This window comes from Pseudomonas sp. H9 (genome assembly GCF_004353925.1).
GTDB lineage: Bacteria > Pseudomonadota > Gammaproteobacteria > Pseudomonadales > Pseudomonadaceae > Aquipseudomonas.
This window is the reverse complement of sequence record NZ_SMOK01000019.1, coordinates 57,543-115,213: the sequence shown is the minus strand read 5'-3', so window position 1 is coordinate 115,213 and position 57,671 is coordinate 57,543. Positions and strand designations below refer to the sequence as shown.

The 57,671-nt window shown below is 59.4% G+C and carries 54 protein-coding genes and 1 tRNA gene (2 of these 55 cut by a window edge); 29 read left to right on the top strand and 26 right to left on the bottom strand.

Features of this window, described 5'->3' with window-relative positions; all coding sequences use genetic code 11:
• Positions 1-287 carry the 3' end of a polyphosphate kinase 2 gene (gene ppk2 / locus E1573_RS15860; RefSeq protein ID WP_133215335.1) on the top strand. Its footprint begins 535 nt before the window's first position, so 287 of the gene's 822 nt are visible here — the last part of the coding sequence; its start codon lies off the left edge, out of view; the stop codon is at positions 285-287.
• 88 nt (positions 288-375) lie between these two features.
• Here the strand turns inward: ppk2 and E1573_RS15855 are convergent, their stop codons facing one another.
• The 3 genes from E1573_RS15855 to E1573_RS15850 all read right to left on the bottom strand — a co-directional run bounded on the left by E1573_RS15855 (position 376) and on the right by E1573_RS15850 (position 3,095).
• Positions 376-1,533, bottom strand: coding sequence for an MFS transporter (locus E1573_RS15855; protein WP_133215333.1), 1,158 nt, complete (start codon positions 1,531-1,533; stop codon positions 376-378).
• A 123-nt stretch (positions 1,534-1,656) separates the two neighbouring features.
• Entirely contained in the window at positions 1,657-1,800 is a 144-nt protein-coding gene (locus E1573_RS26740; protein ID WP_165957339.1) for a hypothetical protein, read from the bottom strand.
• Positions 1,801-1,877: 77 nt separating this feature from the next.
• Positions 1,878-3,095 carry an MFS transporter gene (locus tag E1573_RS15850; protein ID WP_133215331.1) on the bottom strand — a complete coding sequence of 406 codons (1,218 nt, stop codon included), beginning with the start codon at positions 3,093-3,095 and terminating at the stop codon, positions 1,878-1,880.
• A gap of 169 nt (positions 3,096-3,264) precedes the next feature.
• Between E1573_RS15850 and E1573_RS15845 the strand changes: the two genes are divergently transcribed.
• From E1573_RS15845 to E1573_RS15815, 7 genes are all read left to right on the top strand, one after another.
• Complete coding sequence (locus E1573_RS15845; RefSeq protein ID WP_133215329.1) at positions 3,265-3,864, top strand: FecR family protein; 600 nt, start codon at positions 3,265-3,267, stop codon at positions 3,862-3,864.
• Between the two features lie 77 nt (positions 3,865-3,941).
• Positions 3,942-4,018: transfer RNA gene (locus E1573_RS15840), tRNA-Met, on the top strand.
• 205 nt (positions 4,019-4,223) lie between these two features.
• Positions 4,224-4,721 (top strand): RNA polymerase sigma factor, encoded by a 498-nt coding sequence (locus tag E1573_RS15835; RefSeq protein WP_133215327.1) that lies wholly within the window; start codon positions 4,224-4,226, stop codon positions 4,719-4,721.
• Between the two features lie 42 nt (positions 4,722-4,763).
• On the top strand, positions 4,764-5,744 hold the full coding sequence (locus E1573_RS15830) for a FecR domain-containing protein (RefSeq protein WP_256659547.1): 981 nt from the start codon (positions 4,764-4,766) through the stop codon (positions 5,742-5,744).
• A 180-nt stretch (positions 5,745-5,924) separates the two neighbouring features.
• Positions 5,925-9,068, top strand: coding sequence for a TonB-dependent receptor domain-containing protein (locus E1573_RS15825; RefSeq protein WP_256659546.1), 3,144 nt, complete (start codon positions 5,925-5,927; stop codon positions 9,066-9,068).
• A 94-nt stretch (positions 9,069-9,162) separates the two neighbouring features.
• Entirely contained in the window at positions 9,163-9,924 is a 762-nt protein-coding gene (locus E1573_RS15820) for a Slam-dependent surface lipoprotein (RefSeq protein WP_165957338.1), read from the top strand.
• A gap of 94 nt (positions 9,925-10,018) precedes the next feature.
• Complete coding sequence (locus tag E1573_RS15815; protein WP_133215321.1) at positions 10,019-11,518, top strand: surface lipoprotein assembly modifier; 1,500 nt, start codon at positions 10,019-10,021, stop codon at positions 11,516-11,518.
• Between the two features lie 81 nt (positions 11,519-11,599).
• Here E1573_RS15815 and E1573_RS15810 read toward each other — a convergent pair whose 3' ends face one another.
• Both E1573_RS15810 and E1573_RS15805 read right to left on the bottom strand, forming a co-directional pair.
• The gene (locus E1573_RS15810) at positions 11,600-12,559 is read right to left on the bottom strand and encodes a FecR domain-containing protein (RefSeq protein ID WP_133215319.1); all 960 of its coding nucleotides are present in this window, start codon (positions 12,557-12,559) and stop codon (positions 11,600-11,602) included.
• Position 12,560: 1 nt separating this feature from the next.
• Entirely contained in the window at positions 12,561-13,178 is a 618-nt protein-coding gene (locus E1573_RS15805; protein ID WP_133215317.1) for a LysE family translocator, read from the bottom strand.
• Between the two features lie 169 nt (positions 13,179-13,347).
• On the opposite strand from E1573_RS15805, the gene E1573_RS15800 reads away from it, so the two are divergent.
• On the top strand, positions 13,348-14,226 hold the full coding sequence (locus tag E1573_RS15800; protein WP_133215315.1) for a LysR substrate-binding domain-containing protein: 879 nt from the start codon (positions 13,348-13,350) through the stop codon (positions 14,224-14,226).
• Here E1573_RS15800 and E1573_RS15795 read toward each other — a convergent pair.
• Positions 14,214-14,831 carry a D-Ala-D-Ala carboxypeptidase family metallohydrolase gene (locus tag E1573_RS15795; RefSeq protein WP_133215313.1) on the bottom strand — a complete coding sequence of 206 codons (618 nt, stop codon included), beginning with the start codon at positions 14,829-14,831 and terminating at the stop codon, positions 14,214-14,216. The two genes, E1573_RS15800 and E1573_RS15795, sit on opposite strands and share 13 nt — an antisense overlap.
• Before the next feature lie 86 nt (positions 14,832-14,917).
• Between E1573_RS15795 and E1573_RS15790 the strand changes: the two genes are divergently transcribed.
• Positions 14,918-16,057 (top strand): hypothetical protein, encoded by a 1,140-nt coding sequence (locus tag E1573_RS15790; RefSeq protein WP_133215311.1) that lies wholly within the window; start codon positions 14,918-14,920, stop codon positions 16,055-16,057.
• 95 nt (positions 16,058-16,152) lie between these two features.
• On the opposite strand, the gene can is transcribed toward E1573_RS15790, so the two are convergent.
• The 3 genes from can to E1573_RS15775 are packed head-to-tail and all read right to left on the bottom strand — an operon-like array spanning position 16,153 to position 18,037.
• Entirely contained in the window at positions 16,153-16,788 is a 636-nt protein-coding gene (can, locus tag E1573_RS15785) for a carbonate dehydratase (RefSeq protein ID WP_133215309.1), read from the bottom strand.
• A gap of 12 nt (positions 16,789-16,800) precedes the next feature.
• Positions 16,801-17,253, bottom strand: coding sequence for a ribosomal protein S18-alanine N-acetyltransferase (rimI, locus tag E1573_RS15780; RefSeq protein ID WP_133215307.1), 453 nt, complete (start codon positions 17,251-17,253; stop codon positions 16,801-16,803).
• On the bottom strand, positions 17,246-18,037 hold the full coding sequence (locus E1573_RS15775; RefSeq protein ID WP_133215305.1) for an energy transducer TonB: 792 nt from the start codon (positions 18,035-18,037) through the stop codon (positions 17,246-17,248). Before E1573_RS15775 ends, rimI begins: the two co-directional genes overlap by 8 nt.
• Positions 18,038-18,216: 179 nt before the next feature.
• Between E1573_RS15775 and mksB the strand changes: the two genes are divergently transcribed.
• From mksB to mksF, 3 genes are read left to right on the top strand one after another with little or no spacing between them, the layout of a single operon-like run.
• Positions 18,217-19,494, top strand: coding sequence for an Mks condensin complex protein MksB (gene mksB / locus E1573_RS15770; RefSeq protein ID WP_133215303.1), 1,278 nt, complete (start codon positions 18,217-18,219; stop codon positions 19,492-19,494).
• The gene (mksE, locus tag E1573_RS15765; RefSeq protein ID WP_133215301.1) at positions 19,484-20,185 is read left to right on the top strand and encodes an Mks condensin complex protein MksE; all 702 of its coding nucleotides are present in this window, start codon (positions 19,484-19,486) and stop codon (positions 20,183-20,185) included. The genes mksB and mksE overlap by 11 nt, the downstream gene beginning before the upstream one ends.
• Entirely contained in the window at positions 20,182-23,013 is a 2,832-nt protein-coding gene (mksF, locus tag E1573_RS15760) for an Mks condensin complex protein MksF (RefSeq protein WP_133215299.1), read from the top strand. Before mksE ends, mksF begins: the two co-directional genes overlap by 4 nt.
• Before the next feature lie 63 nt (positions 23,014-23,076).
• Here the strand turns inward: mksF and E1573_RS15755 are convergent, their stop codons facing one another.
• The 5 genes from E1573_RS15755 to rplU form a co-directional block, all read right to left on the bottom strand.
• Positions 23,077-23,535, bottom strand: a complete 459-nt coding sequence (locus E1573_RS15755; protein ID WP_133215297.1) for a CreA family protein — start codon at positions 23,533-23,535, stop codon at positions 23,077-23,079.
• Positions 23,536-23,545: 10 nt separating this feature from the next.
• The gene (proB, locus tag E1573_RS15750) at positions 23,546-24,664 is read right to left on the bottom strand and encodes a glutamate 5-kinase (RefSeq protein WP_133215295.1); all 1,119 of its coding nucleotides are present in this window, start codon (positions 24,662-24,664) and stop codon (positions 23,546-23,548) included.
• A 75-nt stretch (positions 24,665-24,739) separates the two neighbouring features.
• Positions 24,740-25,963: an Obg family GTPase CgtA gene (cgtA, locus tag E1573_RS15745; protein WP_133215293.1), complete on the bottom strand. Its 1,224-nt coding sequence runs from the start codon at positions 25,961-25,963 to the stop codon at positions 24,740-24,742.
• 193 nt (positions 25,964-26,156) lie between these two features.
• Positions 26,157-26,414, bottom strand: a complete 258-nt coding sequence (rpmA, locus tag E1573_RS15740; RefSeq protein ID WP_133215291.1) for a 50S ribosomal protein L27 — start codon at positions 26,412-26,414, stop codon at positions 26,157-26,159.
• Between the two features lie 32 nt (positions 26,415-26,446).
• Positions 26,447-26,758 carry a 50S ribosomal protein L21 gene (rplU, locus tag E1573_RS15735; RefSeq protein WP_038614793.1) on the bottom strand — a complete coding sequence of 104 codons (312 nt, stop codon included), beginning with the start codon at positions 26,756-26,758 and terminating at the stop codon, positions 26,447-26,449.
• A 252-nt stretch (positions 26,759-27,010) separates the two neighbouring features.
• Here rplU and E1573_RS15730 point away from each other — a divergent pair, with 252 nt between their 5' ends.
• The 3 genes from E1573_RS15730 (at position 27,011) to E1573_RS15720 (ending at position 28,840) form a co-directional block, all read left to right on the top strand.
• The gene (locus tag E1573_RS15730) at positions 27,011-27,979 is read left to right on the top strand and encodes a polyprenyl synthetase family protein (protein ID WP_133215289.1); all 969 of its coding nucleotides are present in this window, start codon (positions 27,011-27,013) and stop codon (positions 27,977-27,979) included.
• Positions 27,980-28,122: 143 nt separating this feature from the next.
• Positions 28,123-28,464 (top strand): zinc ribbon domain-containing protein YjdM, encoded by a 342-nt coding sequence (locus E1573_RS15725; RefSeq protein WP_133215287.1) that lies wholly within the window; start codon positions 28,123-28,125, stop codon positions 28,462-28,464.
• Positions 28,465-28,597: 133 nt separating this feature from the next.
• Positions 28,598-28,840, top strand: coding sequence for a hypothetical protein (locus tag E1573_RS15720; RefSeq protein WP_133215285.1), 243 nt, complete (start codon positions 28,598-28,600; stop codon positions 28,838-28,840).
• Between the two features lie 64 nt (positions 28,841-28,904).
• On the opposite strand, the gene E1573_RS15715 is transcribed toward E1573_RS15720, so the two are convergent.
• The 5 genes from E1573_RS15715 to E1573_RS15695 all read right to left on the bottom strand — a co-directional run bounded on the left by E1573_RS15715 (position 28,905) and on the right by E1573_RS15695 (position 33,632).
• Positions 28,905-29,522, bottom strand: coding sequence for an FKBP-type peptidyl-prolyl cis-trans isomerase (locus E1573_RS15715; protein WP_133215283.1), 618 nt, complete (start codon positions 29,520-29,522; stop codon positions 28,905-28,907).
• Between the two features lie 86 nt (positions 29,523-29,608).
• Complete coding sequence (locus tag E1573_RS15710; protein ID WP_133215281.1) at positions 29,609-29,914, bottom strand: DUF6482 family protein; 306 nt, start codon at positions 29,912-29,914, stop codon at positions 29,609-29,611.
• A 148-nt stretch (positions 29,915-30,062) separates the two neighbouring features.
• Positions 30,063-30,551, bottom strand: coding sequence for a TIGR00645 family protein (locus E1573_RS15705; protein WP_133215279.1), 489 nt, complete (start codon positions 30,549-30,551; stop codon positions 30,063-30,065).
• A 126-nt stretch (positions 30,552-30,677) separates the two neighbouring features.
• Positions 30,678-31,019: a hypothetical protein gene (locus E1573_RS15700; protein ID WP_133215277.1), complete on the bottom strand. Its 342-nt coding sequence runs from the start codon at positions 31,017-31,019 to the stop codon at positions 30,678-30,680.
• A gap of 159 nt (positions 31,020-31,178) precedes the next feature.
• Positions 31,179-33,632, bottom strand: a complete 2,454-nt coding sequence (locus E1573_RS15695) for a Lon protease family protein (RefSeq protein WP_133215275.1) — start codon at positions 33,630-33,632, stop codon at positions 31,179-31,181.
• A 279-nt stretch (positions 33,633-33,911) separates the two neighbouring features.
• On the opposite strand from E1573_RS15695, the gene E1573_RS15690 reads away from it, so the two are divergent.
• The 5 genes from E1573_RS15690 (at position 33,912) to E1573_RS15670 (ending at position 37,986) form a co-directional block, all read left to right on the top strand.
• A complete protein-coding gene (locus tag E1573_RS15690; protein WP_133215273.1) occupies positions 33,912-34,400 on the top strand; it encodes a DUF3015 domain-containing protein in 489 nt (162 codons plus the stop codon).
• Positions 34,401-34,476: 76 nt separating this feature from the next.
• The gene (locus E1573_RS15685; protein ID WP_133215271.1) at positions 34,477-36,330 is read left to right on the top strand and encodes a DUF4105 domain-containing protein; all 1,854 of its coding nucleotides are present in this window, start codon (positions 34,477-34,479) and stop codon (positions 36,328-36,330) included.
• A 176-nt stretch (positions 36,331-36,506) separates the two neighbouring features.
• Positions 36,507-36,689 carry a DUF6124 family protein gene (locus tag E1573_RS15680; RefSeq protein ID WP_133215269.1) on the top strand — a complete coding sequence of 61 codons (183 nt, stop codon included), beginning with the start codon at positions 36,507-36,509 and terminating at the stop codon, positions 36,687-36,689.
• A gap of 344 nt (positions 36,690-37,033) precedes the next feature.
• Complete coding sequence (locus E1573_RS15675; RefSeq protein WP_133215267.1) at positions 37,034-37,387, top strand: hypothetical protein; 354 nt, start codon at positions 37,034-37,036, stop codon at positions 37,385-37,387.
• 101 nt (positions 37,388-37,488) lie between these two features.
• Complete coding sequence (locus tag E1573_RS15670) at positions 37,489-37,986, top strand: GreA/GreB family elongation factor (RefSeq protein WP_133215265.1); 498 nt, start codon at positions 37,489-37,491, stop codon at positions 37,984-37,986.
• Here the strand turns inward: E1573_RS15670 and gdhA are convergent.
• Together gdhA and ettA are read right to left on the bottom strand one after the other, a co-directional pair.
• Complete coding sequence (gdhA, locus tag E1573_RS15665; RefSeq protein WP_133215263.1) at positions 37,983-39,320, bottom strand: NADP-specific glutamate dehydrogenase; 1,338 nt, start codon at positions 39,318-39,320, stop codon at positions 37,983-37,985. The two genes, E1573_RS15670 and gdhA, sit on opposite strands and share 4 nt — an antisense overlap.
• Before the next feature lie 265 nt (positions 39,321-39,585).
• Positions 39,586-41,250 (bottom strand): energy-dependent translational throttle protein EttA, encoded by a 1,665-nt coding sequence (gene ettA / locus E1573_RS15660; RefSeq protein WP_133215261.1) that lies wholly within the window; start codon positions 41,248-41,250, stop codon positions 39,586-39,588.
• Positions 41,251-41,518: 268 nt separating this feature from the next.
• On the opposite strand from ettA, the gene E1573_RS15655 reads away from it, so the two are divergent.
• From E1573_RS15655 to E1573_RS15645, 3 genes are all read left to right on the top strand, one after another.
• A complete protein-coding gene (locus tag E1573_RS15655) occupies positions 41,519-45,343 on the top strand; it encodes a bifunctional diguanylate cyclase/phosphodiesterase (RefSeq protein ID WP_133215259.1) in 3,825 nt (1,274 codons plus the stop codon).
• Positions 45,344-45,565: 222 nt separating this feature from the next.
• Positions 45,566-46,819, top strand: coding sequence for a serine hydroxymethyltransferase (gene glyA, locus E1573_RS15650; RefSeq protein WP_133215257.1), 1,254 nt, complete (start codon positions 45,566-45,568; stop codon positions 46,817-46,819).
• 229 nt (positions 46,820-47,048) lie between these two features.
• Positions 47,049-47,654, top strand: coding sequence for a hypothetical protein (locus E1573_RS15645; RefSeq protein WP_133215255.1), 606 nt, complete (start codon positions 47,049-47,051; stop codon positions 47,652-47,654).
• A gap of 63 nt (positions 47,655-47,717) precedes the next feature.
• Here E1573_RS15645 and yjiA read toward each other — a convergent pair whose 3' ends face one another.
• The 3 genes from yjiA to E1573_RS15630 form a co-directional block, all read right to left on the bottom strand.
• Positions 47,718-48,689 carry a GTPase gene (gene yjiA / locus E1573_RS15640; protein WP_133215253.1) on the bottom strand — a complete coding sequence of 324 codons (972 nt, stop codon included), beginning with the start codon at positions 48,687-48,689 and terminating at the stop codon, positions 47,718-47,720.
• 98 nt (positions 48,690-48,787) lie between these two features.
• Positions 48,788-48,985: a YbdD/YjiX family protein gene (locus E1573_RS15635; RefSeq protein WP_008094130.1), complete on the bottom strand. Its 198-nt coding sequence runs from the start codon at positions 48,983-48,985 to the stop codon at positions 48,788-48,790.
• Positions 48,986-49,003: 18 nt separating this feature from the next.
• Positions 49,004-51,070: a carbon starvation CstA family protein gene (locus E1573_RS15630; protein ID WP_133215251.1), complete on the bottom strand. Its 2,067-nt coding sequence runs from the start codon at positions 51,068-51,070 to the stop codon at positions 49,004-49,006.
• Between the two features lie 182 nt (positions 51,071-51,252).
• On the opposite strand from E1573_RS15630, the gene E1573_RS15625 reads away from it, so the two are divergent.
• Both E1573_RS15625 and E1573_RS15620 read left to right on the top strand, forming a co-directional pair.
• Entirely contained in the window at positions 51,253-51,618 is a 366-nt protein-coding gene (locus tag E1573_RS15625) for a PilZ domain-containing protein (RefSeq protein ID WP_133215249.1), read from the top strand.
• 264 nt (positions 51,619-51,882) lie between these two features.
• On the top strand, positions 51,883-53,403 hold the full coding sequence (locus E1573_RS15620) for a nucleobase:cation symporter-2 family protein (protein WP_133215247.1): 1,521 nt from the start codon (positions 51,883-51,885) through the stop codon (positions 53,401-53,403).
• Between the two features lie 89 nt (positions 53,404-53,492).
• Here E1573_RS15620 and radA read toward each other — a convergent pair whose 3' ends face one another.
• Positions 53,493-54,860, bottom strand: a complete 1,368-nt coding sequence (radA, locus tag E1573_RS15615; RefSeq protein ID WP_133215245.1) for a DNA repair protein RadA — start codon at positions 54,858-54,860, stop codon at positions 53,493-53,495.
• Positions 54,861-55,034: 174 nt separating this feature from the next.
• On the opposite strand from radA, the gene mscL reads away from it, so the two are divergent.
• Positions 55,035-55,448 (top strand): large-conductance mechanosensitive channel protein MscL, encoded by a 414-nt coding sequence (gene mscL / locus E1573_RS15610; protein WP_133215243.1) that lies wholly within the window; start codon positions 55,035-55,037, stop codon positions 55,446-55,448.
• Positions 55,449-55,501: 53 nt separating this feature from the next.
• Here the strand turns inward: mscL and E1573_RS15605 are convergent, their stop codons facing one another.
• A complete protein-coding gene (locus tag E1573_RS15605) occupies positions 55,502-56,278 on the bottom strand; it encodes a ferredoxin--NADP reductase (protein WP_133215241.1) in 777 nt (258 codons plus the stop codon).
• A 231-nt stretch (positions 56,279-56,509) separates the two neighbouring features.
• Here E1573_RS15605 and E1573_RS15600 point away from each other — a divergent pair, with 231 nt between their 5' ends.
• Together E1573_RS15600 and E1573_RS15595 are read left to right on the top strand one after the other, a co-directional pair.
• Complete coding sequence (locus E1573_RS15600) at positions 56,510-57,211, top strand: autoinducer binding domain-containing protein (protein ID WP_133215239.1); 702 nt, start codon at positions 56,510-56,512, stop codon at positions 57,209-57,211.
• Positions 57,212-57,298: 87 nt separating this feature from the next.
• Positions 57,299-57,671 carry the 5' end (the start) of a methyltransferase gene (locus E1573_RS15595; protein WP_133215237.1) on the top strand. 752 nt of this gene lie beyond the right edge of the window, so 373 of the gene's 1,125 nt are visible here — the first part of the coding sequence; it begins with the start codon at positions 57,299-57,301; its stop codon lies off the right edge, out of view.

Below are 57,671 nucleotides of genomic sequence, written 5' to 3'. Positions count from 1 at the left end.
TCTGGAAGCTGTCGCCGATGGACTTGAAGTCGTTCACCCGCTGGGACGACTACACCCGCGCCCGCGATGAGATGTTTGCCGCCACCGATTCCTCATGGGCTCCTTGGTATATGGCGCCGTCGGAAGACAAGCGGCGGGTGCGCTTGAACATCATCAGCCATCTGCTCAAACAAATCCCTTACAAAGACATCACCCAGAAAGAGCAGATCAAGCTGCCTAAACGCGGAAAAATCGGGCAGTACAAGAGTGCCAACTACCCGTTCCGCATGATTCCCGAGCGTTTTTAAACAACGCGGCGGTAGGAGCGGGCTTGCCCCGCGATTGCGGTGTGACAGATAAACCGCAATCGCGGGGCAAGTCCGCTCCTACCCTGTGTCATTGCGCTGTTTTGAGCCGATAGGCTTTGCGGTTGGCGCTGCGGGCGAAGCACACGAACAGCGCCGCCATGATCGCCAGGGCCATTGGCAGCCCGTGTGGCGCAACGTTCATGGCCGCACCACTGACCAACGGCCCGACCAGACTGCCCACACCCCACAACAGCCCGACACTGGCGTTGGCTGTCACCAGATCCTGCCCCTTGAACTGCTGCCCGATCAGCACCAGCGCCAAGGTGTACACACCACCGGCCACCGCGCCGAGCACCACCAGTGCCGGCCACAGCAGCCATTGAACCTGGAGCAACCAAGGCAAAGCCAGGCCGATCAGCATCGCCACCACACCACACACCAGGTGCACCCTGGTGCGCTCGGTACGGTCTGCCAGCCAGCCCAACGGCAACTGGAACAGCATGTCGCCGGTGAGGATGACCGTCACCATCAACGCAGCCACGCCCACGGCAAAGCCGTGACTTGAGGCATACACCGGCATCAGCGACAGAATCACCGCATCAAAGAACGAGAAGAACAGCACGCCCATGCACAGCGCCGGGGCGACACGGAAAAAGCCCGCCAGCGAGAAGCTCTTTTCCCCCTCCTCACCATGCTCGACATGATCGTTGGGCACTGTCAGCACAATGCACAGCAACGCCAGGCCATAGCAGGCGGTGACCACAACAGTTACCCAAATGCTCTGCGCGCCAACCAATGCCAGCATCGCCGGGCCGAGCATCTGAAAGCCGGTAAAAGCGGTGGCATACAGCGCCATGACCTTGCCACGGTTGTGCTCTTCACTCAGCTCATTGACCCACGACTCGCCCAGAATGATCGCAATGCCCATGCCGATGCCCAGGCCCAATCGCAGCAGCGCCAACAGGTAGATCGAGGAGAACGCCCATTCAAGCAGGCCAATGCTCACCGTGCACAAACCAAAGCACAGCAAGTAGATATTGCGTCGGGTCAGGTGGCGGCAGCAGGCATCGACCATGAATGCCGAGAGCATCATCCCCGCCGCCGGGATGGCCGAAAGAATGCCGATCTGCAAGGTACTGGCGCCCGCCTCCAGCATGCGCAGCGAAACCAACGGCAAACTCGCCCCGAGACTGAAACCCACCACGGAAACAGCAAACAACAAACCCAACAACAAACGCGTATTCATTACCACTCCACACTCATCTGCGCAGGTGCGACATCGCGCCTGCGCAGGCGCACACATGACCAAAAACAGTTCAGGTACGGACGAACACAGCCACAGCAAAATGCCGGGCGTGCAGCCGCCAAGTCAGGCGGTGTGGCGGTGAGGTGAGAAGGTAAAGGCGAACAGCACGCTGCGCCGACGCTTGAGCACGGTATCGCTCGGCCAATCGCAGCAACGGGTCAGGATGACCGGCTGGGGTTGCGCGAATGTAAGGCTGAAGCGGCTCATACGTCAGTTACACAGGAAAGAATGGGCGGCACTCTAGGAGAAGCCATGCCACCCGTCAATAGCCCGTTCTTGAGCCTTCAGCGCTTTCCGGTAGACGGCAGCAGAATCGCCAGCAGGCCGAACAGTGGCAGGTACGAGCAAAGACTGTAGACATACTCGATGCCTTTGAGGTCTGCCAGGTAGCCGAGCAATGCCGCGCCGATACCGCCAAAACCGAACATCAGGCCGAAGAAAATCCCGGCGATCATGCCGACGTTGCCCGGCACCAGCTCCTGGGCATACACCACGATGGCCGAGAATGCCGACGCGAGGATAAAGCCAATAACTACACTCAGCACACTGGTCCAGAACAGGTCGGCGTATGGCAGCAGCAGGGTGAACGGCGCCACGCCGAGGATCGAAAACCAGATCACCGCCTTACGACCGATACGGTCACCAATCGGCCCACCGAAGAACGTTCCGGCCGCCACCGCGCCGAGGAACAGGAACAGGTACAACTGCGAACTGGCAACCGAAAGGTCGAACTTCTCGATCAGGTAAAAGGTGAAGTAGCTGGTGAGGCTGGACATATAGAAGTACTTGGAGAACACCAGCAGCCCCAGGACCACCAGCGCACCGATCACCCGCCCGCGCGACAAACCATGGGTGGCCGCCTGCCCGGCTTTGGCCTTGAACAAGTTCAGGTGCTCGCGATACCAGCGGCTCAAGCCATAGGTCACCAGCACCGCAAACACCGCGAACAAGCCGAACCAGGCGACATTGCCCTGGCCAAACGGAATGATGATCGCCGCAGCCAGCAATGGGCCAAACGCCGAGCCGGCATTGCCACCCACCTGAAAGGTCGACTGCGCCAGCCCAAAACGCCCGCCCGAGGCCAGCCGAGCGATGCGCGAGGTTTCCGGATGGAAGGTGGAAGAGCCGATGCCCACCAAGGCGGCGGCCAGCAAAATCATTGGGAAGCTAGCGACGTACGCCAGCATGACAATCCCCACCAGCGTGCACAGAGTGCCCAGCGGCAGCAGATTCGGCATCGGCTTGCGGTCGGTATAAAAGCCAACCCAGGGTTGCAGCAGCGAGGCAGTGATCTGGAAGGTCAGTGTGATCATCCCCACCTGGGCAAAACTCAGCCCGTAGTTAGCCTTGAGCAGCGGGTAGATCGACGGTAGCACTGCCTGGATCAGGTCGTTGATCAGGTGCGCCAGCGCGCACGCGGCGATGATCCGCATGACCAGCGGGCTGCTTTGGGCAGTCGCGGAGCTTGCGGGCGAAAGGGACGAGGCACTGCTTACAGCCATGACTAAGTCTTCCATCCGTTGGTTGGGATCCAATTATCCAGAATTCGTTAGCAAGCGCACGATTCTTTTCGACGAGCGTCACTTCTACATTCTTGCTAATGATTCTCACTAGCTATAGCATCTTTCAGGTTTTCAGCCCTTGGTCCCTGCTCAGAGCATTGCGCGCGTCATGAATTCATCACCCACTTCAATACCCTCAACCGGCCCTGGCACACGGATACACCAGGCCAAACGACGTGAAGCGCCACGCGCCTGGCTGGGCTGGGCTATCGCCGCTGGTGTGTTGTTGGCCGGCGGATTGTTCATGTGGAGCCAACTGGCCTACCTGCAACGGCTGATCAGCGACGTGGCCACCGACCCAGGCGAACGTCGGCAGATTCAGCTGGCCGATGGCTCGCGGCTGACGCTGGACGGCGCCAGCGCAGTCGATGTCGATTTACGCGGGCCGGTACGCAAGGTGCGCCTTGTTCAGGGCCAGGTGTTCATCAATGTGATGCTTGATGGTCGTCCGTTTGAGGTCGATATCGGCGAAACCCGGGTTCAGGTGTTTGGTACTCATCTTTCGGCCAGCCGAGGTCTCGACCATGACGAAGTGGTCCTGTTCAAGGGCAAGGTGGAGGTCAGTAGCCAATACGGTGAAAAACGCTTACTCACCCAAGGCCAACGCCTGATCATTCGCGGCGCAAGCCTGGGCCAGGCGGAGAAAGTGGATGCTGAACGCTTGCTGGCATGGCGTGACGGGCAGGCTTCAAAGCCCCCTGTCCGCTAAGCAATTGATCACACGATTATTTTTTTAAAAAAGAGTGTTGACAGGTGTCCGTTTAAAGCGAATAATGCGCGCCACTTGGCTACATAGCTCAGTTGGTTAGAGCATAGCATTCATAATGCTGGGGTCCGGGGTTCAAGTCCCTGTGTAGCCACCAAGTACCGAAAAATGGCTTACCGCAAGGTAAGCCATTTTTTTTTGCGCCTGCAATCGGCTGCGGGCTTGCCCCGCGATCGCGGTGTGTCAGTGAAATTGCTTCGCGGGGCAAGCCCGCTCCTACAAGCAGCACTGGCTTAATGAGAAAGATTGTCATTATACTCCAGCCCTCTCCCGGTTCCGCCCGAGCAAAGGAAAGTGCTGCTGTGCTGGAAAAATTGTTCACCCAACATTCATCTGCTCTGCACCGTTACCTTCTGAGCAAGAAATGCACGCCAAGCCTGGCCGCGGATTTGGTGCAGGAAACCTTTCTACGCCTTGCCCAACTGGAGAACCTGGAGAGCGTGCTTCGCGGGCCCTCTTACTTGTTCCGGGTGGCCCACAATCTGATGATCGATCACTATCGCCGCTACGGTGAGAAGCGCTTCGATGCCGATGCCACGGCGTTTTTTGAAACCCTGGTCGATGAAACCAGCCGCCCCGAAGAACAAGCCATCGATGCCCTGGAACTGGAGCATCTGGAAAACATGCTTGAGCGAATGCCAGCACGCACCCGCGATGTGTTCCTGTTGCTGCGTGTGGAGGGCATGACCCACAAAGAAGCCGCCCGCTATTTACGGATTTCCACAAGCTCTGTACAAAAACACATGGCAATGGCCCTGGCTAAAATTGGCAGGGAACTGGAACCCGACCCTGAGGGTTAGGCCTGGGTACGATAAAAAGCAACAAGGTAACCAGATAACACCGTGAATGCTTCTCCACAGAATATCGACCCAATAGAGCACGAAGCTGCCGACTGGGTGGTGCGCCAGCGGCAAGGACGGCTGTCGGCGCGCGAACAGAAGGCGTTCCAGCGCTGGCTGGCGGCCGACCCTTTGCATGCCGCCGCCGCTGAGCGAGCGGATCGTGCCTGGCAGGCCACCGCACAGCTCAAGCGCCTGCCCGGTTATACCAAGCCGCAGCGCCCGCCTCGCCCCCGCTGGTTTCAAATGCCGCTCGCCACCGGCAGCCTCGTGACGGGCCTCGCCCTGGGTTGCTGGATGCAGCTCGCCCCGCCGTTCTGGCTACAGGCGCTGAGCAGTGACTACCACACTGGCTTTGGCGAAACCCAGCAGATCACCTTGGCCGATGGCAGCCAGGTGCAATTGGGCAGCCACAGCATCCTCAATGTTGCCTACGACGATCAGACCCGGCTTGTGCGCCTGAGCCAGGGCGAGGCGGTGTTCACCCCGTCACCGGTTACTGATCAGGAGCGACGACCGTTCACCGTGCGCACCGCTGGCGCCGATATCACCGCACGCGGCACGCAATACCTGGTGGGTGTTGCCGACAACCGCGAAGGCTGGGTGGGTGTGCTGGAACATCAGGTCGAAGTGGATCTGGCCCATCGCGAGCTGGAAGACGCTGCCGGCTCTGCCCTGCTCGATCAAGGCAAGAGCCTGCGCTTTGGCCCGACCTCCGGCATTGTGCCGCTGAATGTCAGCCCCGACGAACTCGCCAGTTGGCAGGAAGGACGCCTGGTGTTTCAGCGCGAACTGCTGGCCGATGCCGTAGCGCGCATCAATCGCTTCCGCTCCGGCCTGGTCATGGTCAAAGGAGAAGCACTGCGCAATGTTCAGATCAGCGCCGTGATGCGCCTGGACAACCTTGACGATGCCCTCAAGCGTCTGGCGATGCAGGCCCATGCACGCATCATCGACTTGCCAGGGCTGACGGTGATTTACTGAAAGCTGCAAACTGCAAGCTTGAAGCTTGAAGCTTGAAGCTTGAAGCTTGAAGCTTGAAGCTTGAAGCTTGAAGCTTATAAAAAATACAATTTATAGATCGAAATGATCTATTGCGTTTTCGCAACTGTGCCGTCCTCACTACACGTAAATAGATCTTATTTGCTTTTAGTGAGGCCGGTTTTGCAAACGCAAGGGAATAACAACAAGCGCAAGCTTTCCAAGCGCACCCGCCTGAGCCTGGGCGTGCAGTTAGCCGTATTAGCATTGATCGCCGACGCCACCCTGCTTGGCACCGTTCACGCCAACCCAGCCGCGAGCGTAACCCACGCAGCGGCGGAAGGTGCCATCCACAGCTTCAACGTACCGTCGCTGGCGCTGGATGAAGCGCTGGTAATGCTGGCCCGCCAGGCCGGAGCCGAACTGTACATCGGCAGCAGCAACTTTGCCGGCGCCTACGGCAACCCGGTCCAAGGCCGTCTTTCCCTTGAAGCTGCGCTGCAGCAATTGCTGGCAAATAAAGCCGTCACCTTCAGCGTCGTCGGCCAACCCGACCGCCCGGTTATTCAGGTGCAGTCCGCTGCGGATACCTCGGGCTTGGTAGAAGGCGACCTTCACCCCACTTACGTGAACGGCGCCGAGTACCAAGAGTCGCGCGACGTAAAGGGCTACAACGACATCTACGATCAGGACATCTCCTCGGTGTACGCCGGCAAGGAGCAGATCGAACGCTACAAAGGCGCCGCCCCCGCCGACCTGTTCAAGGGCATGCTCAACGTCTACAGCGGCGATGCCCGTAACAGTGGCGCGCTGGACCCAAACATCCGCGGCATCCAGGGCCCGGGCCGCGTGCCGCTGACTATCGATGGCACCGAGCAGGCGCTAACCGTGTACCGCGGCTACAACGGCGCCAACAACCGCAACTACATCGACCCCAACCTGATCGGCAGTATCAAGGTCATCAAGGGGCCGAACATGGAGCGTAACGTCTACAGCGGCGTCGGTGGCGCAGTGGTGGCCAGCACCCTGAACGTCGATGACGTGCTTAAGGAAGGCCAAGAGTACGGCGGCGAATTCAAGATCGAGGGCAGCAACAACTCGGTTTCGCCAAGACTGCCGACCCTGCTGACCGGACAGATGCCCGGCCCAGAACATAATTTCGGCCCTATCTTCACCTACTACGACCCTTCGCTGTACAAACAGCCGCGCACCAGTAGCAGCAACGACCTGCTGTCCAGTGACGACTATGCCTATCGCATGGCCCTGGCCACCCGCCAGGAGAAGTTCGAACTATTGGCTGCTTATGCCTACCGGGAAAAAGGCAACCACTACGCGGGCAAGAACAAAAGCGACTTCTATTCAACCGGCAAGCAGGTAAATGGCCATTGGGACTACATTCCCAACCTGGCGACCATCTACAAACCGGGCGCGGAAGTGCCCAACACCTCCAGCAAGATGGAGTCGTGGCTGGGCAAAGCCAAACTCAAGATCGATGAAGGCCAGTCCCTTGAGTTCGGCTACCGCGACACTGATTCGCTGTACGGCGAGATTCTGCCATCGCGGATTTCATTTTTCACACCCGGCTCCCAGTTCGACGCCGCGACCCATGGCGTGCCGCAGTGGCCGCTGAGCCATGTGGAAAGCAAAGCCTACAACCTGGAGTACAAACTCAAGCCTGAGGGTAACCCGTGGGTGGACTTCTACTCCAACCTCTGGGCAACCAACACCCGCAGCGATACCTACAGCAGTGGCGGCATACCGAACCACACCACCTGGCTCGATCCGGTGTTCAGAAACACCGCGCTAGCCAACGCCAAGCACGACCGTGTCGGCCTGACCGTCAGCAACAAATTCAAACTGCTCGACAGCCTCGACTTGACCCTGGGTGGTAGTTACCAGCATGAAAAACTGGGCTCCAGCGACGACTACTACGACACAGCCATCAGCACCACTTTGCGTATGTATCCGCGCAAAGGACGTAGGGAAGAACAGGAATACAACTTCAATTTCGATTGGCGGCCGGTGACCTTTGCCCGATTCAATGCGGGGATGCGTTATTCCTCTTACTGGGCCTTTGATGATTTTTTGAAGGAACGCCAGGAGAGGGACGGTATTACAACCGCAACTGTGGAAACCGGGCGGGAGGTTGCTTACACCACCAGAAAGCTACTTACAGACACTGAGCGGCAAGCAAAAATAAATCAGCAAATTGAAGACTCCAAATCCTCATGGGATGCATTTGGCTTCACCGAAGCAGAGCGCCAAGAGGCAATAGCGCAAATTAAATCTCAGACCTCGCACATTGAAGAAACCCGGCACTGGGCAGCGTGGGCACACAACGGTAAAGGTAAATACTCTCGTAGCAACAACCCTTGCATGAACTTCCAAGACCCACGCAGAACAATTATTTCATGCGACAGCTCTTTGCCCCGCAGCGTAGATGAAAATGGAAACCCTAACTATCATGAAAAAGATGTAAGCGCAAAGCACCAGAAAGACCACGGCTGGACGCCTTCACTTTCTACCACGTTCTACACCTCCGAAAACGGCCGGCTGTACCTTCGCTACAGCGAAGCTCTTCGTTATCCGAGTATGTTTGAAAGCACCGTCGGTTTCTCTGCTTCAACCAATCCGTGGGGGCTCAAGCCGGAACATGCGCGCAACTATGAAGCCGCCTACATACACAATTTGTCCGGATTGGCTGGCAGTGAAATCGCCGACATCAAGCTGACGTACTACCACAACACCACCAAGGATGTGATCGAACGCGATCCGAACATGCGTTTCGACAACCTGGAGAAGCAGACCACCGCCGGCCTGGAACTCCAGGGTCGTTACGACAACGGGCGCGTGTTCACTGACTTGAGTATCGGTCATGTGCTGAAGAATGAGGTCTGTGATGAAAACTCTGCCGTCATGCTCGACTCGACCGGCTCTACACCCAATTGCGTGGATGACGGCTTTGTCGGTGGCTACCTTGTGAGCATGGCAATGCCTGAATGGTCAGCCAACCTGGGATTGGGGGCACGATTCTTCGAGCGCAAACTTGAAGTTGGCGGGCGGGCTATTTATTACAAACAGCACGAAAACAAGTTCTACAACAACTACGGCAGCAACGCCATGGTCAGTTACTACCTGAACACACCGATGTCGTGGGACAAAATTATAACTTACGACGCCTACATAAATTACAAGTTGAGCGACGATGCTTCTATTGAATTAACCGGCACCAACTTGAGCAACCTCTATTACATCGACCCGCTGACGCGCTCAGCCATGCCCGCACCAGGTCGAACTTTGAAAATCAGCTTTACCACTACTTTTTAAATTTCGAGAAGGGGGCACTACATGGGCGGCTGAAAACCTGCTTGGCAAATGCTTGACGTGTTGAATTAACTTTAATCACTCAATGGATGAACAAATGAAATCTTTCAACTACACCGTACTGGCAGTTGCACTTTTTGGTCTGGCTGGCGTTGCTCAGGCAGCGACTTCTTCAGGGCAAAGTTACGACACTGCAATTGTCGTTGACGGTACCCAAGGCGCAGGCACCCCCAATCACCCAAGCGCGAACGGCATTCCAGCGGTGGGCGTCAGAGCGTTCCACAATGGTGCAAAAGTTGCTTTCAGCGGCCTGAAAGGCATGGTCCCCACCGACACTAACGGGGTCACCACCATCACTGCAGCCATGATGCCGCCCTCCCACTCGGCATTGGGCAACTTCGACTTCAAACAGGTTGCCAGCCAGCAGGTGTACTACGGTGAGTGGTCGCAAAGTGGTGCCAACAACGATCCAACTCGCGCCGTTTACTACTCCGGCGACACCACCGGCCGCGTACTGCCAACCGCCAGCGTGACCTACGCGGTGCAAGGCATCAACAACTACTCCGGCGGTAACCTGATGTCCGGTGAACTGACCGCATCGTTCGGCACTGCCGCGCCAAAACTGACCGGCTCGTTGAACAACAGCACCCTGAAAGTTGCGCTCGACGCCAACATCAATACAGCGACTGCCAGCTTCAGCGGCGATGCAATTGCACGCAACACAGCCACCAACGCTGTGCTGTCGGCCGGCACCACCCAAGGCAGCTTCTTCGGCGCAGGCGCCACCGCCTCGGTGGCCGGTATCGCCAAGTTCGCCAACCGCAACTACGACACCGCTTTCGGTGGCGCTCGCAAGTAAGTAGCGGGTTGATCCTGAAGTAGCACCATTGAGCAAGTGTCTGCTGGTCAGGCACTTGCTTTTGGCGCTTTGAAGCGACTCTGAGAGCCTGGTAATGCCCCAGTTCTATTGCAAGCGATCACTCACGCTGCACCTTCTACCCTTTTCCCTGCTGATGTTCACGACACAGGCCGCACTCGCCGCCGACCAGGACACCAGCCTGCGCCTGAACCAGTCCATCGAATACCGCGCCAACCAGCAAGAGCGCGAATTTCTCAAAGACGAACTGCCCAACGACTCCGCCGCGCCGCTGATAACCATCGATGGCCAGACCTACAGCGTTGGCAATAACCTCGATGACCTGGGCCGCGCGGTGTACCTGTCGATCGGGCGCCAGCAATGGCTGCACGCCAAGGACTACCTCAAGCGCTACACCGCCCTGCCCGGCCATGACCCGATGCTCACCGCCTACGCCAACGGTGCCCTGGCGCGCGCTGCCGGTGATCTTGACCAGGCCGAGGACTACTACCGGCAACTGCTGGCCATGCAATCGGACTTCCTCCCCGGTCGCCTCGAATTGGCCCGTGTGCTGTTCGAAAACCGCAAGGACCGAGAATCGACTACAGCCTTCAAACAGATCAGCAGCAGCCTCAGCCCTTCGAATGCGCAGGCCATGGGCCTGGGCAAAACCGTGGACAGTTTTCTCCAAGCCCTGGACCACCGTGAAGATTGGCAAGGCTCCCTGGCCGTAGGTCCGATCTGGGCCGACAACCTTAACCAGTCTTCCGAAAGCACCGTGACCTACCGCATGGAGACCGATCAAGGCACCTACCTGATCAACCGCTCCCTGCCCAAGGCCGTGTCGGCCCACGGCGTGGATTACGAAGGCACACTGAACAAGCGCATAGCCATCAGCGGTCACCACGGCGTGTTCATGCGTTCGCTGTGGTACGGCCAGGCTTATGACAAAGAGAGCAAATACAACGAAGGCACGCTGATCAACAATGTCGGCTACAGCTACAACGATGCGCGTAACCAGTACTCGCTGGGCCCCTCATACGAGTTCAACACCATCGGCGACGATGCCATGTACAGCGCCTGGGGACTGCGCGGCGAATGGATGCACACGCTGTCGGCCACACGCATGTTCAAGCTTGAAGGCGACTACAAAGACATGGCCCACAAGCACGATATCAACAGCAACCTGGATGGCGATACCAGCTCGGTGTACGCCACGCTGTGGCAAGCCCTGCCCCATCAATGGACCTTGTTCGGCGGCGTCGATTTCAGCGACCGCAACGCTCAAGACCGCACCGCCGCCTACTTTCAGAAAGGCCTGCGCCTTGGCGTCGCCAAGGACTTTGACGTGGGCTTGAGTGCCGTGCTGTTCGCCTCGTATCGCACCCGCCAATACGACGCCTACAGCGCCATCGTTGATGGCCGGCGCAATGAAGACGAGCAAAACTATACCTTCATCCTGCGCGCCCCGCGCCTGGCGGTGTACGACCTGGTTCCCAGCCTGACGGTCAAATACAGCAAGGTCGAAAGCAACATCGACTGGCTGTATTCCTACGACAAGAACAGCATCAGCCTGAAGCTGGAGAAGCAATTTTGAGTATCGCAGCCTCTGTGGGAGCGGGCTTGCCCCGCGATAGCGTTGTGTCAGTCACCTTGCAATCGCGGGGCAAGCCCGCTCCTAACGAAGGCCCTGCGCAACGGAAATGTGGGTCACCCAGGGCGTGTACTGCTCAACCTTGATCGGCAAGCTACGCGCCAACAAGCGTAAGGCTCGCTGGCTGTCATCGGCGGGCAGTACAGCGGTCACTCGTATCAGTTGCAACGCCTTGGCATCAAATAACAGATAACCCTGGTGATTGCGTGCAAGCCGCTCCAATACTTCATCCAGAGATTGATCACGCACCAGCAACTGATGCTGCTCCCAGGCCTGATCAATCACCGTCGCATCAACGCGCTGCAGCGCCCCAGGCCCGGTGCGATCAAAGCGCAACGCCTGTCCAGCCTGAACAGCCACACGCTTGTCGGCACTGTCGACCTCGGCAGCCGACTCGATCATCGCCACCCGACTGTAGCCGGGCAGTTGCTCAACGACAAAGCGGGTACCCAGCGCACGCACGCTGCCGTGCTCGGTCAGCACCTGAAAAGGCCGCGTATCATCCTTGGCCACCTCCACCCGGATCTCTCCGCGCACCAAGCGTATCGTACGCCGCTGGGCATCGAACTGCAGGTCCACCGCCGAACCGCCATCAAGGCTGATACGACTACCGTCGGGCAGTTGCTGTGTGCTCCATTGGCCAGTGTTGGTGCGAATGTCCGCCAATAGGTACGGCGGCGGAAACTGCTGCAAGAAGACGCCAACCAGCAGCAACACCAGGGCTGCCAACGCCAGCGCCTTGAGCGGCTGGCGCCTCGCTCGCCGCCGGGCAATGCCCTCCAGCGCCACTCGCGCAGGTTCGCGCGCAGCGTCGCTCAGTGTGGCCAGGCTGCCCTGCAAGCGCTCGATGGCTTCCAGGTGCTCAGGGTCGGCATCGAGCCAGTCGCGAAAAGCATTGCGCTCGGCCGCATCGACGTTACCGTCCAGGCGCACCAGCCATTCGGCAGCTTCTTGGAGCACGCGGGCAGAAGGAGATTTGTTCATATCACCGCACGTTGGCCAATACCACCGCCAGCCCCAAACCCATTAAAGCGACGCCAACCACTCGATCGACCAATAGCTGTCTGTCCAGCATGATCCGCCGCAAAGATGACGAAGAAAAGAACAATGCGACCAGACTGAACCAGAGCCAATGCGCCATTGATATGAACACACCATAACCAAGGCTGGTCGCCAGCGAACTCCCCGGCTGCACTACCTGAGTGTAGGCACTGACCACGAACAGCATGGTCTTGGGGTTGAGTGCATTGGTCAGAAAGCCCGAACGAAACGCCGCCAGAACGTCTGGCCGACTGCGCTGCACGTCATCCTCCAGAGAAACCCGCGAGGTGTTGGTGAACGACTTGTACCCCAGGTAAATCAGGTACCCCGCCCCCAGCACCTTCATCACCAGAAACAACGGCGGGCTCTGACTGATGATCACTGCAATACCGAGTACGGTGTACAGCACATGCACCTGCACACCCAACGCGATGCCTAACGCCGCCGACAACCCGGCACGACGCCCGAAGGCATAACTGCTGCGAGTAACCATGGCAAAGTCAGCGCCGGGGCTGATTACCGCCAGCACAGTAAATAGCGCAACAGCAAAAATCTCGTTCACGAAAGCTCCTCGATCTGCGAAAAAATCACACAGATACCCAATTGAATAACGCCCGGTAGGAGCGGGCTTGCCCCGCGACCAAACACCCAACGCTGTCAATTATCAAAAGCTTCGCCCACCAAAAAAAACGATTTATAGTGCGTCAAATCCGCTAGTTTTCCTCACAGATATGAAACTTCCCGCGCTGTCCGCCTTTCGCTATTTCGACGTCGCCGCCCAGACCCAAAGCTTCGTGCGCGCCGCCGAACTGCTCAACGTCACCCACGGCGCGGTGAGCCGTCAGGTGCGACTGCTGGAAGAATCCCTGGGCGTAGAACTGTTCGAGCGGCGTAACCGGGCCATCTTCCTCACCCCGGCCGGCCGCGCACTGCACGGCACCACCCTGTCGGTGTTCGAACAACTGCAAGGCGCGGTATACCGCCTGCAGCAACAGGCCCGCGAAAACGTGTTGGTGCTGTCGTGCGAGCCCACCATTGCGATGAAATGGCTAATCCCACGCCTACCTGACTTTCACGCCACGCATCCCGATATCCACCTGCATCTGGTTGCCGCCGGTGGCCCCATCGACTTTTCCCGCAGTGGCGTCGACCTGGCCCTGCGCCGCGATGACTTTCGCTGGGACGCTGAGCTTCATGCGGCGAAAATCTGTGACGAGTGGGTCGGACCGGTGAGCAGCCCGCAACTGGCGATACCCGATCAGGGCCTGGAGGGCCTGCGCTTGCTGCATAGCGCCTCACGCCCCGACGCCTGGAACACCTGGCTGCGCCAGAGCGGCGAATCGGCCGGTGGCAGCACTCGCGCCGACTACGAACATTTCTATCTGTGTATCCAGGCCGCCGTCGCCGGGCTGGGCGTGGCCTTGGCTTCATTCCTGATGGTTCAGGACGAAATCGACAGCGGCCAATTGCAGGCGCCGCGCAGCTTCGTACAGGATCAATCGGCGTATTACTTGCTCTGCCCACCGGCAATGGCTGGCGATGACAACTGCCAGCGTTTCATCCAGTGGGTCAGCGACCAAGCCCAAGCCTGCCTGGCTCATTTACTTTGAGGTTGGTTTGCATCAGGTAACGCACAGAACGAGGAACCGGCACTGAAGTCCCCACCCCAGGTACGAAAACCCGCCGTATCGATATGAATCCGCCCGGAAGGGTATCGCCCCAAGCCCATGTTCCAGGCTTTGCCCTGAGTCTGCCAGAACGCGCACAGCGGGTTGGGATCGGCCCACGGCGGCAGCAGCAGATCCACCGCAAAAGACTGCGTGTGCGCACTGGCCACCGCACCGCCCGCGCAGCGATTAAGGCGCGGATCGCGGTAGGTGGACACCACTTCATAACGCGGCAAAATACCCTTATCCCCTAAGGTCTTGAGCAGTTGCAGGGTCGAGCGCACCGCCGGCCACTGTGCTGCCGGCGCTACGGCAAAGGGCTGCGCAGAGCACAAACGCCAGTCACTGGCTGAGCGCAACAACTGATCGATTGGCACCACGCCATACAGGCGCGCCTTCACCAACATGTCCCGGAAGCCCCGGGTTTCATGGTCTCCTGCCCAGTGAGCGAACATATACAGATCTCGCTCATCGGCCTGCACCTGGGCACTGCCGAGCACTGTCAGAAGCAATCCTGCGTAAATACCTGCCCTGTGCCACGCGCCCATTTGCTTCTTCTCCGTCCCTGTTGGTGTAAAACGTCTTAAGTTTGGCGGCCCTCCCGCTGTGAGGAGGTCATGACAAGGAGTTAAGCATGTACAAAACCGTTCGAATGACGCTCGGGCTGGCAGCCTTGGTCGGCGCCACCGCAGCCTTGGCCGACGCCCAGCTGAACCTGGGGAATGAGGAGCGCGTGGCTCGCCTGTTTGCCTACCCCAACAACTGCAACGTCATCTGCTTTCGCAACTGGACGCTGGAGCAGACTGTCGAGCATTACCTGAGCCAGAGTGTGCAACGCGACGGCTACCCCGCCGCCAAGGTCCGAGTCAGCCGCGACAATGACCAGCTTTACGCCAAGATTCAGGGCGTACCCAGCCGCTACAGCAGGCCACTGGCGACCTTGCTCGACACCGGAGAACTGGCCTACCAAGGCGCCCGTCGCCTGAACAGCGACGGGAAATGGGCTTACAACTGGAGTTTGTTTCTGCCACTGGGCATGGCCCTGGAGAACCGCCGCAGTATCGAGTTGCTGCACTTTCCGCCGGATTATTCATTGACCCAGGCACAAGACTACCTGCGCTCCAACACCACCGACCGCTGGGCAACGCTGCTGACTTTCAACGGTATCCCTACCGAACAGACACCGGCCTACCAGACCATCGTCGACATCGCCCCGATCGCCGCCCCCGCCAGTGCCGGCAAAGAGCTGGAAGGGGTATACGGCTACTTCAAGGACTACCAGGTACGCATGGTCCGCGAACTCACTCGCACCACCAGTGGCACTTCCCTGCCAATGGTCGCCTTTGGCGCACCGGTACGCAGTTGGATCGAACAGCAGTACGGGCCAAAACTCGATGTGCTGGGGTTGGTCAGCATCAACCCGCAAGCCGGGCAGCGCGTGGCGGTACTGGGCGCCAACCACCCCAGCGCGATCTGGTACGCCGCAGACGAAAAGAATCACGACGGTGATCAAGACCAAGCTGACCAAGCAGGCCTGAAAATGATGGGGCAAGATTTGAGTGCGGCTTGCTGGCAAGCTGGCATGGGCCGTAATCCGGCAGCGAGTGCCCAGGCGACCCTGGGGGCCTGTACGCAGAAATGGCAGGTGACGGCGAAGAAGCAGACCTGCGAGCTGTTTTACCGCACCATTCGCGACATGACCTCAGAACAGGCTGGTGCCAAGTGCAATACCGGTGCAGTGACGCGCATGCTGCGCGACCTGAAGAGCACCTAACCCTCCTGTAGGAGCGGGCTTGCCCCGCGATAGCGGTGTGTCAGTCACCTCGCATCGCGGGGCAAGCCCGCTCCTACAGGCAGGTAAGCCTTTCTCTAGTCCAGGGGGCGCAGGCGATATTGCGGAGGTAATTGCTCCGGCCCGCTGATGGTGGTGTTCAGGCTCTTCCAGCGGCCATCCTTGATGCCGTAGATGCAGCCATGGATCGACAGGCTCTGCCCACGGTGCCAGGCGTTCTGCACAATGCTGGTGTGACCAACGTTCGCCACCTGCTGGATGACATTGAGTTCGCACAAGCGATCAACCTTGGCCTCGCCTTCCAGCGCTGCCAGCTCGTTACGCTTCTCGTAATACAGGTCGCGAATCGAGCGTAGCCAGCCGTCGATCAGGCCCAGTTGCCGATCTTGCATGGCCGCGCGCACGCCACCACAGCCGTAGTGGCCGGTGACCAGGATGTGTTTGACCTTGAGCACGTCCACGGCGTACTGAATCACCGACAGGCAGTTCAGGTCGGTATGCAGCACCACATTGGCGACATTACGGTGCACGAACAGATCGCCCGGCAACATGCCGACAATCTCGTTGGCCGGAACCCGGGCGTCCGAGCAGCCAATCCAGAGAAACTCAGGAGTTTGCTGACGGGCAAGCTTGGCGAAAAAGTCCGGATCTTTCTGCTTGATCGCATCGGCCCAGCGCGCGTTGTTATCAATTAGTTCTTGTAGATCGTGCATGCTCGCCTCCCATCACTCGATCAGGGTACAGGCCATCACCAGGGCGTCTTCACGTCCTCCGGCAACCGGGTAGTAATCGCGACGGCGACCGATTTCGTTGAAACCGTAGCGCTCATACAGGCGGTAGGCCGACTGGTTGCTGGCACGGACCTCAAGGAAGCACTCGCGGCCATTCAGTTCGTAGGCGCGCTTCATCAACTCTTCAAGCAGGCGCAAGCCCAGGCCACGGCCCTGACTCTCCGGCTTGACGGTAATGTTGAGCAGGTGAGCTTCATCGATGATCACGTTGATCACGCCGTGGCCGACCTGTTGCTCACCTTCGAACATCAACCAGATCTCATAGGATTTTAGCCCGTCGAGGAAAATGCCCCGGGTCCATGGGTGGCTGAAGGCGGCGTATTCGATTTTCAGTACGGCATCCAGATCCGCCTCGGTCATCCGGCGGAAGCTGATTGTGTCACTCATCACTTGGTTTCCAGCGCGCCATCAGCCGGCGCATGGCTTGCCAGACGTCCGCTTTGCGCTGCGGCTCGTCCATCAACAACTCAAGGCCCGGCAAGGCCCAGGCATTGCCCAGGCCTTCAACCGGCAACTCGCGATAATAGGCCTCGGCATCTGCCTCACCGGCAAAACGCACGGCAGGCAGGCCGATCAGCCAGATGCAAACGCAGGGAGATTCTTCAAGCCGCGCCTGAATGAAGCCCTGGACAAAATCGGTGGCCGCTTGCGGGCCCTGGTCAAGGTTGCCACGCACCAGCAACGGCCAGCGCACCGGCTCGCCGATAATCTGCGGGCTATCGGGCAAACCGGCAGCACGCAGCATGTCTTTGAGCAGCAGGTATGACGGGTCACGGCTCTGGAACGGCTGGCCGGTCGCCAGCTCCACCAACAGCAGGCAGCTACCGGCGCGCAGTAGTTGCAGGGCAAAGCGCGGTGGTGGCACCGGCTTGGGCTTGATTACTTCTGGCTCAGGTTCAACCTGCTCTACCGCCTTGCTGGTGGCTTTCGGTGCGTTACCAGGGCGCGGAATCTCGATTTTCGGCCGTTCACCGCTGCGCGCTACCGGTGCATTCACCGGCACCTGCGCAGGCGTCGCCGGCGGCGCGTCGAACTCAGGCAGCACCTCAGGCGCCAGCGGCAGCAACAGCTCCGGGCGCGACGGTGCGGCGAACGGCAGTTCGGTACGCGGCAGCCAGTGCACCACTTGCATGGCGTTGAGGTAAGCGCGGCGGCGGGACTCGATTAACAAGAAGGATCGGCCATCTGTGGATAAGTCAGGGCCGATATTCTAACGTTGTTCGCCGTTCGGCGCCGCTGTTGATCGGCAGAAAACCGCTCAACTGCAGCTTCACTGCGATCAGGGGTGAATCGTCAGGCGCCTGATGAAGTACAATCGGCGCTTTTATTTGGCAACGAGTCGAACCGCCAATGATCGAACCCAAGCGCGTTCTGCGCGCCCTAGCCGAACACTGGGCCTTGCTTGAGCCGCTGTGCGAGCGCTTCGACGGGGGCACCCTGAGCCTCGGCGAACTGCGCCAGCAATTGGCCAACCAGCAGTTGGAGAGCACGCCCCAGGACATCACCAGCCTGCTCGACGTCTGGATCCGCCTGGATATTCTGGTACCGGTGGCAAAAAGCCCTAACCGCTTCGAGCTGAACGCCCAGATCCATGACTTCCTCGCCTACCTGCGCCGCGAGCACCGCCTGGGCCTGTGCCTGGAGATCGAAGCCTACCTGCGCCACCTTGAGCGCCTGGCCGGGCACATTCAGGATGCCTTCGAGATTCGTGACGGCAACGACCTGGCGCGCCAGTTGCGCCTGCTCGACATGCGCGTGCGCGACGTTCTGAAAAAACTCGACAACGACGAGCAAGCCCTGGTTGCCGTGGCCGAACGGGCCAAGACCAGCGACCGTCAGATCCCGCTGCGCCAGCGTTATGCCGAGGTACTGGCGACCTGGGACGAATACGTCGAGCCGATGATCCAGTTGGTGAACGCCGACGGCGCCTTCGAGCAAGGCGTGCGCAAAGTCGAAACCGTGCTGTTACGTTTGCTTGGTGAGCAAGCACGCCTGGGCCATCTGGTCGATGACGACATGCTGCTGCGCACCCACGCGCGCATCCTCGAAATGCAGACCAGCGCCCAGCTCACCCTGCGCCACGCCCGCGAACTGCTGCTGCCGTTGCGTGAAGAATCCCGTCGCCACAACGCCGTGACCCGTGGCGCGGCCCTGGCCCTCTCGGTAATCCGCCGTAAAGGCCTGGACGCCGTGCCCCAGGCGGCCATGCCAATGTTCACCCGGCCACAAAGCACCTTCCTCGGCAGCGCCAGCCAGGTCGAGGCCTATGTGTATGCCCTGGCCCGCTTCGAGCCCAAGCCGGCGCGCTTCCCCAAGGCGCACAAGAGCCACAAGGGCGAGGCACCGCGTGCGCCACGCACGGTCAAGGAAATGCTCGAGCGCTGCGAAGACGCCCTGCCACTACCCGACCTGATGGTCTGGCTGCTGGAGCAGGAGCCCGAAGGCGCCACCGACGAATTGTTGTACTGGTTCTCGCGCCTGTCGCGGGAAAAACGCTTTAAGCGCGAACGCCTCGAGCGTTGTGAATACACCACCCGCGAACACCTGGTCAGCTTGCGCTCCTTCGCCCTGACATCGAGCCGCGAACCATCGCCTGAGCCTACTGTGAGCCCTGCCCATGCATCTTGATCTTTCCGAACTGTCCCAGCTCGCACCGATCTTCCGCGAGCTGTTCAAGGGCTTTCATATCAGCCGCCGTGACCCTGAACTGTACGGCCAGCTGTCGAACTTCCAGGACCAGTACCGCGGCCTGTTCAAGGCCCTGGGCTTTGAACTGGTCTGTGACACCCGCGGTTTCTACTACTTCGTTCCAGACCAAGCCGCCGCGCAAGTCAACAAGACTGCCCAGCGCCTGTCGCTGTTCACCTTCATTCTGGTTGAACACCTGGCTGACCAGGGTCGCGACCCTATGTCGGTGCTCGATGGCGGCAGCCTCGGCCGCGATGAACTGCCATCAATGCTGGAAAAGTACCGCGACCTGTTCATTCAGGCCGAAGTGCAAACCCCGGACGAGCTGGAAGAGAAGATCATGCGGCGCATGACCCAGCTCGGCTTTGCCCATGAAGAAAACGGTATCTACCGCTTCCTGCCACCGATGCACCGCTTCCTCGACGTCTGCCTCTCGGTTCAGCAAGACCGCGACCTGGCGGCCAGCCTGCACAGCAACTTGCCGCTGCCAACGCCGGTGTTGGTCGAAGAAGAAAGCCCGGAAGAGCTGAACCGTACCGACGACCCGCTCGACCTCAGCCCGTTCGAAGAAAGCGAAGAAGAAGCCTTGGCCCGTGCCATCGCCGAAGAGCAACAGGAGATTGACGCATGAGCCAGGAACGCTACGGCATCCGCCGCTTCGCACTGCTCAACACTGCTGGCTACAGCCTGGGCCTGTTCCCACTGGAACACCCGCTGTCGGTCTACGGTGCCAACAACCTGGGCAAGAGCGCCTCGATCAACGCCTTGCAGTTCCCGATCCTGGCGCGCATGTCCGACATGAGCTTCGGCAAGTACAGCCTGGAGCAGTCTCGCCGGTTCTACTTCGCCAGCGATACCAGCTACATCCTTTGCGAAGTCAACCTGCCCCACGGCCCGCATGTGATCGGCGTGGTCGGCCGCGGCCCGGGCGGTGGTTTCGGTCACCAGTTCTTCGCCTACGCCGGTGAGCTGGACCTGGCGCACTATCAGAAAGACGACACCTGCCTGCGTCAGAAAGAACTGTTCAGCAACCTTGAACGCAACGGTCTGAAGGCCTATGAACTCAAGCCTGACGAACTGCGTCGTTTGCTGGTCGGTGGCCATACCTCGGTACCGCTGGACCTCACCCTGATTCCGCTGCGCTCCACCAGCGAGCAGAGCCTGAAGACCTTCCGCGCCCTGTTCATCAACCTGCTGCATATGCGCGAAATCACTGCGGCCAAGCTCAAGCAACTGTTCCTCGACGCCTTCGAGCACAGCCTGCGCTCGGGCAGCGTCGACTATATTGCCGCCTGCGAAGAAGCCTTCCGCGACGTGCGACGCATGGAGCAAGACTACAACTCGCTGGTAGCCGCAGGCCCACTGGTCGAGGCCCTGGCCAACGGCGTGGTCCAGCGCGACATCCTGCGCGGCAAACTGCATCGCCTGTCACCCCTGCTCGACTCGTTGCTCGGCACCTGGCAAGACTACGCCAGCGCCCGCAAAGAAGAGCTGGTGATCCAGGCCGAGCACTACAAGAACGAACAGGACAGCCTGCAGAACGATCAGCGTGGCGGTACTCAAGAACTGATGCGCCTGGAGCGTGAGATCACCGGCGTACAGCGCTGGCTCGGCGAGCTGTCTGTGCTCAAGCACCGCTTTGCCCTGGTCGATGACGTCAAAGTGCTGGAGCAGCAACTGCTGGCCGCCAAAGACGCCCACGACGAACTGGCCGGTGCCCTGGCGCAATCCCGTCAGTTCAGTGCCGAAGACCTCGAAGAGCGTCTGCGCGATCTGGAAAAACGCCTGAAGTCGGTCAAGCAGCAACTCGACCACGCCGACAACAACAGCTATGCACGCCTGCGCGAAGAGTTCTCGCAGCAGGACGTCGAACGCCTGATGCGCTTGTTCAACGGCGCCCTGTTCAGCCTGCCGCTGGGTGACCGCGGTATCGAGCTGGATGACAGCGACGTGTGGGTCAAATCCCTCGAAGCAGTCCTCGATGGCTTCAAGGGCGAGCGCTTTGAAGCCCCTGGCCTGTCCATCGACCTGTCACACATCGAGCCACCGGCCTTGCAGGCCCTGGCCGACCGCGCCGCCCTGCGCGACCAGAAAGAGCGTCTGGAGAAAGAGCTCAAGCAGCTCAAGACCCAGCAAGCGGTAGCCGCCGACCGCGCCGCGAGCAAAACCCAGACCGAAGCCCTGTACCAGCAGGTACTGGATGCACAAAAAGCCCTGGAAGACTTCCGCCGCAGCCAGACCCTGGCCGCAGAAGAAGACGACAAGCTTGAGCAACTGGCGCAGATGGAAGCCGCTCAGGACGAACTGAAGCGCTCCAGCGATGCCTTTACCGAGCGCGTCCAGCAGTTGTCGGCCAAGCTGCAACTGGTCGGCCGCCAGATCGCCGACATGGAAGCCAAGCAACGCACCCTCGACGACGCCCTGCGTCGCCGTCAGTTGCTGCCTGCCGACCTGCCATTCGGCACCCCGTTCATGGAGCCGGTCGACGACACCATGGACAACCTGCTGCCACTGCTCAACGACTACCAGGACAGCTGGCAAGGCCTGCTGCGGGTCGATGGCCAGATCGAAGCACTGTACGCTCAGGTACGCCTCAAAGGCGTGGCCAAGTTCGACAGCGAAGACGATATGGAACGCCGCCTGCAACTGTTGATCAACGCCTACTCGCACCGCACCGAAGAAGCCCTGACACTGGGCAAGGCGCGCCGTGCAGCCGTCACTGACATTGCCCGGACCCTGCGTAACATCCGCAGCGACTACGACAGCCTTGAGCACCAACTGGCGTTGTTCAACCGCGAGATCAACAAACGCCAGGTCTCCAACCTGGAGAGCTTCCGTATTGTGCTGGCGCCGAACAAAGAAGCGCTCAAGCACATTGACCAGATCATCCACAGTGCCGGTCAGTACGAAGAAGGCGAGACCCTGTCGGTGTTCGACCTGAACGCCAGCGCCGAACAAGACAACAAGAACGAAGAGGCCAAGGAGTACCTGGCGCGGCTGGTGGCGGCCAACCACAACCAGCTGGGCTTGAAAGACCTGTTCGAACTGGCTTTCGAGATCACCAAGGTCGGTGGTCAGCCGGTGATCCACACCGACATCGACGGTGCGGCGTCCAACGGCACCACCATGACCATCAAGGCGCTGACCAACATGTACTTGTTGCTGCACCTGATGGACCGCGACCTCGCTGGCCGTGTACGCCTGCCGTACTACCTCGACGAGGCAGCCGACATCGACGAACGCAACCAGGCTGCGCTGCTGGAAACCAGCTTGCAGCTGGGCTTCGTACCGATTCTGGCGAGTGTGAAGCCGCAAGTGTCGGCGCATGTCGCTATCGACCTGGAAGGCGGTAGCGGGCCGAACGGCATCTACATCGACGAGGCCGATTGGAAGTACATCAGCCGCCGTGATGTGGAAAAGGCAGTGGTGCGTAAGGAAGAGGAAGAAGCTTCGGTTTGAAGCTGATCGCGGAGCAAGCCCGCTCCTACCAGACCGGTGGGAGCGGGCTTGCCCCGCGATGTATTACTGCTGGGCCCAAGGCAAAATCGGAATCGCCGTCACCGCATTCTGCGGGCTGCCTTCGATCAGCCGGTCCGAGTACACCAGGTAAACCAGCGTGTTGCGCTTCTTGTCGAGGAAGCGCACCACCTGCATGGTCTTGAACACCAGCGAAGTGCGCTCTTTGAACACTTCCTCGCCATCCTTGAGCTGCCCCTTGAAGTGGATCGGCCCTACCTGACGGCAGGCAATCGACGCTTCGGCACGGTCTTCAGCCAGCCCCAGGCCGCCCTTCACACCGCCTGTCTTGGCCCGTGACAGGTAACAGGTCACCCCGTCCACCTTCGGGTCGTCAAAGGCTTCGACGACGATGCGGTCGTTCGGCCCGACAAACTTGAACACGGTCGACACCTGGCCGATTTCCTCGGCCGCTGCCAACACCGGCACTGCCAGCAGCGCGGCTGCCACTATCCCTTTGAGCACGGTTTTTTCCTCAGACCAGAATCAGGTTATCGCGATGCACCAGCTCGGGCTCGGCGATATAGCCCAGCAAGCTCTCAATGGCTTCAGACGATTGACCGATGATTTTCTGCGCTTCCAGCGCACTGTAGTTGGCCAGGCCGCGCGCGACCTCAAGGCCATCAGGCCCGACACACACGACCATTTCGCCACGGCGGAAACTGCCTTGCACGGTCTTGACCCCGACGGGCAGCAGGCTCTTGTTGTCGTTACGCAGCGCTTTCACCGCGCCATCGTCGAGCACCAGGGTGCCGCGAGTCTGCAGGTGGCCGGCCAGCCATTGCTTACGGGCCGCCAGCATGCCGCGCTCAGGTGACAGCAAGGTACCCAGGCGCTCTCCGGCCTTGAGACGGTCGAGCACACGCTCCAGCCGCCCGCCGACGATGATGGTGTGGGCACCGGAACGCGCCGCCAGACGCGCTGCACGCAGCTTGGTCTGCATGCCGCCACGACCCAGTGCGCCACCGGTACCACCGGCCACGGCATCCAGGCTCGGGTCGTCTGCGCGGGCTTCATAGATCAGTTGCGCGTCTGGGTTGTTGCGCGGGTCAGCATCGAACATACCGTCACGGTCGGTGAGGATCACCAACAGGTCGGCTTCGACCAGGTTGGCCACCAGTGCCGCCAGCGTGTCGTTGTCACCAAAACGGATTTCGTCGGTGACCACCGTGTCGTTTTCGTTGATTACCGGCACCACACCCAGATCAACCAGAGTGCGTAAGGTGCTGCGGGCGTTAAGGTAACGCTTGCGGTCGGAGAGGTCGTCGTGGGTCAGGAGAATCTGTGCGGTGTGCCGGCCATGCTCGGCAAAGCTCGACTCCCAAGCCTGCACCAACACCATCTGACCGATCGAGGCCGCTGCCTGCAACTCGTTCATCGCTGCCGGTCGCTTGGCCCAGCCCAAGCGGCTCATCCCAGCGGCAACCGCTCCGGACGACACCAGTACCAGTTCAACACCTGCCTCATGCAACGCCACCATCTGTTCGACCCAGACACCCATGGCCGCGCGATCCAGGCCCTTGCCATCTGCTGTCAGCAGGGCACTGCCGATTTTCACGACCCAGCGCTGCGCACCCGTCACCTTGCTCCGCATCTTCTTCCAACCTATATAGATCTTTAGATACTAAAACGCCGCTCCAGAGAGCGGCGTTTAGTGTACTGCAACGCGTCAGTCGCGCACGTAAATGATTTCCGGACCGTCTTCGTCGTCGTCATCCCAATCATCGTCATCGTCGTCGCCGATGTCGTGCACGCTTTTCACGCCACTGCGGCGCAGCGCACGGGCATCGTCCAGCGCTTGCAGCTGAGCACGGGCTTCGTCTTCGATGCGCTGATCGAGGTCAGCCAGCTCTTCGGCGTAGGCCGGGTCGTTGGCCAGGCGGTCGGCGCGGTCTTCGAGGTAGCGCATGATGTCACGGCTGAGCTGCTCGGTGCCTTGCTTGGAGATAGCCGAGATCACATAGACCGGGCCTTCCCACTGCAGACGCTCGACCACTTCCTTGACGCGCTCGTCACGCTCGTCGTCCATCAGCATGTCGGTTTTGTTCAGTACCAGCCAGCGGTCACGCTCGGCCAGCGACGGGCTGAAGCGGGTCAGCTCGTTGATGATCACTTCGGCAGCATCGGCGCTGTTGCTTTCATCCAGCGGCGCCAGGTCGACGAGGTGCAGCAGCAGGCGCGTACGCGCCAGGTGCTTGAGGAAACGGATACCCAGGCCAGCACCGTCGGAGGCGCCTTCGATCAAGCCAGGGATGTCGGCAATGACGAAGCTCTTCCAGCGGTCGACGCTGACCACACCCAGGTTTGGAACCAGGGTGGTGAACGGGTAATCGGCGACTTTTGGCTTGGCGGCCGACACCGAACGGATAAAAGTACTCTTGCCAGCGTTCGGCAAACCCAGCAGACCGACGTCGGCCAGCACTTTCATTTCCAGTTTCAGGTCACGCTGGTCACCCGGCTTGCCCGGCGTGGTTTGGCGTGGTGCACGGTTGGTACTGGATTTGAAGCGGGTGTTACCCAGGCCGTGCCAGCCGCCCTGAGCCACCATCAGCTTCTCGCCTGGTTTGACCAGGTCACCGATGACTTCCTGTGTGGCAGAGTCAATCACGGTGGTGCCGACCGGCACGCGCAGAATCAGGTCGTCGCCCTTCTTGCCAGTGCAGTCAGTGCTGCCGCCATTGGAGCCACGCTGGGCTTCGAAATGACGCGTGTAACGGTAGTCAACCAGGGTGTTGAGGTTTTCGTCGGCAACCATGAACACCGAACCACCGTCGCCACCGTCACCACCGTTGGGACCACCGTTCTCAATGAATTTTTCGCGGCGGAAGCTCATGCAACCGTTACCGCCATCACCGGCTTTTACCCGGATCGATACTTCATCAACAAACTTCATAAAAACCGCCTCTCGTCAGCTGGACGAGCTGAGTGACACAAAGACATAAGGCTCTTGCAAAAATGAGCGCGGCGGCCCCCGTCAACGACCGAAACACCAGCGCCGGCAGCCCATACAAACAGCTTTGCAAGAGACTCACCCCACAAACGAAAAAGCCCCGTCGCGAGACAGGGCTTTTCCAGCGTTCGCGCGATTACTCGGCGACAACGCTCACGTAACGGCGGTTGAACTCGCCTTTTACTTCAAACTTGATCTTACCCGCGATCTTGGCGAACAGGGTGTGATCTTTACCCATGCCAACGCCGTAGCCAGCGTGGAATTGGGTGCCGCGCTGACGCACGATGATGTTGCCAGGAACGATAGCCTGGCCGCCATACATCTTCACGCCAAGGCGTTTGGCTTCTGAGTCGCGACCGTTACGGGTACTACCACCAGCTTTTTTGTGTGCCATGGTTCAATTCTCCAGAAATGGGATTTTGGCGATTAAGCCGAAATACCGGTGATCTTGATTTCGGTGAACCACTGGCGGTGGCCCATACGCTTCATGTGGTGCTTACGGCGGCGGAACTTGATGATGCGCACTTTGTCGTGACGACCTTGCGAGATCACTTCAGCAACAACCTTGGCACCAGCAACGACTGGAGCGCCGATGTTCACGTCGTCGCCATTGGCAACCAACAGAACGCGGTCGAAAGTTACGGATTCGCCAGTGGCGACTTCCAGTTTTTCGATTTTCAGGTATTCACCTTCGGCGACTTTGTACTGCTTGCCACCGGTAACAATTACTGCGTACATGGGTATTTCTCCGATAATCCTGCTCACCCAGCTCTTTATAGGAAGAGTATTGGCTGGCATGGCTGCATAGGGCTGGAACGGCCCAGTGCAATTGCGTAAGGCAGGTGCTGCCCAGGAAGTTCAGGGTGCGCGATTGTACGCAAGGCGCCGATTCCTTGCAAGTCCCGCCCCCGGCCCACAAGGACCGCGCCTTGACACACCGGGACCCGCGACCTAGCATGCCGCGCAACCTTTATGGAGCACCTGTGGCCGATGCAACCCCAAGCTTTCTACCGCGCGGTAGCGGACGATTTCAGCGCCGTTGACGAGATTATCAAGAAACAGCTGACTTCGCGTGTACCGCTGGTATCGAAAATCGGCGACTACATCACTTCAGCTGGCGGCAAACGCCTGCGCCCGCTGCTGGTGCTGCTGTGTGGCAAGGCACTGGGTCGCGAAGGCGACGACGTGCGCCTGCTGGCCGCCACCATCGAATTCCTGCACACCGCCACCCTGCTGCATGACGACGTGGTCGACATGTCCGGCATGCGCCGTGGCCGTTCCACCGCCAACGCTCTGTGGGGCAACGCCCCGAGCGTGCTGGTAGGCGACTTCCTTTATTCGCGCTCGTTCGAAATGATGGTCGAACTGGGCTCGATGCCGGTCATGCAGATCCTGTCCAAGGCCACTCGGGTCATCGCCGAAGGCGAAGTCCTGCAGCTGTCCAAGGTTCGCGACGCCAGCACCACCGAAGAAGTCTACATGGACGTCATCCGTGGCAAGACGGCCATGCTGTTCGAGGCCTCGACCCACAGCGCCGCTGCCCTGGCCGACGCCACCCCTGAGCAACGCGAAGCCCTGCGCACCTTCGGTGACCACCTGGGTGTTGCCTTCCAACTGGTCGACGACCTGCTCGACTACAAAGGCGATGCGCAAACCCTGGGCAAGAACGTTGGAGACGACCTGGCCGAAGGCAAGCCAACCCTGCCGCTGATCTACACCATGCGCGAAGGCACGGCCGAACAGGCTGCCCTGGTACGCCAGGCCATCCAGAAAGGTGGCATCGAAGATCTCGAAAGCATTCGTGCGGCGGTCGAAGCCTCCGGTTCGCTGGATTACACCGCGCAATTGGCCCGTGACTACGTGGCCCGTGCAATTGCCTGCCTCGATGTGCTGCCCGCCAGCGAGTACCGTGATGCGCTGGTTGAACTGAGCGAGTTTGCGGTCGCACGTACGCACTGATTCATCAGCGCATTTATCGCGGGGCAAGCCCGCTCCCACAGTGTTTGGTGGGAGCGGGCTTGCCCCGCGATTGCATTCACCCTCTGAAAGACAAAACCCTATACAATGTAGGCCTTGTATCTGTACGCCTTAGAGGAACCCTAGTGAGCACTTTGCCACCCTGCCCTAAATGCAACTCCGAATACACCTACGAAGACGGCGTTCAGCTGATCTGCCCTGAGTGCGCACATGAGTGGTCGGCCACCGGTGAAGCCGAGGCAGCGAGCGATGAGGCGGTCAAGAAGGACTCGGTGGGCAACGTCCTGCAGGACGGCGACACCATCACCGTAATCAAGGACCTTAAAGTCAAAGGTACCTCGCTGGTGGTTAAAGTCGGCACCAAGGTCAAGAACATCCGCCTGTGCGATGGCGACCACGACATCGACTGCAAAATCGACGGCATCGGCCCGATGAAGCTGAAATCGGAATTCGTCCGCAAGGTCTGAAGCCCTATGGCATTGGGGCTGGTTTCCAGCCTCGAAGCCATTCGCCGTACCATTGGGTAAATTTTTACCAATAGTCTCTTGCTATTTTGATAATAAGAATTATTCTCATTGGACGCTTCCAAGGAGAATAGCCATGACTTATCTGATAGACGCCTGGCTTGACCGCCCCCATCCCTATCTGCGCATTTTGCATCGAGAAACCGGTGAGGTATGCGCCGTCATCGAACAAGAAGCACTGGACGAACTGCGCGACCAGGGCGATCTGGACCTTCACGGTTTGAATTCAAGCGAGCCGATTGTGCTCAAGGAACTGGTGAGGAACCTGTTCCTGTTCTGTTATGCGCGGGCGTTGCGCCCGAATGCTGAACTGTATTGAAAGCATCGCGGGGCAAGCCCGCTCCTACCGACCTGGTGGGAGCGGGCTTGCCCCGCGATAGGTATTACAGAACGTCGAGCAGTTCGACGTCGAATACCAGAACGCTGTGCGGCGGGATGCTGCCTACGCCCTGAGCGCCGTATGCCAGCTCGCTCGGAACGTACAGGCGCCATTTGCTACCGGCGTTCATCAGTTGCAGAGCTTCGGTCCAGCCAGCGATCACGCCGCCGACCGGGAATTCTGCTGGCTGGCCGCGCTCGTAGGAGCTGTCGAACACAGTGCCGTCGATCAGGGTGCCGTGGTAGTGGGTGCGCACGCTGTCTTCGCGGGTTGGCTTGGCGCCTTCACCGGCGGTCAGCACTTCGAACTGCAGGCCCGACGCCAGGGTGGTGATGCCGTCACGCTTGGCGTTTTCAGCCAGGAAAGCCTTGCCTTCGCCAGCGGCTGCTTCAGCCTTGGCTGCAGCTTCAGCCTGCATGATGTCACGGATGACTTTGAAGCTGGCCGACAGGTCTTCTTCGCTGACGCGGCTGGCCTGGCCATTGAAGGCGTCGGTCAGACCAGCCAGGATGGCTTCCAGGCTCACGCCCGGTGGCGGGTTGTCACGCAGTTGACCACCCAGCTGACGGCCAATGCCGTAGCTGACGCGAGTTTCGTCGGTAGACAGATTGATTTCGGACATTTGCTTGCTCCGCAGCAGGGCGCACGACAACTACGCCCTATATGAAAAGGGCGAGCAGCCTAGCACACTGCGGCAAAGCAGATCAGCTACCAGGCAGAACGTCGTGGCATCGGTATTTTCAAGTCGCCGTCACCGGTACTGCTGCCGCCGACCATTTCGTCGTCCATCGACCAGTGCACCAGGTGCAGCGGTACGGCAGGCAAACCGTCGAGCAAACGCTGCGCATCGACCACCGAGTGCACTTTCAGGCGCTGCCCCCGGGTATCGGACAGTGGATGAGCATGGCCCTTCACACGGGCCTCCAGGATGTAGTCGCCGCCTTCCAGGGCTATCAGGTTAAGCTCTTCGACATGACCGGCCTTGGCCTCTGAGTTCAGTTGTTGAAGGTTCATTGCGATACCTCGCTACTGGAACGTTGAGCAGGCTTTTCAGGTGACAGTTCATTTTTTGTACAGCATTCGACAAAGCACAAGGTAAAAACGCAACCGCCCGTCCGTTTTACAACGGACGGGCGGCTGTGAAATGCGCTAAACAGGTGGATCAGTGCTTGGTCAGCTTGTCCAGGTAACCCATGGCAAAGGCCGATACCACGAAGGTCATGTGGATGATCACGTACCACATCAGGTATTCGGTCTCGATGTTGCGCGCATCCATGAACACCCGCAGCAGGTGGATCGAGGAGATCGCCACGATGGATGCCGCCACCTTCATCTTCAGCGACGAGGAGTCCATCTTGCCCAACCAGTTCAGCTTTTCCTTGCTCTCGTCGATGTCCAGTTGCGAGACGAAGTTCTCGTAACCGGAAATCATCACCATCACCAGCAAACCACCGACCAGGGCCATGTCGATCAGCGAAAGGATCACCAGGATCAGGTCAGCCTCGGCCAGCGAGAAGATGTTGGGCAGCACATGGAAGATCTCCTGGAAGAACTTCAGTGCCAGCGCCAGCAGGCCCAACGACAGACCAAAATAGATCGGGGCGAGCAGCCAGCGCGAGGCATACATCGCATTTTCGATAATACGTTCCATTGAAAACTCGTCAGGTGGCGAAAATAGCGAGCGCGAGTATAAACAGCCAGCCATGACAGAAAAAGCCCGTGTCACGCTGCCACAAGGGCAGCGCAGGGCTGAAAGAAGTAAAAACGCTTGGCGGCGTCAGGTTTCCGGATTGAACTGGATGTCACCGACGTGATGAACACGCTCGCCATTGACCCGGCGCAGTTGGGCTTGCAGGTGCACACTCCAGATCTGCGGGTCGTCGGCCACCTGATAACCGTGAAGGGTCAGGCTGTCGACGATGGCATCGAGCACTGACTCGGCCACGAACGGGCCATGAAACGGTCCTTGTGCTTTGATGGCAGAAGGTTGTTCGCCCGCCATACCGGCGGCAAATAACAGGGTCCACATGCCATTGTCGCCGGCCAGTGGGCGAATACTGCATTCAATGCGGGTCACCAGGCCCAGGCATTGGCGGGTGAGGCTGAGGCTGCGCGGCATGGCGACGATCCTCGGTAAACCCTTGTTCAACCCTGCGGGCAGGGCTGTTTCAATCCTGTAATGACTACATTCCCTGACTTGAAGAATAGAAGAAATCTGCCCAACCGTGGAAAAACCGGCGCCCAGCGGTTTTGACCGCTGCGGCGCCGATTATTTGACTCAGGACGTTTTGATCTGCGCTGCAGCCTGTTGCGCCAGGACTTGCTCAGCCTGCTCCTTCTCGGCCTCTTTCAGATCTTCTTCGCTGATCATTTCGGCGATCACCCGCAAACGCTCCACTACACGAGCGTTGACGCTACCTTCGGGGAATTCACCCTCGGCATTGGGTTCACCGGCCGGTTCGCCAACCAGCAGGCTCAGTGCTTCGTCTGCCTGGCTAACGGCGTAGACATGGAACATGCCCTGACGCACCGCCTGCAACACACGCTCATCGAGCATCAGGGTAGCGACGTTGGCACGCGGGATAATTGCACCCTGCTCGCCGGTCAATCCGCGCGCTTCACACAAGCGGAAGAAACCTTCGATTTTCTCGTTGACCCCGCCCACAGCCTGTACTTCACCGAACTGGTTGATCGAGCCGGTGATGGCGAAACACTGCTTGAGCGGGGTCTTCGACAGCGCCGAAATCAACGTACAAGCCTCACCCAGCGATGCACTGTCGCCGTCCACATAACCGTAGGACTGCTCCAGGGCAATGCTCGCGGAAATGGCCAGAGGGAATTCCTGGGCATAACGACTACCCAGATAACCGGTGAGAATCATCACACCCTTGGAGTGAATCGGCTGGCCGAGGTTGACCTCCCGCTCGATGTCGACGATGCCGCTGCCCCCCGGATACACCGTGGCCGAAATACGCGCCGGCACACCGAAGGCCGAGTCCCCGACTTCCAGCACGGTGAGGCCGTTGCATTTGCCGACGGCTGCGCCTTGGGTGTCGATGAGGATGATGCCAGCCAGCATGTCGTCGAGAATCCGTGCCGACACGCGACCGGTCCGGGTCGCCTTGGCCTTGAGTGCCCGCTCGATATGACCGGCATCGGTCATCTCGTCGTTGGCCAGGTGACGGATGAAGTCCGCCTCGCTCACCAATTGGAACAGGTCGCCAATGCGTGCCGACAAGCGCCCCTGGTGTTCGGCCAGCCGCGCGCTGTACGTGGCCAGACGCGCCACGGCATCCGCACTCAAGGGCGCCATGCCCTCTTCGCTGGTGCGCGTTTTAAGCAACTGGGCGAACTGCTCCAGGCTCTCGTCGACCATGGGGATGTCTTCATCGAAATCCACCAGTACCCGGAACATCTCCTGGAAGTCCGGATCGTGGTCTTGCAGGGCGTAATACAGCTGACGGGAACCGATGATCACCACCTTGATATTCAGCGGGATCATTTGCGGATTGAGCGTGACGGTGGCCAGGCGGCCATACTCGCCCAGCGGCGACTCCATTTTCAGCTTGCGCGACTGCAGGGCACGCTTGAGCGCATCCCAGACAAACGGCTCACCCAGCATTTTCTCCGCTTCCAGGATCAGGAAGCCTCCATTGGCGCGGTGCAAAGCGCCGGGACGCAACTGGCGGTAGGTGGTGTACAACGCCCCCTGGTCAGTGCTGTATTCGATGCGGCCAAACAAGTTGTCGTAGGTCGGGTGCGGCTCGAACACCACCGGCGCACCGCCGCTGGCATGATGGCCAACCACCAGGCTCGGCGCGTATTGCTCTTCCAGCAGCTTGCGGGCCTGGGCATCGGTCTTGCTGTCATCGACCAGTTGTTCAACCACTGTACGCAGCAGATTGACCTGCATACCCTGCAAGTACGCGCATACAGCCGCATTCTCTGCGTATTTTTCAGACAGCGGCGACAGCAAAGGCTGGAGCGCCAGGGTGATGGTTTCTTCGTTCAGCTGACGTAGCTGATTGTTCGACTCACGCTTCCATTGCGGCAGGCTGGCCAATTCCTCATTGAGGCGTTCCTCCAGCTCCGCGATGTCGTCATGGAAGCGCTCACGCTCGGCCTCAGGCAACTGGGCGAACTCCGCTTCGTCCAGCGCTTTGCCGTCGGCCATCGGGGTAAAGGCGACGTTGCTGCTGTCGCGGTACAGGGCCACGTCTTTTTCCAGTGAGGCGCGCTCGATCACATCCAGTGCACGGTCGTAACGCTGGTTGAAGGCGCGGTCGATGGCGCTCTTCTTCTGCTGATAGGACGGGTGCTCGAACACCGCCGGGAAGGTTGCCAGCAGGTTGTCGATCAAGCCGCTGATATCGCTGATGAATGCCCCTGCGCTACCGGGCGGCAGCTCCAGCGCACGCGGCTCGCGAGGCTCGTCGAAATTATTGACGTATACCCAGTCCGATGGCGTCTGCAGGCGCTTGCCTTCAGCCTTGAGGTAACGTTTTACAAACGAAAAACGCCCGGTGCCGGGCTCACCCATGACAAACACGTTGTACCCAGGGCGGGGCATGGCGACGCCGAATTGCAAGGCTTCGACAGCACGTTCCTGGCCAAGCACACCGCGAAAAGGCTCCAGATCATTGGTGGTGGAAAAGTCGAACTGTTCGGCGGAAAAAGGCCGGGTCAAGGCTTCTGGCGCAAGACGCAGGCTCGCAGCGACAGGATCGGGCATCGGGCTTCCTTACTTCGGCGGGGCAGATAAAGGCATTCTGGCGCTGCCTGCCCGCGCCTTGCAAGGCTCATTGGCACAATATGTCGCAGGGTCGAAAACCTGCACTACGTCAACATTCCCCAGCAATTTTTCGCAATAAATCACGGAACCCTTAGATCGTGCCTAAACTCCATTACTGCGCGGCTGGGTAAACAACCGACCCGCCCCTGGCAACTCTGCAGATAGATATGCCAGACAACCCTGACCTTTGGTATCTACGACTAGAAAGAGAACAAAGCTATGAAACGGATTCTTCTGGGTACTCTGTTCACCGCGGTCTCCCTCAATGCCATGGCCCAAGCGCCGGGCGGGCCAGACTGCGGTTGGGGCAACATGCTGTTCGAGGGCCAGCGCGGTACTCCGGCCCACTTCCTCGCTTCCACCACCAACGGCACGTCCGGCAACGCCACTTTCGGCATGACTTCGGGCACCAACGGCTGCTCGACCAATGCGGCACTGACCTATGGCGGTAAATCCTGGTTTGCCATGAACGGCATGATGAACGAACTGTCCGAAGACATGGCAAAGGGCCAGGGCGAAGCACTGACCACTTACGCCGTGGTGCTTGGGGTAGCACCAGAAGACCGCGCACACTTTGCAGCTGTCACCCACCAGCACTTCCAGGAAATCTTCAAAACCGCGGATGTCACCGCCGAAGATGTCCACACCAACACCCTGGCGGTGCTCAAGAGCGATCCTCGCCTGGCCAAATACGCAACCCAGGCTTAAGCTCGGCCCACCCGCCCCGGCTCGGGGCGGGTTGTTTCTTGCCTCTATCGGCATCATTCAGACGTAGTTGCCCGACATGCTCAAACGCCTTGCCTACCTGGCGCTCTGTGCCTGCGCCCCGTTGCATGCTGCTCCTTCCTTCGATGACGCGCGCCTTGCCCAACTGGCCGCTGACCGCTACTGGATTTCCCTGGGCCATTATGAAACCGCCAAGCTAGGCGGGTGGCGCAGTTACGTCGATGACCGGCGCTTCTTCCTTGCCCCTGACGGTGCCCACCATCCCGATCAGGAACTGCGTGCCACGCTGCAAGCCCTCTATGCACCAGCCAACCTCGGCGACCAGCATGCGCAGTGCGTGTTCCCAGCGCGCACCCGCTGGCTACGCGAGCAGTTGCAGCTTGACGACCTGCCAGCGCCGGACTGCAAGGAATACACGCAATGGTTCAAGGACGTCTCGCCGCACAGCGCGGTGATGATCTTCCCGGCGGCGTACCTCAACAGCCCGTCCTCGATGTTCGGCCACACCTTGCTGCGCATCGACCAGGCAGATGTGCAAAGCAATGAAACCGCCCTGCTCAGCTATGCCGTCAATTTTGGCGCCTACATCGAAGGCAACGACAACAGCATCCTCTACGCCTGGAAAGGCCTGATGGGGGGCTATCCTGGCCTGTTCGCCCTGGTGCCTTACCAGGAAAAGCTCTCCGAATACCGCAGCCTCGAAAACCGCGACCTGTGGGAGTACCGGCTGAACCTGACACCGGAAGAAACCGGGCGCATGGTCGAACACATCTGGGAGCTGAAGCAGATTCAGTTCGACTACTTCTTCTTCGACGAAAACTGCTCGTACCGCCTGCTTGAATTGCTTCAGGTAGCCCGTCCGAGCCTGGACCTGACCTCGCAGTTTCCGCTGACTGCAATCCCCACCGACACGGTGAAGGCCGTCAAGCAGTCGGGCTTGGTAGAGCGCATCGACTATCGCCCGTCGCGCGAACGCGAACTGCTGGAACGCGCCAAGCCGCTGGATGCCGCAGAGCAACAGCAGGTGCTGGCCGTCAGTGCCGACACCGCGCTGCTGCAAGGCCCGGAATTTAACGCCCTGCCCCGCGACCGCCAGGCGCTGGTTCAAGATGCGGCGTACCGTCTGGAGCGCTACCGGGCCAACGGCCAGGAGCGTGACCCGGCACGCACTCAACGTAGCTTTGAGCTGTTGCGGGCGATCAACCGCAACCCGGCACCTGCGCTGGATATCGAACGCCCAGGCTTGCCCGAAGAAGGCCATCAGTCGCGCACCTGGCAACTTGGTGTGGGAACTCGCGAAGACCGTGCTTTTGCCGAATACGGCCTGCGCATGGCCTACCACGACCTTAACGACAACGCCTATGGCTTTCCGCTAGGCGCACAGATCGAGATCCTTCAGCTCAAACTGCGGCAGTACGAGAACAACGACTGGCAGGTACAGCGCTTTGACCTGGCGACCATACGCTCGCTGACGCCACGCAACGCCCTGCTGCAACCCTGGTCATGGCAAGTCACCGGTGGTCTTGAGCGGGTGCTGGGCAAACATGAGGACGATGTGCTGGTCAGCCACGTCAACGGCGGTGCAGGTGGCACCTGGCAATTGGCTGACGACATGCTGGGGTTTGCGTTGGGTACGGTACGGGTCGAACACAACAACGACTTCGCCGAATTCATTGCCCCGGCTGCAGGGTTCAACACCGGGCTGCTGTGGCGAAATCCACTGGGCACGCTGAGCGTGGAGGCCAAGGGTGATTACTTCACCAATGGCGAAGTGCGCCGTAGCCTGAGCCTGAATCAGCAGTGGGAGCTGTCTCGCGATCTAGGCCTGCGACTGAGCGCCAAACGCGAGTTCAGCCAGCTGGCAGCGGCACAGAACGAAGTGATGCTGGAATTAAAGTGGTACTACTACTAACCACCAGTAGGAGCGGGCTTGCCCCGCGATTGCGATATGACTGTCAGCTCGCGATCGCGGGGCAAGCCCGCTCCCACAGGTCGCAGCGTAATATCGCAATGCGGTAGGCGTTTTCTGTCAGACCGTTCTGAATCATACTGCTGGGGCCTAGGCTGCTGCCGTCGCTGGAAAATCCAGTGATCGGATTTAGCAAGTTCAACATCCGCGCCGGCATTCCCGCCGAAGAAGCGCTGCTACATGCCTGCCAACTGCTGCGATGTGCCGAAGCCACAGTCAGCGATGCGCTTGATCACCTCATCCTCAATGACCGCTCCTTGGTTTCGGGCGCCGGTCAGCACATCGAGACGGCGCTGCGCTGATCGATGCCGTGCTTGATGGGGTTGGGGGCAGCGGATTCTCTCTGTACCTCAAAGCATGTCGCGGCAACAGTGGGAGCGGGCTTGCCCCGCGATTGCGATGTGACTGTCAGCTCGCGATCGCGGGGCAAGCCCCCCCGGTTTAACAGCTTCTCCACCTATAGGAGCGGGTTCACCCGCAAAGCAGCCCTTATGGGCAATGACAGCTTGAGGCCTTCCCATGGACCATAGAATCTCCCACAGGATTGAGCAAAAGACGGTATCCCCAACACAGGCGCTTCACGACGTTTTGACACGGCACCAACAATTCCCCACCTAGACTTATCCACAATGTGGAGAGTTCGAAGATGCAGCGGTTTAGTTGGGTGCTGGGCGTAATGGTGGTACTCACAGGTTGCCAAACAACCCATGAGCAGCTGATCGATCAAGGCTATCCCCCCGCCTATGCCGACGGCTTTCAGGACGGCTGCAGCAGCGGCCGCCAGGCCGCCGGGGTGATGGCCGGGGACTTTCGCAAAGACGTGCCACGCTACTTGCACAACCGCCAGTATGAAACGGGCTGGGATGACGGCTTTCGCCAGTGTCACGCTATGCAGGAAAGTCAGGACCAGCAGGATTACCGCGCACGCCACTGGGACGAACGTGACGAACAGTGGCAGGAAGAAAAAGACCGCGATGCGGCACGCGCCTATAGGCGGTAGGGGCAAGCTCCAAGCTTCAAGCGATAAGAAAAAGCGGTGCGGGTGGTGTTGGCGGGCTACGCTTCAGTCGCCGAGCCATCAGCCTGCACAGGGAGCTTGTCGTGAGCCGCGCATTCGTTAATGAAGATCAGGCCGCTGGCCAAGCCGATCAACCGGTCGAACGCCAAATCAGTGAGCAACCCAATTACGTCACTGCCCAGGGACTAACCCAATTGCAGCAGCGAGTCAGCGAATTGCACGCTCGGCACAATGAACTGCAAGCCCAGGGCGAACAAGCCGACAAACAGCAGTTGGCTGACATAGAGCGCGACCTGCGCTACTTCAACGCGCGCGTACAGAGTGCCCTGGTGGTGCCTAAGGCCAGCGCTGTTGATCGTGTGCAGATTGGTAGTGGTGTGACCTTTGTTGATGAGCACAACCAGACGCATCAGGTGCAACTGGTCGGTGAAGATCAGGCCGATGCGGGCAAAGGCCTGATCAACTGGGGCTCACCGCTTGGCCGAGCATTGCTGGGGGCGACGCTCGGCGATGAGGTGGTGTGGCGACGACCTGCGGGGGATCTGCTGATCGAGATCGTCGCCATCACGCCAGAGGCTTAAACCACGCCTTGGGCCAGCATGGCGTCGGCGACTTTGACGAAGCCGGCGATGTTGGCGCCTTTTACGTAGTTGATCCGACCGTTTTCTTCGCCGTAGTGCACGCATGCGTGGTGGATCGACTGCATGATGTTGTGCAGTTTGCTGTCCACTTCACCAGCAGTCCACAGCAGACGCATGGCGTTCTGCGACATTTCCAAGCCGCTCACGGCGACGCCACCGGCGTTGGATGCCTTGCCCGGGGCGAACAGAATGCCAGCCTCGATAAAGATATCCACAGCATCAAGGGTGGTCGGCATGTTCGCGCCTTCAGCCACGCAGATACAGCCGTTGCGCAGCAGCGTACGGGCGTCTTCGCCGTTCAGCTCGTTCTGGGTGGCGCATGGCAGCGCGATGTCGCATGGCAGGCTCCATGGGGTCTGGCCCTTGCGGAACTCCAGACCAAAACGCTCGGCCAGCTCGCTGATGCGGCCGCGCTTGACGTTTTTCAGCTCCATCAGTGCATCCCACTGCTCGTCGGTCAGGCCGGCTTCGCAGAACAGGGTGCCTTCGGAGTCGGACAGCGAGATCACCTTGCCGCCCAGGTCCATGACTTTGCGTGCAGCGTACTGAGCCACGTTGCCGGAGCCCGAAATGGCGACGCGACGACCGTCGATGCGCAGGTCCTGACGCTTGAGCATTTCTTCGGCGAAATACACGCAACCGTAACCGGTCGCTTCCGGACGGATCAGGCTGCCGCCGTAGGTCATGCCCTTGCCGGTCAGGACCGAAGTGAACTGGTTGGCCAGGCGCTTGTACTGGCCGAACATGAAGCCGATCTCACGGGCGCCAACACCGATGTCACCGGCAGGCACGTCCAGATCAGCGCCAATGTGGCGGTACAGCTCGCTCATGAAGGCCTGGCAGAAGCGCATGACTTCAGCATCGCTCTTGCCTTTCGGATCGAAGTCCGAGCCGCCTTTACCGCCGCCCATAGGCAGCGAGGTCAGGGAGTTCTTGAACACCTGCTCGAACGCGAGGAATTTCAATACGCCAATATTGACCGAAGGATGGAAACGCAGGCCGCCTTTGTAAGGGCCGATAGCGCTGCTCATCTGGATGCGGTAGCCGCGGTTGACCTGGACCTTGCCAGCGTCATCGACCCACGAAACGCGGAACAGGATGGCCCGCTCAGGCTCGACCATACGCTCGAGAATACCGGCTTGCAGATAGTGAGGGTTGGCCTCAAGGAAAGGCCAGAGGCTGCGAAGCACCTCTTCGACGGCCTGGTGGAATTCAGGCTGGGCAGGGTCGCGCTGTTTCAGGCGCGCAAGGAAGTCTTCGACGGATTCGATCATTTAGACATTCACCAGATAGAGTTGGACTTATGTTTTTTTCCCAACTTTACCAAGAACCACTCGCACTGGAACAGGGCACCATGTCGTTTTTCTGAAATTTATTGGTGCATTTGTATAAGTGTATACATTCCCTGTAGGAGCGGGCTTGCCCCGCGAGCAATTTCACTGACACCCCACAATCGCGGGGCAAGCCCGCTCCCACTGAACCAGAGAGGTAAAAAAAAACGGGACCCGAAGGCCCCGTTTCAGTGCAAACCCCGAAGAGTTATGCCAGTTTTTTGTGCCGTACCCGGTGCGGCTGGGCAGCAGCTTCACCCAGACGCTTCTTACGATCGGCTTCGTACTCGGTGTAGTTACCTTCGAAGAACACCGCTTGCGAATCGTCTTCGTACGCCAGGATGTGCGTGGCCACACGGTCCAGGAACCAGCGATCGTGAGAGATCACAATGGCAGCGCCAGGGAAGTCCAGCAGCGCTTCTTCCAGCGAACGCAGGGTTTCGACGTCAAGGTCGTTGGACGGTTCGTCGAGCAGCAGGACGTTGGCGCCTTCCTTGAGAGTCAGGGCCAGGTGCAGACGGCCACGTTCACCACCGGAGAGGTCCTTGACGAACTTCTGCTGGTCGCCACCTTTGAAGTTGAAGCGACCGACGTAGGTACGCGACGGAATCTCATAGGTGCCGATACGCAGTTGGTCGGAACCGTCGGAGATCTGCTGGAACACAGTCTTGTTGCCGTCGAGGTCTTCACGGCTCTGGTCCACGCAGGCCAGTTGCACGGTTTCACCGATCTCGATGGTGCCCGAGTCCGGTTGTTCCTTGCCCATGAGCATGCGGAACAGGGTCGACTTACCGGCACCGTTACCACCGATCACACCGACGATGGCGCCTTTTGGCATGCTGAACGACAGGTTGTCGATCAGGACGCGATCGCCATAGCCTTTGGTGACGTTCTTGAACTCGATGACCTTGTCACCCAGACGCGGGCCCGCCGGGATGTAGATCTCGTTGGTTTCACTGCGCTTCTGGAATTCCTGCGATTGCATTTCTTCGAAGCGTTGCAGACGTGCCTTGGATTTGGACTGACGAGCCTTGGCGCCTTTACGCACCCACTCCAGTTCCTCTTTCATGGCTTTTTCGTGAGCCGATTGCTGCTTGGATTCCTGAGCCAGACGATCGGACTTGGCTTCAAGCCAGCCCGAATAGTTGCCTTCGTACGGAATACCGGCGCCGCGGTCGAGCTCGAGGATCCAGCCAGCGACGTTGTCGAGGAAGTAACGGTCGTGGGTGATCGCTACCACGGTGCCCGGGAAGTCGTGGAGGAAGTGCTCCAGCCAGGCGACGGAATCGGCATCCAGGTGGTTGGTTGGTTCGTCGAGCAGCAGCATGTCGGGAGCCGACAGCAGCAGGCGGCACAGGGCCACACGACGTTTCTCACCGCCGGACAGGTGTTCTACCTTGGCGTCCCAGGCTGGCAGACGCAAGGCATCGGCCGCGACTTCGAGCTGGCGCTCCAGGTTGTGGCCATCGCTGGCCTGCAGGATGGCTTCAAGCTTGGCCTGCTCGGCAGCCAATTTGTCGAAGTCAGCGTCCGGCTCAGCATAAGCGGCATAGACCTCGTCCAGGCGCGCCTGGGCGTCCTTGATCACGCTGACCGCTTCCTCGACCACTTCACGCACGGTCTTGGTCGGATCCAGCTGCGGCTCCTGTGGCAGGTAACCGATGTTCAGGTCTGGCATCGGGCGAGCTTCACCGTCGAACTCAGTGTCGACGCCAGCCATGATCTTGAGCAGGGTGGATTTACCCGAGCCGTTCAGGCCGAGCACGCCGATTTTGGCGCCAGGGAAAAACGACAGGGAGATGTTCTTCAAGATTTCCCGCTTCGGAGGGACAACTTTGCCCAGCCGATGCATGGTATAGACGTATTGAGCCATGGAAAAACCTAGCGTCAGAGACGAAAAAATGAACGCGAAACAGATGAAGGGAGCCGTGGCCCCCAGGAAAGGGCCAAAGCTACCGCAATGCGCCTTGTTGGGCAAACCGCCGACGAACAGAGCTGGCACTTTGCCACGTTTGCAGGCATGCTAGCCGCCCTTCGGGCGTCGGGCTTATAGTGCGCATCCGGAGTAGCCGCCAGGGACCGTGGCGCTTGCAAGCCAGCAGCTCTAAACCTGCCATCCAGCCATCCCGCAGGATCATCGCTTGACCAATCTCACTCAGCCGACACCCCTGCGCAAGCCGTCCAGTGCGCCCGGCTCTCCATTACGTGGATCCCTCAAAGGCGCGCTGGCCCTGTTGGTGTTGCTGCTGCTTGGGTTGCTGCTTTGGCAACTGGTCGATCAATACCGTCACACCCAGGCCGATCAGTATCAGCGCAGTCTGAATGCCAGCGCCGAACTGGCTGACCATCTGGCGCTGAACATGTCGCTCAAGGCCCAGGTGGCCCAGAATGTGGTGCAGCCGTACCGTTCGTCGCCAAGCCCTGCGCAGCTGCCAGACGTCGTCGCGCAGTTGAAGGTACAACTACCCCGTTTACAAAGCCTGGCGTGGGTCGACGCAAACGGTACCGTGCTTGCAGACAGCCTGGGCGACACCCCGGACCGAAATGCGCTGGATGAACTTCTGCGCCTTGATCAGGGCCGTGGTTATTACTTCAGCAACTCTGCAGACAACCAGCTGATTTACCTGTTGCTCCGCCAACCAGGCGACTCACCCGGCTACTGGGTACTGCGCCTGGGCGCAGGGTATTACAGTGAACTGACTTCACACCTGGACCGCCCCAACCACCCGTTGTGGCTGCTGGAAAACAGCCGGACCGGTGATGTCATCAACCGCCACCAGCCTGCACCGGGCAGTGACGAGCCACTGCAAAGCGTGATGCTCGCCTTCCTCGACAACAGTACCTGGCAACTGCGGGGCCTGTTCGATGCCGGGCTCGCGCGTCAGCAACTGCTGCCCGCACTGATCGGCAAATGCCTGCTCGGCCTGCTCTGCGCGCTGATCCCCTTGCTGGCCCTGATCAACATGCGCCGCCGCCATCGCCTGCTGCAGGAAAGCCGCCGCCGCTATCACGACATTTTCGAAGGCACCGGGGTTGCCCTGTGCGTGCTCGACCTCTCCGGCTTGCCCCTGCAGTTGGAACGCCATCGCCTGCGCAGTCGGCAGGCCCTGCAACAGCGCCTGGCGTTTGATCGCGCGCTGCGCCGGGCATTGCTGCAAGAACTGAAAGTCACCGAGGTCAACCAGGTGGCCCTGCAACTGCTGGGCGTGAACTGCTGCGATGCTGCCTGGCGCTACTTGGTTGAAGGTACCGAAGGCATTGAAGGCATTGGCCTGCAACTGATTGAGGCGGTGCTGGACAAACAGCAACAGTTGGAGCTGGAAGTACGTTTACCCGTCGAAAATGGCCAGGACCTGCACCTGTGGCTGATGGTGAAGTTTCCCGAGCAGCGTCGTGATTACCAGGCAGTGATCCTGAGTATCAGCGACATCACCAGCCGCAAGCAGGTGGAGCTGTCGCTGCTTGAGCGTGAAAGCTTCTGGTCGGACGTGGTCCGCACCGTGCCCGATCAGCTATATGTGCAAGACGTAAGCAGCAAGCAAATGATCTTCAGCAATCGCAACCTGGGCTACACCTTGGGTTACGACCGCACACAGCTGGCACAAATGGGTGAACGATTCTGGGAAATCCTCCTGCACCCGGAAGATGCTCAGGTGTATCGGCAGATTCGTCAGCGCATGCTCGAATCCGGTGGTGTCGAGCAATTGCATTGCCAACTGCGGTTTCGTCACTGCGATCAACGCTGGCGGCGTTTCGACATCCGCGAACAAGCCCTGACCCGCGATAGCCGTGGCGTTGTCACCCGCATTATTGGCGTCGGTAAGGACGTCACCGATCAGATTGAAGCCAGCGAGTCGTTGCGTGACAGCGAGCAGCGCTACCGTATGCTCGCCGAAAGCATCAGCGACGTGATCTTCTCCACCGACAGCCAGCTCACGCTCAACTATGTCAGCCCGTCGGTACAGGCCGTGCTGGGCTACGAAGTGGACTGGATCTTTACTAACGGCTGGCACTCAACCATCGCCAACCCGGCGCAACTGACCGGTCTGTACCATCTGGTCGAGCGGGTCAACCGGGCCTTGGGTGATCCTGAACAGCTGGAGCAATTGCGCACTCAGTTGCCCAATCAGTTGTTCCTGTTTGACTGCCTGCGCGCCGATGGCCGCAAGATTCCGATCGAGCTGCGCCTGGTGCTGGTCTGGGACGATCAAGCACGCTTCGAAGGTATCCTCGGGGTCGGCCGCGACATCAGCCAGCAGCGCCGCGCCGAGAAAGACCTGCGCATGGCGGCCACGGTATTCGAGCACTCGACTTCGGCCATCCTCATCACCGACCCGGCCGGCTACATTGTTCAGGCCAACGAAGCGTTCAGCCGCGTCAGTGGCCATGCCGTGGCCGATGTGCTCGATCAGTTGCCAGGCATGCTGACCGTCGACGAGCATCAGGAAGCCCACCTGCGCTATGTGCTCAAACAGCTCAACCAGCGCGGTACCTGGGAAGGTGAAGTCTGGCTCAAGCGCCGCAGCGGCGAACACTACCCGGCTTGGGTCGGCATTACCGCCGTGCTTGACGATGAAGGCGACCTGGCCAGCTATGTGTGCTTCTTCACCGACATCAGCGAGCGTAAGGCCAGTGAACAGCGGATTCACCGGCTGGCCTACTACGACGCCCTGACCCACCTGCCCAACCGTACGCTGTTCCAGGACCGTCTGCATACCGCCCTGCAACAAGCCGAGCGGCAGAAGGCCTGGGTAGTGCTGATGTTCCTCGACCTGGACCGTTTCAAACCGATCAACGACTCCCTCGGGCATGCTGCGGGTGATCGCATGCTCAAAGACATGGCTGAGCGCCTGCTCGACTGCGTTGATGACGATGACACCGTGGCGCGTATGGGCGGTGACGAATTCACCCTGTTGCTGCAACCGCGAGCCACACGGGAGATGGCGTTGAACCGCGCCATCCACGTCGCTGAACAGATACTCGGCAGTCTGGTGCGACCATTCGTACTGGAAAACCGCGAGTTCTTTGTCACCGCCAGTATCGGCATTGCCCTGAGCCCTCAGGATGGCAGTGAACTCAGCCAGTTGATGAAGAACGCCGACACCGCGATGTACCACGCCAAGGAACGCGGCAAGAACAACTTCCAGTTCTACCAGGCCGACATGAACGCCAGTGCCCTGGAGCGCCTGGAGCTGGAAAGCGACTTGCGCCATGCCCTGGAGCAGAACGAGTTCATTCTCTACTACCAGCCGCAGTTCAGTGGTGACGGTAAACGCCTGACCGGCGCCGAAGCATTGTTGCGCTGGCGTCACCCGCGTCGTGGCCTGGTACCACCGGGTGATTTCATTCCCGTGATCGAAGAACTGGGCCTGGTGGTGGATGTCGGCGACTGGGTACTCAAGGAAGCCTGCCGCCAGCTCAAAACCTGGCATCAGGCCAAGGTACGGGTGCCCAAGGTCTCGGTGAACATCTCGGCGCGGCAGTTCTCCGACGGCCAGCTTGGTACGCGGATCGCCACCATCCTCAAGGACACCGGCCTGCCGCCGGCTTGCCTGGAGCTGGAGCTGACCGAAAGTATCCTGATGCGTGAAGTCAACGAAGCCATGGTGATCCTCGACAGCCTGAAGAACCTCGGCTTGAGCATCGCCGTCGATGACTTCGGCACGGGTTATTCGTCGCTCAACTACCTCAAGCAGTTCCCCATCGATGTGCTGAAGATCGACCGCACCTTCGTCGATGGCTTGCCCGAAGGCGAACAGGATGCGCAGATTGCCCGGGCGATCATTGCCATGGCCCACAGCCTGAACCTGGCGGTAATCGCCGAGGGGGTGGAAACCCACGAGCAGCTTGAGTTTCTGCGCGAGCACGGTTGCGATGAAGTACAGGGCTACTTGTTCGGACGACCGATGCCGGCCAACCAGTTCGAGGCCCAGTTCAGCAACGAAACCCTGTTTATGTTTGAGTAGGCTGGAAGCTTCAAGCGGCAAGCTTCAAGCGGCAAGCTTCAAGCGGCAAGTGCAGCTGCGATCCTGAAGCATTTGGTATCTGTGCCTTTACTTGCCGCTTGAAGCATGCAGCTTGTCGCTCATGAACCCCATTTGTCTGCGACATGATGCCCTTTCATATGCCAGACAAAAGCTGATGAGGTAGAATGCGCGCCTATTTCAGCACGATCCTTGAGGACCGCCATGTTCAGCCGTGATTTGACCATTGCCAAGTACGACGCCGATCTCTTTGCCGCTATGGAGCAAGAAGCTCAGCGTCAGGAAGAGCACATCGAGCTGATTGCCTCGGAAAACTACACCAGCCCGGCTGTCATGGAAGCCCAAGGCTCGGTTCTGACCAACAAGTACGCCGAAGGCTACCCAGGCAAGCGCTACTACGGCGGTTGCGAATACGTCGACGTGGTTGAGCAACTGGCCATCGACCGTGCCAAGGAACTGTTCGGCGCCGACTACGCCAACGTCCAGCCACACGCAGGTTCGCAAGCCAACAGCGCCGTATATCTGGCTCTGCTGTCGGCCGGTGACACCATCCTGGGCATGAGCCTGGCTCACGGTGGTCACCTGACCCACGGTGCCAACGTCAGCTCCTCGGGCAAACTGTACAACGCTGTTCAGTACGGTATCGACGCCAACGGCCTGATCGACTACGACGAAGTCGAGCGTCTGGCTGTCGAGCACAAGCCAAAAATGATCGTTGCCGGTTTCTCGGCGTACTCGCAGGTGCTGGACTTCCCACGCTTCCGCGAAATCGCTGACAAGGTCGGTGCCTACCTGTTCGTCGACATGGCCCACGTTGCCGGCCTGGTCGCTGCAGGCGTATACCCGAACCCGGTACCATTCGCCGACGTGGTCACCACCACTACCCACAAGACCCTGCGCGGTCCACGTGGCGGCCTGATCCTGGCTCGTGCCAACGCCGACATCGAGAAGAAGCTGAACTCGGCCGTATTCCCAGGCGCCCAGGGCGGCCCGCTGGAGCACGTCATTGCCGCCAAGGCAATCTGCTTCAAAGAAGCGCTGCAGCCTGAGTTCAAAACCTACCAGCAGCAAGTCGTGAAGAACGCCCAGGCCATGGCTGGCGTGTTCATCGAGCGCGGTTTCGACGTGGTTTCCGGTGGTACTCAGAACCACCTGTTCCTGCTGTCGCTGATCAAGCAGGAAATCTCTGGTAAAGACGCCGACGCCGCTCTGGGTCGCGCCTTCATCACCGTCAACAAGAACTCCGTACCGAACGACCCACGCTCCCCGTTCGTGACCTCCGGCCTGCGCTTCGGCACCCCGGCTGTCACCACTCGTGGCTTCAAAGAAGCAGAGTGTAAAGAACTGGCTGGCTGGATCTGCGACATCCTGGCTGACCTGAACAACGAAGCGGTAATCGACGCTGTTCGTGAGAAGGTCAAGGCCATCTGCGCCAAGCTGCCGGTATACGGTAAGTAAGCAGTTCGCTTCAATTAGCCCGGCTAAATGCCGGGCTTTTTTTTTGGGGGGGGAAGCGTCCACCGGGACCTCTTCCTTCTGCGCCCTCCAGATCAGCTCCTTTACTTTGCCTCCAGCCTTTGCTGTCAACAGCGAAGGCGTCGATGAGTGCCGAGGTCGGCATTCGCCGTTTCCAACCAGGCGCTATCCAGCGCTTGCGGGCCTAACATTTGATCTGGAGATAACCAGCATGCCAAGCGATAAGTCCCTCTCATTCACTGCAACCCTTCTGGCGAATGGTCATCCAGTGATAATTCTCAATGAAGCCACCGACCGCCCGGTTAACGTGGCGCACCATAGACCCGATCCCTCGCGACCATCAGTTCTGGATGCCTCACACGCCCTGGGCATTTTGATCGGCCCGAACGAGGCCTGGGAAGAAGATCGAAATCTCGGTCTGATAGACTTCAACTTGATAGCTGACATCCCACCGACAGAGCTCTACTTCCGACATCACGAGGGGCACTATCGACTTTATGTGCGCAGCGGCAAATACCTGAAGTACGGTGTGTTTACTACCAATCAAGGCGTGACTGAAGCGTGCCCGATCAAACAAGCGGACCCCATACTATGGGCGTTGCGCTGCGCGCAAACCGGCCAGGCCATTGACCTCTCCAACCTGGCGAGCGAATCGGCCGCCGTCAACTTGGTGCACAAGGAAACCGCCGGTAGCCTCGGCATGCACGGTATCGGCATTGGCGTTGGCGGCTTCCTGGCCGTGGATGTCCCAGGGGTTGCGTGTGATTTGCGATTGAATATCCTTGAACGCGAGGTTGACTGGCTCAGTGCCAGCTGACGTTCAGCTTAACGGCATGTTCATACATCGCGGGGCATGACGATCTGTCCTGCGATGTGCCCCTCAAGACTGAGTCAACGCCTCAAAGCCCTCGCGAATCTTTGCTTCGGGCAATTCGTCGGCAATGAATACCATCACGCTCTCGCGCGCCTCGCCTTCGGCCCATTCGGTGTCCCAGTCAAAGCCATACAGTTTCAATACACCCTGAAACACCAGGCGCCGATCCTCGCCAGCTATGTTCAGCACGCCCTTGTAGCGCAGCAGTTGTTTGCCATGGTCTTCAAGCAACTGGTTCATGAAGTCGCTGAGCCGGTCGATATCCAGCGGCGTTTCAGTACGCAGCACCAGGCTGGAGATACGATCTGGTGTGACGGCCTGGCTGACAGGACGCAGACTAAGGCCACCGCCAAGGTCGGCATTGAGGTTGAAACCACGCACATCCAACAGCTCGGCCAGGTCAATGCGACCGTGCTCGACCACCCGGATCGGCGCGCGGCGGTTGATCCGCCCCAGGCGCTCGCTCAAGGCGTCGAAAGTGGCCGCATCTACCAGGTCGGTCTTGCTCACCAGCAAGCGGTCGGCAAAGCCGATCTGGGCCTGGGCAATGGCCTGCGTCAAATGCTGCTCGGCATGCGCGGCATCGACCAGGGTGATGATGCCGTCGAGCAGGTAGCGCTCGCGTAGCTCTTCATCGATGAAAAAGGTTTGTGCTACTGGCGACGGATCGGCGAGACCGGTGCATTCGATCGCCAGACGATCGAAGGCAATCTCACCGGCATCCAGGCGCTCCAACAGCAGGAACAGGGCTTTGGTCAGATCGGTGTGAATGCTGCAGCACACACAGCCGTTGGCCAGGGTCATGACCTGTACCGGTTCATCGCCCAGCAATTGACTGTCGATACCGGCGTCACTGAATTCGTTCTCGATCACAGCGATCTTCAGGCCGTGTTCGGCCTTGAGGATGTGCTTGAGCAAGGTGGTCTTGCCAGCACCGAGAAAGCCGCTCAGCACTGTTACGGGAATAGGTGAGTGCAAACGAAGTTTCCTCGGCAGGGTTTGAAATGGGGGGCTTGCGGGGGATCGCGGGGCTAGCCCGCTCCTACAGGAGCCCGGCTAGCCGGGCTCCCTCAGGATCAACAGCACTTCGGCCCAGACTTGCCGCCGTATCGCGCTTCTTGGCGTTCACGGAAGAACGCCTCGTAGCTCATTACCGGTTTGTCCGGATGCTTGGTCTGCATATGCTCGACGTAGTTGTCGTAGTCGGGCATGCCGACCATCAGGCGGGCTGCCTGCCCCAGGTACTTACCCAGTCGACCGAGATCGTTGAACATCACTGCATTCCTCTTGGGTTACGCATCAGGCAGTGCCTGGAACGGGGACTCTTTGTCAGTCCGCTCTTTTTTACCCAGGGCGCCAAAACCGACCTTGAGGGCGAAGAACAGAATGCTGAAGACCACGACCAGGAACAGGATCGTCAGACCCGCGTTGGTGTAGGCGTTGAAGATCACGTGCTGCATCTGGCCGATGTCCTTGGCCGGTGCCAGTACCTGACCGGCGTCGAGCGCCACGCTGTACTTGTTAGCCAGGGCCAGGAAGCCGACCGCCGGGTTCGGATCGAACAGTTTGATGAAGCCAGCGGTAGTGGTGCAGATCAGCAGCCACACGGCAGGCAGCAAGGTCACCCACATGTAGCGCTGGCGCTTCATCTTGATCAGAACCACGGTGCCGAGCATCAGCGCGATACCGGCAAGCATCTGGTTGGAGATGCCGAACAGCGGCCACAAGGTGTTGATACCACCCAGTGGGTCGATTACACCTTGGTACAGCAGGTAACCCCAAAGCGCCACACAACCGCCAGTGGCAAGCAGGTTGGCACCCCAGTTTTCAGTACGTTTAAGCGCTGGGATGAAGCTACCGAGCAAGTCCTGAAGCATGAAACGTCCAGCACGGGTACCGGCGTCTACTGCTGTCAGAATGAACAGCGCCTCGAACAGAATCGCAAAGTGGTACCAGAAGGCCATGGTGTTTTCACCCGGCAGCACCTGGTGCAGGATCTGCGCGATACCTACTGCCAGGGTCGGCGCACCACCGGCACGGGCCAGAATGGTGTGCTCGCCGATGTCTCTGGCGACCGCTTCGAGTGCATCCGGGGTGATGGTAAAGCCCCAGCTGCTGACTGTTTGCGCGACCGACACAACGTCAGCGCCGACCACTGCCGCCGGGCTGTTCATGGCGAAGTAGACACCCGGCTCGATCACCGAAGCGGCAACCATTGCCATGATCGCTACGAACGACTCCATCAGCATGCCGCCGTAGCCGATGTAGCGGGCGTTGGTTTCGTTATCCAGCAGCTTAGGCGTGGTGCCCGAAGAGATCAGCGCGTGGAAGCCCGACACTGCGCCACAGGCGATGGTGATGAACAGGAATGGGAACAGGGTGCCTTTCCAGACCGGGCCAGTACCGTCGGTGAACTGGGTCAGGGCCGGCATTTTCAGCTCGGGAGCGATGATCAGGATACCGATGGCCAGACCAACGATGGTACCGATCTTGAGGAAGGTCGACAGGTAGTCTCGCGGTGCCAGCACCAGCCACACCGGCAGAACCGCAGCGACAAAACCGTAACCCACCAGCATCCAGGTGATCTGCACACCGGTGAAGGTGAATGCCGGGCCCCAGACCGGGTCGGCAGCAACCACACCACCCAGCCAGATCGACAGCAGCAACAGCACCACACCGATGATCGAAATTTCACCAATGCGGCCCGGACGGATGTAGCGCATGTACACGCCCATGAACATCGCGATCGGGATGGTCGCCATGACCGTGAACATGCCCCATGGGGACTCGGCCAGGGCCTTGACCACGATCAGCGCCAGCACCGCAAGGATGATGATCATGATCAGGAAGCAGCCGAACAAGGCAATGGTGCCCGGGATTCGCCCCATTTCCTCGCGCACCATGTCACCCAGCGAGCGACCGTTGCGGCGGGTGGACATGAACAGGACCATGAAGTCCTGTACAGCACCGGCCAGCACCACACCGGCGATCAGCCAGAGCGTACCGGGCAGGTAGCCCATCTGCGCGGCCAGAACCGGACCCACCAACGGGCCTGCACCGGCAATTGCCGCGAAGTGGTGACCGAAAAGGATGTGTTTGTTGGTTGGCACGTAGTCCAGACCATCGTTGTTAAGCACCGCCGGGGTAGCCCGGCGTGGGTCCAGCTGCATCACCTTGGTGGCGATAAACAGGCTGTAGTAGCGGTAGGCGACCAGGTAGATGGCCACCGAAGCGACGACGATCCACAAGGCGTTGATGGCCTCGCCACGACGCAGGGCGACCACACCCAGCGCACAGGCTCCTATGACTGCCAGCGCCAGCCACGGAATGTGGCGTAGCAGGCTATTATTGTTGTTCATGGTTTGCTTCCAGCTAGTGGATAAAAGACAGCCTTCCGAGTCTAGCGATACTGACAGGAAAGACCACCCCCCACGTTGGTCTAGAGCCTTCAACGCGGGTTGAACAACGTTCGTTATGCGCCCTTGTGAGAGCCTTGGCAAGTGCTGAGCTATAGTCAGGTAGAACCCCGGAGTGCCCGATCATGAGCGACCATCCTGAACGTCGACGCTTCAAACGTGTTCCCTTCGATGCCCCCACCGAACTGGTGCAGGGCGAACAGCGCTGGCCAGTCAACCTGCTGGACATCTCCCTGAAAGGCATATTGATCGAATCCCCCGAACCCTGGGATGCCGATCCTGAGCAGTTGTTCGATGCGGTGATTCACCTGAACACGGATGCCGAAGTGCAAATGCAGGTGCAATTGCGGCATGTGGATGAGCAGCAGCTTGGGTTTATCTGCCAGCACATTGATCTGCACTCGCTTGAACATTTGTGCCGCCTTATAGAGCTGAACCTGGCGGATCGCACCGAACTGGAGCGTGAGTTCCACGAACTGATCGAAGTTTAGGAACTCTTAGCTTCCTAACTACTCGGCCCTCGCTTTCTTTCCTGTCCAGTCAGACAGCTTTCCCCCACAAGACCACAGTGCCTGCAAGAGGCCCTGTGGTACTTGCGTTCGCCTGATGGAACAGAAACTGCATCCAACCCTTGCCCCAAGACCTTAGTAGGACTGTTCCTACGACGATCAAAAAATTGTATACAATTGTTCTGGCGTTCAGATGTAGGACTTGTCTACAGTAGCGCCACAACAATAAAACAGAGACCCCGCCCCATGAATACGTCCTCCTCTAGCACGTCTTCAGCGTCACGTCCTGAAGACGAGAACCTGGGCCTAGGTGCAAACCTGGCGTACGGCCTGCAACATGTTCTGACCATGTACGGCGGTATCGTCGCCGTGCCGCTGATTCTCGGCCAGGCAGCCGGCCTGACGTCGGCGGACATTGGCCTGTTGATTGCTGCTTCGTTGTTTGCCGGTGGTTTGGCAACCCTGCTTCAAACTCTCGGCCTGCCGTGGTTTGGCTGCCAGCTGCCGCTGGTGCAAGGGGTCTCGTTTGCCGGTGTCGCGACCATGGGCGCGATCCTCAGCAGTGAAGGCGGTGGTGGTTTGCCCGGCGTATTGGGCGCGGTCATGGCCGCATCGCTGATCGGCTTTCTGATCACACCGGTGTTCTCGCGGATCACCAAGTTCTTCCCGCCGCTGGTCACGGGCATCGTCATCACCACCATCGGCCTGACCCTGATGCCAGTTGCGGCACGCTGGGTGATGGGCGGTAACAGCAAAGCGCCTGACTTCGGCAGCATGGCCAACATTGGTCTGGCCGCACTGACCTTCGCGATCGTGCTGCTGCTGAGCAAACTGGGCAGCGCTGCCATCTCACGTCTGTCGATTCTGCTGGCCATGGTCATCGGCACCCTGATCGCCTGGTCGCTGGGCATGGCTGACTTCAGCAAAGTCCTCGACGGCCCGCTGATTGCTATGCCGACCCCTTTCCACTTCGGCATGCCGACCTTCCACATCGCTGCCATCTTGTCGATGTGCATCGTGATCATGGTGACCCTGGTAGAAACCTCGGCAGACATCCTCGCCGTGGGTGAGATCATCGACACCAAAGTCGACTCCAAGCGTCTGGGCAACGGCCTGCGCGCCGACATGGCGTCCAGCATCCTGGCGCCGATCTTCGGTTCCTTCACCCAGAGCGCCTTTGCCCAGAACGTCGGCCTGGTAGCCGTGACCGGGGTCAAGAGCCGTTACGTGGTGGCAACCGGTGGTGTGATTCTGGTGGTACTCGGCCTGCTGCCGATCATGGGTCGCGTCATTGCCGCCGTTCCAACTTCGGTACTCGGTGGCGCTGGTATTGTGCTGTTCGGCACCGTGGCCGCCAGCGGTATCCGTACCCTGTCCAAGGTCAGCTACAAGAACAACGTCAACCTGATCATCGTCGCTGCTTCGCTGGGCTTTGGCATGATCCCGATCGCCGCACCTAACTTCTACGCGCAGTTCCCTAACTGGTTCGAGACCATCTTCCACTCCGGCATCAGCTCGGCAGCGATTATGGCGATTGTCCTGAACCTGGTGTTCAACCATTTCACCGCTGGCAACTCGGATCAGCAATCGGTCTTCGCTGCCGCCTACGAACGCACCATTCACTACTCGGATATCTCCGCCCTGCGTGACGGCGATTACTTCGAAGATGGCAAGCTGTTCAACGCCGAAGGCAAGGAAGTTCCGGTGATGGGCGAAGGTGAACACGGAGAACCGCCGACACGACGCGCCGCTGTCTCGGAGCATTGAGCGGTAGTCACAAGCTACAAGCTAAAAGCTACAAGCGATAAGAACGGGCCGGCGTGTATGCACCGGCCCTTTTTATTTCAGGGCAAGAATTATTCGAACAGTGCATCCAGGGCTTGTTCCAGGCGCGTTACGGCAATTATCTGAAGCCCTGCCGGTGCTTCCTTGGGGGCATTGCCTTTGGGCACGATGGCGCGTTTGAAACCATGCTTGGCCGCCTCTTTCAGGCGCTCCTGACCACTGGGTACCGGGCGCACCTCGCCCGACAGCCCAACCTCACCGAACACCAACAGGCCGTTGTCCAGCGGGCGGTTGCGCAAGCTGGACATGATCGCTGCCATCAGCGCCAGATCAGACGCGGTCTCCAGCACCTTGACCCCGCCCACAACGTTGAGGAACACGTCCTGATCGTGAGTCGGAATGCCGCCGTGGCGATGCAGCACAGCCAGGAGCATGGCCAGGCGGTTCTGATCCAGGCCCAGGGTCACCCGGCGTGGATTGGACAAGTGGCTGTCGTCAACCAACGCCTGCACCTCGACCAGCATGGGGCGGGTGCCTTCCCAGGTGGCCATCACCACACTGCCGGGTACCTCTTCCTGCGCACGCGTCAGGAAGATCGCCGAAGGGTTGGAAACTTCTTTCAGACCCCGGTCGGTCATGCCGAAGACACCTAACTCGTTGACCGCACCGAAACGGTTTTTCACCGCGCGCAGCAGTCGCAAGCGGCCATCTGACTCGCCTTCGAAATACAAAACAGTATCGACCATGTGCTCCAGTACCCGCGGGCCTGCCAGCGCGCCTTCTTTGGTCACGTGGCCAACGAGGAAGATTGCCGTGCCGCTCTGCTTGGCATAACGCACCAGCAATGCAGCACTTTCACGCACCTGGGATACGCCGCCGGGTGCCGACTGCAATTGCTCGGTGAAGATGGTCTGGATCGAATCGATCACCATGACCTTGGGTTTCTCCACTCGCGCAGTGGCGATGATTGCCTCGATGCAGGTTTCGGTCATCACCCGCAATTGATCCTGGGGCAAACCCAAGCGGCGTGCGCGCATCGCTACCTGCTGCTGGGACTCTTCGCCGGTGACATACAGTGCGGGCATGCGCGTGGCGATAGCGCACAAGGTCTGCAACAGAATGGTCGATTTGCCGATGCCAGGGTCACCGCCAATCAGCACCACCGAGCCGTCGACCAGGCCGCCACCCAACACCCTGTCCAGTTCGGCGCTGGCAGTGGTGAAGCGTGGAATTTCTTCGACACTGACTTCGGCCAGGGTCTTGATCTGAGCCTGCTGGCCGGCCCAGCCGGTGCGTCCACTGGGCGGCGCAGCGCCTCCGCTCTCCAGCACGGTTTCGACCAAGGTGTTCCAGGCCCCGCATTCGCCGCACTGCCCGGCCCATTTCGGAAAGGTCGCGCCGCACTCAGTGCAGCCGTACATGCGCTTGGCCTTGGCCATAGGGACGGTCCTCGGAAAAAGTGAGCATGATAGCCGACCTCGATGGCAACGGCCGCCACTGAAAACCACAAAACTATTCGATATAACTGCAGGCTAAAGCAGCAGCGCAGAGCATGAAGCGCGTAGCTGAATTACACTGGTTTGACCAAACTCATCTGTTACAAGGAATAAACCATGGGCGTGCTCAGTGAATTCAAGGCCTTCGCGGTCAAAGGGAATGTGGTCGACATGGCCGTCGGTATCATCATCGGCGCCGCCTTTGGCAAAATCGTTTCATCCTTTGTAGGCGACGTGATCATGCCGCCTATCGGCCTGCTGATCGGTGGTGTGGACTTCAGTGACTTGGCGATCACCCTCAAGGCGGCTGAAGGTGAAATACCGGCGGTGGTCCTGGCCTACGGCAAGTTCATCCAGACCGTACTGGACTTCGTGATTGTCGCCTTCGCGATTTTCATGGGCGTCAAGGTCATCAACCGCCTCAAGCGCGAAGAGGCAGCGGCGCCTGAAGCGCCACCTGCGCCAACCAAAGAAGAAGTCCTGCTCACCGAGATTCGCGATTTGCTCAAGGCGCAAAATCGGCAGCCCTGAATCCATAGCAAAAACGGCGCTAGAAGGCGCCGTTTTTTTACTGCACTACCGACTTACCAGTAATTTTCCACTGCCACCTGCCCTGGGCGGCGAGTCAAGCTCAGGTTCAGCCCGCGTTGCTTGAGCACTTGGCGCGTGTCGTCAATCATCTGCGGGTTACCACAGAGCATCACCCGCGAGTGCTCCGGTGTCAGCGCCAAACCTGCGGCGCGCTCAAGCTCACCGTTTTCGATCAGGGTGGTAATGCGCTCATTGAGCGCCCCCGGATAATGCTCACGCGTCACCACGGGGATGAACTGAAGCTTGCCGGCGAATTCAGCCAGGTACTCACGTTGCTCAAGACCAGCAATCAAGTCCAGGTAGGCCAGTTCTCTGGCTTCCCGTACCGAATACACCAGCTTGATCGACTCGAAACGCTGCCAGGCTTCAAAATCCTGCAAAATCGAGACGAACGGCGCGATGCCGGTGCCCGTGGCCAACAACCACAGGTCCCGCCCGTCGGCAAAGCGATCCAGGGTCAGAAAACCGAAGGCCTGACGATCAATCAACAAGCTGTCGCCTTCCTTCAGTCGGCTCAGCTCACTGGTGAACTCCCCGCCTGGCACCACAATCGAGAAAAAATCCAGGTGTTCGTCATGCGGCGCCGACACCATTGAGTAAGCGCGCCAGACCACACTGCCATCGGCCTTGGTGACACCCAGGCGCGCAAACTGGCCGGAGCGGAAACGAAAGCCCGGGTCACGCGTGACACGCAAGCTGAACAGGCTGGGGGTCAGCGGCTGGACGTCGAGTAACGTCTGGCGGGTGAACTTTTCAGCGCTGGCAGTCATGGCTTACTCCAAAGAACAGATGCGCCCAGTGTCGCCTAAACGCGTCAGGATAAACACCGCCGGATTGTAGTGGCATCACCACAAGTTCAAGCGCACCAACCTGTCAAAGAGCAATTTGGGATCAGAGGCCGCGGCTTGTTACCAAAAAACTCAGCAAAGTGCTCGGGTATTTTCTACACTGCCTTGCAGCATGTTGGAGCCCGGATACACGTCACAGGGAGGTGAAACGCCATGCGCGATTGGAATCAGGAGCAGCTGCAACAATTAAGCTGCGAAACGGATGAACAACGGATGTTCGAGATAGTGGCCTCCCTGGCTACACAATTGGGCATGGAATATTTTTCCTACACCTTACGCACTCCCGCAACGGCGCAGAATGGCCAGCTCAAGACGTACAACAACTACCCCGCTGCCTGGAATGAGCATTATCAGCGCTGTAATTACCTGAGCATCGACCCGACCGTCGCCCATTGCCGGGAATCAATGCTGCCCCTTCTCTGGCAGGATGAGGTTTTCCGAGAGACGCCCGAGTTCTGGGAGCATGCTCAACGCAACGGGCTTCGTTATGGCTGGAGTCAATCAGCTCACGACCTGCGTCACAACGAAAGCATCCTGAGCGTGGCGCGCAGTCACAACGCCATCGAAACCCGTGAGTTTCACAAAGCCGCTGGACAAGTCATGTGGCTGTGTAATCTGTTACACACGCTGATACTCAACCGACAGCCGCCCCCTCCTTCCAAGCGACTCTCTGCCCGTGAAACCGAAGTGCTGAAATGGTCCGCCGCCGGCAAGACCGCAGCCGACATTTCCTGCATTCTCACCTTGTCGCAAAGCACAGTGAACTTTCACATTCGCAGCGTCATAACCAAACTCGACTGCAGCAACAAAGCCGGTGCCATTGCAATTGCCGCCAAGTACGGCCTTCTAGATTAACCCCCTGCCACTCAAAGCCCTGTAGAATCCACCCTTTGTAATGCGTGGCTAATGGTGCCGCGTGCCCCTGCCCCAGAGCCTTAAGCCATGCCCTTGTTGACCAGCCCTTTTGCCGAACTCGACCTGCGCCGCCAGCCCGAGCAAGCCAACGACCCCCTGCAAGCGTTCGATGCTGCCGACGAGTACCTGCTTGAACACTTGGCTGAACAGTCGCCAGCTTCCGCCGCCCGTGTCCTGGTGCTCAACGACAGCTTTGGAGCCCTGGCCATCAGCTTGAGCGGCCATGTACAGGTCAGCAGCAGCGGCGACTCGCACCTGGCCCGCCTGGCACTGGAAAAAAACCTGGTGCGTAATGGTCAGGCCTTTGATGCGCTACCGTTCATTCCTGCCAGCAGCCACTGGCAAGGTCCGTTTGACCGTGTGCTGGTGCGCGTGCCCAAGACCCTGGCCTTGCTCGAAG

Bases quoted from the DNA above. Each gene is read 5' to 3' on its own strand.
- E1573_RS15855 (WP_133215333.1), bottom strand. From the start codon at position 1,533: ATGAATACGCGTTTGTTGTTGGGTTTGTTGTTTGCTGTTTCCGTGGTG.
- E1573_RS26740 (WP_165957339.1), bottom strand. From the start codon at position 1,800: ATGAGCCGCTTCAGCCTTACATTCGCGCAACCCCAGCCGGTCATCCTG.
- E1573_RS15850 (WP_133215331.1), bottom strand. From the start codon at position 3,095: ATGGCTGTAAGCAGTGCCTCGTCCCTTTCGCCCGCAAGCTCCGCGACT.
- E1573_RS15845 (WP_133215329.1), top strand. From the start codon at position 3,265: ATGAATTCATCACCCACTTCAATACCCTCAACCGGCCCTGGCACACGG.
- E1573_RS15820 (WP_165957338.1), top strand. From the start codon at position 9,163: ATGAAATCTTTCAACTACACCGTACTGGCAGTTGCACTTTTTGGTCTG.
- E1573_RS15815 (WP_133215321.1), top strand. From the start codon at position 10,019: ATGCCCCAGTTCTATTGCAAGCGATCACTCACGCTGCACCTTCTACCC.
- E1573_RS15810 (WP_133215319.1), bottom strand. From the start codon at position 12,559: ATGAACAAATCTCCTTCTGCCCGCGTGCTCCAAGAAGCTGCCGAATGG.
- E1573_RS15800 (WP_133215315.1), top strand. From the start codon at position 13,348: ATGAAACTTCCCGCGCTGTCCGCCTTTCGCTATTTCGACGTCGCCGCC.
- E1573_RS15795 (WP_133215313.1), bottom strand. From the start codon at position 14,831: ATGGGCGCGTGGCACAGGGCAGGTATTTACGCAGGATTGCTTCTGACA.
- E1573_RS15790 (WP_133215311.1), top strand. From the start codon at position 14,918: ATGTACAAAACCGTTCGAATGACGCTCGGGCTGGCAGCCTTGGTCGGC.
- can (WP_133215309.1), bottom strand. From the start codon at position 16,788: ATGCACGATCTACAAGAACTAATTGATAACAACGCGCGCTGGGCCGAT.
- rimI (WP_133215307.1), bottom strand. From the start codon at position 17,253: ATGAGTGACACAATCAGCTTCCGCCGGATGACCGAGGCGGATCTGGAT.
- mksB (WP_133215303.1), top strand. From the start codon at position 18,217: ATGATCGAACCCAAGCGCGTTCTGCGCGCCCTAGCCGAACACTGGGCC.
- mksE (WP_133215301.1), top strand. From the start codon at position 19,484: ATGCATCTTGATCTTTCCGAACTGTCCCAGCTCGCACCGATCTTCCGC.
- mksF (WP_133215299.1), top strand. From the start codon at position 20,182: ATGAGCCAGGAACGCTACGGCATCCGCCGCTTCGCACTGCTCAACACT.
- proB (WP_133215295.1), bottom strand. From the start codon at position 24,664: ATGCGGAGCAAGGTGACGGGTGCGCAGCGCTGGGTCGTGAAAATCGGC.
- cgtA (WP_133215293.1), bottom strand. From the start codon at position 25,963: ATGAAGTTTGTTGATGAAGTATCGATCCGGGTAAAAGCCGGTGATGGC.
- rpmA (WP_133215291.1), bottom strand. From the start codon at position 26,414: ATGGCACACAAAAAAGCTGGTGGTAGTACCCGTAACGGTCGCGACTCA.
- rplU (WP_038614793.1), bottom strand. From the start codon at position 26,758: ATGTACGCAGTAATTGTTACCGGTGGCAAGCAGTACAAAGTCGCCGAA.
- E1573_RS15730 (WP_133215289.1), top strand. From the start codon at position 27,011: ATGCAACCCCAAGCTTTCTACCGCGCGGTAGCGGACGATTTCAGCGCC.
- E1573_RS15720 (WP_133215285.1), top strand. From the start codon at position 28,598: ATGACTTATCTGATAGACGCCTGGCTTGACCGCCCCCATCCCTATCTG.
- E1573_RS15715 (WP_133215283.1), bottom strand. From the start codon at position 29,522: ATGTCCGAAATCAATCTGTCTACCGACGAAACTCGCGTCAGCTACGGC.
- E1573_RS15710 (WP_133215281.1), bottom strand. From the start codon at position 29,914: ATGAACCTTCAACAACTGAACTCAGAGGCCAAGGCCGGTCATGTCGAA.
- E1573_RS15705 (WP_133215279.1), bottom strand. From the start codon at position 30,551: ATGGAACGTATTATCGAAAATGCGATGTATGCCTCGCGCTGGCTGCTC.
- E1573_RS15700 (WP_133215277.1), bottom strand. From the start codon at position 31,019: ATGCCGCGCAGCCTCAGCCTCACCCGCCAATGCCTGGGCCTGGTGACC.
- E1573_RS15695 (WP_133215275.1), bottom strand. From the start codon at position 33,632: ATGCCCGATCCTGTCGCTGCGAGCCTGCGTCTTGCGCCAGAAGCCTTG.
- E1573_RS15690 (WP_133215273.1), top strand. From the start codon at position 33,912: ATGAAACGGATTCTTCTGGGTACTCTGTTCACCGCGGTCTCCCTCAAT.
- E1573_RS15685 (WP_133215271.1), top strand. From the start codon at position 34,477: ATGCTCAAACGCCTTGCCTACCTGGCGCTCTGTGCCTGCGCCCCGTTG.
- E1573_RS15675 (WP_133215267.1), top strand. From the start codon at position 37,034: ATGCAGCGGTTTAGTTGGGTGCTGGGCGTAATGGTGGTACTCACAGGT.
- gdhA (WP_133215263.1), bottom strand. From the start codon at position 39,320: ATGATCGAATCCGTCGAAGACTTCCTTGCGCGCCTGAAACAGCGCGAC.
- ettA (WP_133215261.1), bottom strand. From the start codon at position 41,250: ATGGCTCAATACGTCTATACCATGCATCGGCTGGGCAAAGTTGTCCCT.
- glyA (WP_133215257.1), top strand. From the start codon at position 45,566: ATGTTCAGCCGTGATTTGACCATTGCCAAGTACGACGCCGATCTCTTT.
- E1573_RS15645 (WP_133215255.1), top strand. From the start codon at position 47,049: ATGCCAAGCGATAAGTCCCTCTCATTCACTGCAACCCTTCTGGCGAAT.
- E1573_RS15635 (WP_008094130.1), bottom strand. From the start codon at position 48,985: ATGTTCAACGATCTCGGTCGACTGGGTAAGTACCTGGGGCAGGCAGCC.
- E1573_RS15630 (WP_133215251.1), bottom strand. From the start codon at position 51,070: ATGAACAACAATAATAGCCTGCTACGCCACATTCCGTGGCTGGCGCTG.
- E1573_RS15625 (WP_133215249.1), top strand. From the start codon at position 51,253: ATGAGCGACCATCCTGAACGTCGACGCTTCAAACGTGTTCCCTTCGAT.
- E1573_RS15620 (WP_133215247.1), top strand. From the start codon at position 51,883: ATGAATACGTCCTCCTCTAGCACGTCTTCAGCGTCACGTCCTGAAGAC.
- radA (WP_133215245.1), bottom strand. From the start codon at position 54,860: ATGGCCAAGGCCAAGCGCATGTACGGCTGCACTGAGTGCGGCGCGACC.
- mscL (WP_133215243.1), top strand. From the start codon at position 55,035: ATGGGCGTGCTCAGTGAATTCAAGGCCTTCGCGGTCAAAGGGAATGTG.
- E1573_RS15605 (WP_133215241.1), bottom strand. From the start codon at position 56,278: ATGACTGCCAGCGCTGAAAAGTTCACCCGCCAGACGTTACTCGACGTC.
- E1573_RS15600 (WP_133215239.1), top strand. From the start codon at position 56,510: ATGCGCGATTGGAATCAGGAGCAGCTGCAACAATTAAGCTGCGAAACG.